The sequence below is a fragment of the Pseudomonas putida genome (genome assembly GCF_004357765.1).
GTDB classification, from domain to species: domain Bacteria; phylum Pseudomonadota; class Gammaproteobacteria; order Pseudomonadales; family Pseudomonadaceae; genus Aquipseudomonas; species Aquipseudomonas putida_U.
In genome coordinates this window covers 169,877-227,547 of sequence record NZ_SMTE01000007.1, presented here as the reverse complement: position 1 = coordinate 227,547, position 57,671 = coordinate 169,877, and the positions used below count along the sequence as shown (strand labels likewise).

At 62.3% G+C, this 57,671-nt stretch carries 46 protein-coding genes and 1 pseudogene (1 of these 47 cut by a window edge); 24 read left to right on the top strand and 23 right to left on the bottom strand.

Annotated features, from left to right (window positions below; all coding sequences use genetic code 11):
• Positions 1–20: 20 nt before the first annotated feature.
• Positions 21–3,044 carry a D-2-hydroxyglutarate dehydrogenase YdiJ gene (gene ydiJ / locus E2H86_RS12605; protein WP_133328214.1) on the bottom strand — a complete coding sequence of 1,008 codons (3,024 nt, stop codon included), beginning with the start codon at positions 3,042–3,044 and terminating at the stop codon, positions 21–23.
• Positions 3,045–3,197: 153 nt separating this feature from the next.
• Here ydiJ and E2H86_RS12600 point away from each other — a divergent pair, with 153 nt between their 5' ends.
• Entirely contained in the window at positions 3,198–4,082 is an 885-nt protein-coding gene (locus E2H86_RS12600; protein WP_133328212.1) for a LysR substrate-binding domain-containing protein, read from the top strand.
• 90 nt (positions 4,083–4,172) lie between these two features.
• On the opposite strand, the gene E2H86_RS12595 is transcribed toward E2H86_RS12600, so the two are convergent.
• The 6 genes from E2H86_RS12595 to E2H86_RS12570 form a co-directional block, all read right to left on the bottom strand.
• On the bottom strand, positions 4,173–5,579 hold the full coding sequence (locus tag E2H86_RS12595; RefSeq protein ID WP_165976061.1) for an amino acid permease: 1,407 nt from the start codon (positions 5,577–5,579) through the stop codon (positions 4,173–4,175).
• Positions 5,580–6,205: 626 nt separating this feature from the next.
• Positions 6,206–7,270, bottom strand: a complete 1,065-nt coding sequence (gene rluB / locus E2H86_RS12590) for a 23S rRNA pseudouridine(2605) synthase RluB (protein WP_133328210.1) — start codon at positions 7,268–7,270, stop codon at positions 6,206–6,208.
• A gap of 255 nt (positions 7,271–7,525) precedes the next feature.
• On the bottom strand, positions 7,526–8,302 hold the full coding sequence (scpB, locus tag E2H86_RS12585) for an SMC-Scp complex subunit ScpB (RefSeq protein ID WP_133328208.1): 777 nt from the start codon (positions 8,300–8,302) through the stop codon (positions 7,526–7,528).
• Positions 8,289–9,014 (bottom strand): segregation and condensation protein A, encoded by a 726-nt coding sequence (locus E2H86_RS12580; RefSeq protein WP_165976066.1) that lies wholly within the window; start codon positions 9,012–9,014, stop codon positions 8,289–8,291. The genes scpB and E2H86_RS12580 overlap by 14 nt, the downstream gene beginning before the upstream one ends.
• Positions 9,015–9,139: 125 nt before the next feature.
• Positions 9,140–9,769, bottom strand: coding sequence for an L-threonylcarbamoyladenylate synthase (locus E2H86_RS12575; RefSeq protein WP_133328204.1), 630 nt, complete (start codon positions 9,767–9,769; stop codon positions 9,140–9,142).
• A gap of 13 nt (positions 9,770–9,782) precedes the next feature.
• The gene (locus E2H86_RS12570; RefSeq protein ID WP_133328202.1) at positions 9,783–10,643 is read right to left on the bottom strand and encodes a PHP domain-containing protein; all 861 of its coding nucleotides are present in this window, start codon (positions 10,641–10,643) and stop codon (positions 9,783–9,785) included.
• Between the two features lie 67 nt (positions 10,644–10,710).
• Between E2H86_RS12570 and E2H86_RS12565 the strand changes: the two genes are divergently transcribed.
• From E2H86_RS12565 to E2H86_RS12540, 6 genes are all read left to right on the top strand, one after another.
• Positions 10,711–11,304: a septation protein A gene (locus E2H86_RS12565; protein WP_133328200.1), complete on the top strand. Its 594-nt coding sequence runs from the start codon at positions 10,711–10,713 to the stop codon at positions 11,302–11,304.
• Position 11,305: 1 nt separating this feature from the next.
• Positions 11,306–11,605, top strand: a complete 300-nt coding sequence (locus E2H86_RS12560) for a YciI family protein (protein WP_133328198.1) — start codon at positions 11,306–11,308, stop codon at positions 11,603–11,605.
• Between the two features lie 141 nt (positions 11,606–11,746).
• On the top strand, positions 11,747–12,133 hold the full coding sequence (locus E2H86_RS12555; RefSeq protein WP_133328196.1) for a translation initiation factor 2: 387 nt from the start codon (positions 11,747–11,749) through the stop codon (positions 12,131–12,133).
• A gap of 7 nt (positions 12,134–12,140) precedes the next feature.
• Complete coding sequence (locus E2H86_RS12550) at positions 12,141–12,818, top strand: response regulator transcription factor (RefSeq protein WP_133328194.1); 678 nt, start codon at positions 12,141–12,143, stop codon at positions 12,816–12,818.
• Positions 12,819–12,923: 105 nt separating this feature from the next.
• Complete coding sequence (locus E2H86_RS12545; RefSeq protein WP_133328192.1) at positions 12,924–13,340, top strand: Spy/CpxP family protein refolding chaperone; 417 nt, start codon at positions 12,924–12,926, stop codon at positions 13,338–13,340.
• A gap of 60 nt (positions 13,341–13,400) precedes the next feature.
• On the top strand, positions 13,401–14,741 hold the full coding sequence (locus E2H86_RS12540) for a sensor histidine kinase (RefSeq protein ID WP_133328190.1): 1,341 nt from the start codon (positions 13,401–13,403) through the stop codon (positions 14,739–14,741).
• A 99-nt stretch (positions 14,742–14,840) separates the two neighbouring features.
• Here E2H86_RS12540 and E2H86_RS12535 read toward each other — a convergent pair whose 3' ends face one another.
• Positions 14,841–15,398 carry an NAD(P)H nitroreductase gene (locus tag E2H86_RS12535; protein WP_133328188.1) on the bottom strand — a complete coding sequence of 186 codons (558 nt, stop codon included), beginning with the start codon at positions 15,396–15,398 and terminating at the stop codon, positions 14,841–14,843.
• A 193-nt stretch (positions 15,399–15,591) separates the two neighbouring features.
• Between E2H86_RS12535 and E2H86_RS12530 the strand changes: the two genes are divergently transcribed.
• Positions 15,592–17,046, top strand: coding sequence for a TrkH family potassium uptake protein (locus E2H86_RS12530; protein WP_133328186.1), 1,455 nt, complete (start codon positions 15,592–15,594; stop codon positions 17,044–17,046).
• Here E2H86_RS12530 and E2H86_RS12525 read toward each other — a convergent pair.
• Complete coding sequence (locus E2H86_RS12525; RefSeq protein WP_133328184.1) at positions 17,003–18,064, bottom strand: AraC family transcriptional regulator; 1,062 nt, start codon at positions 18,062–18,064, stop codon at positions 17,003–17,005. The genes E2H86_RS12530 and E2H86_RS12525 overlap by 44 nt on opposite strands.
• A gap of 152 nt (positions 18,065–18,216) precedes the next feature.
• On the opposite strand from E2H86_RS12525, the gene E2H86_RS12520 reads away from it, so the two are divergent.
• Positions 18,217–18,528, top strand: coding sequence for a DUF962 domain-containing protein (locus E2H86_RS12520; RefSeq protein ID WP_133328182.1), 312 nt, complete (start codon positions 18,217–18,219; stop codon positions 18,526–18,528).
• 75 nt (positions 18,529–18,603) lie between these two features.
• On the top strand, positions 18,604–19,494 hold the full coding sequence (locus E2H86_RS12515; RefSeq protein ID WP_133328180.1) for a DMT family transporter: 891 nt from the start codon (positions 18,604–18,606) through the stop codon (positions 19,492–19,494).
• On the opposite strand, the gene E2H86_RS12510 is transcribed toward E2H86_RS12515, so the two are convergent.
• Complete coding sequence (locus E2H86_RS12510) at positions 19,495–19,776, bottom strand: SelT/SelW/SelH family protein (protein WP_133328178.1); 282 nt, start codon at positions 19,774–19,776, stop codon at positions 19,495–19,497. It abuts the gene before it with no gap.
• 67 nt (positions 19,777–19,843) lie between these two features.
• Here E2H86_RS12510 and E2H86_RS12505 point away from each other — a divergent pair, with 67 nt between their 5' ends.
• On the top strand, positions 19,844–22,030 hold the full coding sequence (locus E2H86_RS12505) for a patatin-like phospholipase family protein (RefSeq protein WP_133328176.1): 2,187 nt from the start codon (positions 19,844–19,846) through the stop codon (positions 22,028–22,030).
• Between the two features lie 24 nt (positions 22,031–22,054).
• Here E2H86_RS12505 and E2H86_RS12500 read toward each other — a convergent pair whose 3' ends face one another.
• Positions 22,055–22,492, bottom strand: a complete 438-nt coding sequence (locus tag E2H86_RS12500) for a MarR family transcriptional regulator (protein ID WP_133328174.1) — start codon at positions 22,490–22,492, stop codon at positions 22,055–22,057.
• Positions 22,493–22,631: 139 nt separating this feature from the next.
• Positions 22,632–24,776 (bottom strand): DNA helicase RecQ, encoded by a 2,145-nt coding sequence (gene recQ / locus E2H86_RS12495; protein WP_133328172.1) that lies wholly within the window; start codon positions 24,774–24,776, stop codon positions 22,632–22,634.
• Between the two features lie 246 nt (positions 24,777–25,022).
• On the opposite strand from recQ, the gene E2H86_RS12490 reads away from it, so the two are divergent.
• The 4 genes from E2H86_RS12490 to E2H86_RS26260 all read left to right on the top strand — a co-directional run bounded on the left by E2H86_RS12490 (position 25,023) and on the right by E2H86_RS26260 (position 30,295).
• Positions 25,023–25,610 carry a YecA/YgfB family protein gene (locus tag E2H86_RS12490; RefSeq protein WP_133328170.1) on the top strand — a complete coding sequence of 196 codons (588 nt, stop codon included), beginning with the start codon at positions 25,023–25,025 and terminating at the stop codon, positions 25,608–25,610.
• A 6-nt stretch (positions 25,611–25,616) separates the two neighbouring features.
• Positions 25,617–25,982 (top strand): YbaN family protein, encoded by a 366-nt coding sequence (locus tag E2H86_RS12485; protein WP_133328168.1) that lies wholly within the window; start codon positions 25,617–25,619, stop codon positions 25,980–25,982.
• A 240-nt stretch (positions 25,983–26,222) separates the two neighbouring features.
• Positions 26,223–29,492 carry a T6SS effector BTH_I2691 family protein gene (locus E2H86_RS25965; RefSeq protein ID WP_165976060.1) on the top strand — a complete coding sequence of 1,090 codons (3,270 nt, stop codon included), beginning with the start codon at positions 26,223–26,225 and terminating at the stop codon, positions 29,490–29,492.
• A complete protein-coding gene (locus E2H86_RS26260) occupies positions 29,489–30,295 on the top strand; it encodes a DUF6708 domain-containing protein (protein ID WP_243744051.1) in 807 nt (268 codons plus the stop codon). The genes E2H86_RS25965 and E2H86_RS26260 overlap by 4 nt, the downstream gene beginning before the upstream one ends.
• A 161-nt stretch (positions 30,296–30,456) precedes the next feature.
• On the opposite strand, the gene E2H86_RS12470 is transcribed toward E2H86_RS26260, so the two are convergent.
• Complete coding sequence (locus E2H86_RS12470; protein WP_133328166.1) at positions 30,457–38,241, bottom strand: retention module-containing protein; 7,785 nt, start codon at positions 38,239–38,241, stop codon at positions 30,457–30,459.
• Positions 38,242–38,721: 480 nt separating this feature from the next.
• Between E2H86_RS12470 and E2H86_RS12465 the strand changes: the two genes are divergently transcribed.
• From E2H86_RS12465 to E2H86_RS12455, 3 genes are all read left to right on the top strand, one after another.
• Complete coding sequence (locus E2H86_RS12465; protein WP_133328164.1) at positions 38,722–40,095, top strand: TolC family outer membrane protein; 1,374 nt, start codon at positions 38,722–38,724, stop codon at positions 40,093–40,095.
• A 64-nt stretch (positions 40,096–40,159) separates the two neighbouring features.
• The gene (locus E2H86_RS12460) at positions 40,160–42,295 is read left to right on the top strand and encodes a type I secretion system permease/ATPase (RefSeq protein WP_133328408.1); all 2,136 of its coding nucleotides are present in this window, start codon (positions 40,160–40,162) and stop codon (positions 42,293–42,295) included.
• A 61-nt stretch (positions 42,296–42,356) separates the two neighbouring features.
• Entirely contained in the window at positions 42,357–43,709 is a 1,353-nt protein-coding gene (locus tag E2H86_RS12455) for an HlyD family type I secretion periplasmic adaptor subunit (protein WP_133328162.1), read from the top strand.
• A 37-nt stretch (positions 43,710–43,746) separates the two neighbouring features.
• On the opposite strand, the gene E2H86_RS12450 is transcribed toward E2H86_RS12455, so the two are convergent.
• From E2H86_RS12450 to E2H86_RS12440, 4 genes and pseudogenes are all read right to left on the bottom strand, one after another.
• Complete coding sequence (locus E2H86_RS12450; RefSeq protein WP_133328160.1) at positions 43,747–44,346, bottom strand: tRNA-uridine aminocarboxypropyltransferase; 600 nt, start codon at positions 44,344–44,346, stop codon at positions 43,747–43,749.
• Positions 44,347–44,403: 57 nt separating this feature from the next.
• Positions 44,404–45,435: a methyl-accepting chemotaxis protein gene (locus E2H86_RS12445; RefSeq protein ID WP_409977280.1), complete on the bottom strand. Its 1,032-nt coding sequence runs from the start codon at positions 45,433–45,435 to the stop codon at positions 44,404–44,406.
• A gap of 252 nt (positions 45,436–45,687) precedes the next feature.
• Positions 45,688–45,963, bottom strand: a pseudogene (locus tag E2H86_RS26805) (PAS domain-containing protein); the annotation flags it as partial.
• Positions 45,964–46,108: 145 nt separating this feature from the next.
• Complete coding sequence (locus E2H86_RS12440) at positions 46,109–47,002, bottom strand: LysR family transcriptional regulator (RefSeq protein WP_133328156.1); 894 nt, start codon at positions 47,000–47,002, stop codon at positions 46,109–46,111.
• 223 nt (positions 47,003–47,225) lie between these two features.
• On the opposite strand from E2H86_RS12440, the gene speB reads away from it, so the two are divergent.
• Positions 47,226–48,176: an agmatinase gene (gene speB, locus E2H86_RS12435; RefSeq protein ID WP_133328154.1), complete on the top strand. Its 951-nt coding sequence runs from the start codon at positions 47,226–47,228 to the stop codon at positions 48,174–48,176.
• Between the two features lie 108 nt (positions 48,177–48,284).
• Positions 48,285–49,664 (top strand): sodium:solute symporter, encoded by a 1,380-nt coding sequence (locus E2H86_RS12430; RefSeq protein WP_133328152.1) that lies wholly within the window; start codon positions 48,285–48,287, stop codon positions 49,662–49,664.
• A gap of 63 nt (positions 49,665–49,727) precedes the next feature.
• On the opposite strand, the gene E2H86_RS26420 is transcribed toward E2H86_RS12430, so the two are convergent.
• Both E2H86_RS26420 and ptrR read right to left on the bottom strand, forming a co-directional pair.
• Positions 49,728–49,856, bottom strand: coding sequence for a PA1414 family protein (locus E2H86_RS26420; protein WP_306466571.1), 129 nt, complete (start codon positions 49,854–49,856; stop codon positions 49,728–49,730).
• Positions 49,857–49,980: 124 nt separating this feature from the next.
• A complete protein-coding gene (gene ptrR / locus E2H86_RS12425) occupies positions 49,981–50,874 on the bottom strand; it encodes a putrescine utilization regulator PtrR (protein WP_133328150.1) in 894 nt (297 codons plus the stop codon).
• Positions 50,875–50,979: 105 nt separating this feature from the next.
• Here ptrR and E2H86_RS12420 point away from each other — a divergent pair, with 105 nt between their 5' ends.
• Positions 50,980–52,143: a YbfB/YjiJ family MFS transporter gene (locus E2H86_RS12420; RefSeq protein WP_133328148.1), complete on the top strand. Its 1,164-nt coding sequence runs from the start codon at positions 50,980–50,982 to the stop codon at positions 52,141–52,143.
• Positions 52,144–52,194: 51 nt separating this feature from the next.
• Here E2H86_RS12420 and E2H86_RS12415 read toward each other — a convergent pair whose 3' ends face one another.
• Complete coding sequence (locus E2H86_RS12415) at positions 52,195–53,121, bottom strand: DMT family transporter (RefSeq protein ID WP_133328146.1); 927 nt, start codon at positions 53,119–53,121, stop codon at positions 52,195–52,197.
• 95 nt (positions 53,122–53,216) lie between these two features.
• On the bottom strand, positions 53,217–53,624 hold the full coding sequence (locus E2H86_RS12410; protein WP_133328144.1) for a transcriptional regulator: 408 nt from the start codon (positions 53,622–53,624) through the stop codon (positions 53,217–53,219).
• A 151-nt stretch (positions 53,625–53,775) separates the two neighbouring features.
• Here E2H86_RS12410 and E2H86_RS12405 point away from each other — a divergent pair, with 151 nt between their 5' ends.
• The gene (locus E2H86_RS12405) at positions 53,776–54,048 is read left to right on the top strand and encodes a hypothetical protein (protein WP_133328142.1); all 273 of its coding nucleotides are present in this window, start codon (positions 53,776–53,778) and stop codon (positions 54,046–54,048) included.
• Positions 54,049–54,149: 101 nt separating this feature from the next.
• Here E2H86_RS12405 and E2H86_RS12400 read toward each other — a convergent pair whose 3' ends face one another.
• Positions 54,150–55,472, bottom strand: coding sequence for a DEAD/DEAH box helicase (locus tag E2H86_RS12400; protein ID WP_133328140.1), 1,323 nt, complete (start codon positions 55,470–55,472; stop codon positions 54,150–54,152).
• Positions 55,473–55,614: 142 nt separating this feature from the next.
• Here E2H86_RS12400 and E2H86_RS12395 point away from each other — a divergent pair, with 142 nt between their 5' ends.
• Positions 55,615–56,916, top strand: a complete 1,302-nt coding sequence (locus tag E2H86_RS12395; protein WP_133328138.1) for a mechanosensitive ion channel family protein — start codon at positions 55,615–55,617, stop codon at positions 56,914–56,916.
• A 239-nt stretch (positions 56,917–57,155) separates the two neighbouring features.
• Positions 57,156–57,335: a hypothetical protein gene (locus tag E2H86_RS12390; protein WP_133328136.1), complete on the top strand. Its 180-nt coding sequence runs from the start codon at positions 57,156–57,158 to the stop codon at positions 57,333–57,335.
• A gap of 52 nt (positions 57,336–57,387) precedes the next feature.
• Here the strand turns inward: E2H86_RS12390 and E2H86_RS12385 are convergent, their stop codons facing one another.
• On the bottom strand, positions 57,388–57,671 hold the 3' portion of the coding sequence (locus tag E2H86_RS12385; RefSeq protein ID WP_133328134.1) for an AEC family transporter. The gene runs 655 nt beyond the window's last position; 284 of the gene's 939 nt are visible here — the last part of the coding sequence; its start codon lies off the right edge, out of view; the stop codon is at positions 57,388–57,390.

Sequence of the window (57,671 nt, the reverse complement as noted above, 5' to 3'; positions counted from 1 at the left end):
CGAAACGACCCCACCAGGCTTCAACGCTGCGCGTACTGCAGCACCACCTCCAACGGATGGCGCATCTGCCGCTCGGTCATGCGCTTGACCTGGCTACGGCACGAATAGCCCGTGGCCAAGGCCTCCCCCTGCTTGTCCAGCTTGGTCGCCCAGGACTGCTCGAAGATGGTCCGCGAAGTCTCCTGGTTACGCGCCTCGTGCCCATAGGTACCGGACATGCCGCAGCAACCGGTAGCCTCGGTCACCAGCTTCAGCCCCAGGCGAGCGAACACCTGCTCCCATTGCTTGGTACTGGCCGGCACGTTGGTCTTCTCGGTGCAGTGCGCCATCAGGCGGAAAGGCACCGGCGCTGCTGGCGCGCCCTGTTCTGGCAGCACCTTGACCAGCCACTCCTGGGGCAGCAAGACCGTCGGGCAGCCCTCCAGGCCCGGCACCTTCTGGTACTCCTGGCGATAGACAAGGGTCATTGCCGGGTCCAGGCCCACCAGCGGCACGCCGCAATCGGCCAGGGCCTTGAGCTGGGTGGCATTGCGGATCGCCGCCTTGGCGAAGGCACCGAGAAAGCCCTGCACGTGCAGCGGCTTGCCGTTGGCGCTGTAAGGCGCGAGGAACACACGATGGCCTAGGCGATGGGCCAGCTCGATGAAATTGGCCAGCACCGACGTCTCGAAGTAACGGGTGAAGGCATCCTGCACCAGCACGATGCTGCGCTCGCGCTGCGCCGGGGTCAGTTCCATCAAGGCCGGAACACTGGCCACCCCGACCTTGCAGCGGGTCAGGGTCGATTGGAAATTGAAACGGCTGATCAGCGGGCTGTCGACCATCCCGACCCTGTCGGCCAGCAGCTTGCTCACCCACTTCGAGCCCATCACCGCGTTGTACAGCCCCGGCGCATGGGCCAGGTACGGAATGGTGAATTCGAGCGAGCCGATCAGGTAGTCCCGCAGCGGACGCTGGTAGCGGCCATGATAGAGCTCGAGGAAGCGCGATCGGAAGTCCGGCACATTGACCTTGATCGGGCATTGCCCGGCGCATGACTTGCACGCCAGGCAGCCAGCCATGGCGTCGTAGACCTCATGGGAGAAGTCCTCCTGACCCTGATCGCGCGCTCGATTGTTGCGCAGCCGCGCCGGCAGGCCCTTGAGCCAAGAGACCTTGTTGCGCGCCGCCGCCAGCACATCGATGTTGGACTCGCCCTGCAGACGTAGCCATTCACGCATCAGCGAAGCACGGCCCTTGGGCGAATGCTGGCGTTCACGGGTGGCCTTCCACGACGGGCACATGGCGTCGTTGGGGTCGTAGTTGTAGCAGGCGCCGTTGCCATTGCAGTGCACGGCACTGGCGAAGTCCTGCCAGACGCGCTCGTCGATGGTTCGGTCGAGGTCGCCGCGCAGGGTCACGCCATCGACCTTGGTCAGGCCTTCGGCACTGTCCGGCGGGGTGCAGATCTTGCCGGGGTTGAGTTGGTTGTGCGGATCGAACGCGCCTTTCAGGCGTTGCAGCGCAGGGTACAACTCGCCGAAGTACTCCGGCACGTACTCCGAGCGCAGACCCTTGCCGTGCTCGCCCCAGAGCAGGCCACCGTAGCTCTTGGTCAGCGCCGCCACGGCATCGGAAATTGGCTTGACCAAGGCCGCCTGGGCCGGATCTTTCATGTCCAGCGCCGGGCGCACATGCAGCACCCCGGCGTCGACGTGGCCGAACATCCCGTAGGACAGGCCATAGCCGTCGAGCAGCGCACGGAAGTCGGCGATGTAGTCGGCCAGCCGCTCCGGCGGCACCGCGGTATCCTCGACGAATGGCTGCGGGCGGACTTCACCTTCGACGTTGCCGAGCAAACCCACCGAACGCTTGCGCATGGTGTACACGCGGGTCACCGCCTCGGCGCCTTCGGCCAGGGTATGACCCAGGCGCTCGACACTGGTGTCGCTGCGCAGGTGCTCGATGAACGCGTCGACCCGGGCATTGACCTCGGCCGGCTCGTCGCCGCAGAACTCCACCAGGTTGATGCCCAGGGTCGGACGCTCGGGGTCGGCCGGGAAGTATTCGGCAACGCTGTGCCAGACGATGTCCTTCATCGCCAGCATCAACACCTTGGAGTCCACCGTCTCGATCGACAGCGGCTTGAGCGCCATCAGCGCGTTGGCGTCGCGCAGAGCGTCCATGAAGCTGGTGTAGCGCACGTTGACCAGCACCGCATATTTCGGAATCGGCAGTACGTTGAGCTTGGCCTCCACCACATAGCCCAGCGAACCCTCGGCGCCGCACAACACGCTATTGAGGTTGAAACGGCCCTGCTCGTCACGCAGGTGCGCCAGGTCGTACCCGGTCAGGCAGCGGTTGAGCTTGGGAAAGGTGGTCTGGATCAGCTCGGCCTGGGTTTCCTGAATCTCGCGCGCCATGCGGTACACCTCACCGACCCGGCCGGACGCGGCGCAGGCCTGCTCCAGCGCGGTATCGTCGATCGGCAGGCTGTGCAGCCGCTCGCCACCGAGCAATACACTGTGCAGTTCGAGCACGTGGTCGCGGGTCTTGCCATAGGTGCAACTGCCCTGGCCACTGGCATCGGTGTTGATCATGCCACCGACCGTGGCGCGGTTGGAGGTAGACAGCTCAGGGGCGAAGAACAGCCCGTGAGGCTTGAGCGCAGCGTTGAGCTGGTCCTTGACCGTACCGGCCTGGACCCGTACCCAGCGCTCTTCGACGTTGATCTCGAGGATCTTGTTCATGTGCCGTGACAGGTCGACGACGATGCCGTCGGTCAGCGATTGGCCATTGGTCCCGGTGCCGCCACCGCGTGGGGTAAGCTTGACCTGTTGGAAGCGTGGTTCGCCCATCAGCGTAGCGACCCGAGCCACATCGTCGACGTCCAGCGGGAACACCGCCGCCTGCGGCAGGCGCTGGTAGATCGAGTTGTCGGTGGCCAGCACCGTACGGGTACCGTAGTCGGCGCTGATCTGGCCACGGAAGCCGCTGTTGCGCAGGGCTTCGAGGAATTTGGAGTAGTTGACGCTAGGCGTGGCAGTCTGCAGCTGGGCGATCATCGAAGGATGGCCTCTTGTATAGGGGCTAATTCACGGAAAACCTGTCACCCTGGCATGGATCGTAAGAGACGGGGATGACGTATAGACCAATGATCCTGTACTTTCGGCGTAGGGGCAAACGGATAATCCTGCCGCTATCGATGACTTTTATGAATGAATTACCGACACCTGACACCCTCCATGTCATTGCTGCTGGCATTCGAGGCCGCTGCCCGGCATGAGAGCTATACCCGCGCCGCTGCCGAGTTGTCGCTGACCCAGAGCGCGGTGAGCCGCCAGGTACAGGCATTGGAACAGCAACTGGGGCTGACGCTGTTTCGTCGCGAAGGCCGCCAGGTGCAACTGACCGATGTCGGCCGCCTTTACCAGCGCGAGCTGAGCGAGGCACTTGGGCGAATCCGCAGTGCCACCTTACAAGCGCTGGCCTATCAGTCCGGGGTTGGTACCTTGCGCCTGGCGACGCTGCCGACCTTCGGTTCCAAGTGGCTACTGCCGCGCCTGCACGCGTTCTACACGGCGCACCCCGGCATGCTGGTGCACATTCATTCACGCATCGAAGCCATCAATTTCGAGACCAGCGAAATCGATGCGGCCATTGGCGTAGCCAGCCACGATCTGCCAGGCTTGATCTGCCATCGCTTGCACGCCGAAGAATTGGTGGTGATCCTGCCGCCCCAGGCCGCGGCTGACGGCCAGGTTTGGAGCCCGGCGCGCATCAGCGACGAAGTGCTGCTGAACGTGGCGAACAACCCCCATGCCTGGGGCGAGTGGTTTTCCCACCACGGGCTGGCGCACCGGGCGATGCGTCTGGGGCCGAGCTTCGAGCTGACTTCGCACTTGATCCAGGCGGTACGGGCAGGGATCGGCATCGGCCTGGTGCCTAGGATTCTGGTGGAGGAAGAGCTGGCCAAAGGCGAGTTGTTCAGCCCTGGACAAGCGTTTGCCAGCCAGCGCAGCTATTACCTGATCTACCCGCCGAGGAACGAAGCGTTGCCTTCGCTGCGGGCGTTTCGCGGCTGGCTGCTGCAGCAGATCTGAAGTTTCTGCCGCCTGCGAAAGGGCCGGCACAGACAACAAAAAACCCGATGCCAGTCACCTGGCATCGGGTTTGTCCGCAAACACTGACGCTTACTTGGCAGCCGCTTGCGCCGCAAACCTGCGCTTGCTCTTGACCAGGTAGGCCACGAACATCACCAACAACCATACCGGAATCGCATATACCGACACCTGGATGCCAGGAATCATCAGCATGATGCCGAGGATCAGCACCACGAACGCCAGCACCAGGTAGTTGCCATACGGGTAGAACAGCGCCTTGAACAAAGGCTTCTGCCCGGTACTGTCGAGGTGCTGGCGGAACTTCAGGTGCGAGTAACTGATCATCGCCCAGTTGATCACCAGGGTCGCGACCACCAGCGACATCAACAGCTCCAGGGCATTCTGCGGCATCAGGTAGTTGAGCAGCACGGCGATCAGGGTCACAGCCGCCGAGACCAGGATCGAGCGCACCGGCACGCCGCGCTTGTCGACCTTGGCCAGGGCTGCCGGAGCATCGCCCTGCTCAGCCATGCCCAGCAGCATACGGGCATTGCAGTAGGTACCGCTGTTGTACACCGACAGTGCCGCGGTCAGTACCACGAAGTTCAACAGATGGGCCGCCACGTCACTGCCCAGCATCGAGAACACCTGAACGAACGGGCTGCTGCCGTAGCTGCCACCGGACGCGTCGATGCTGGCGACCAGGCTGTCCCACGGGGTCAGCGACAGCAGCACGACCAGGGCACCGACATAGAAGATCAGGATGCGGTAAATGACCTGATTGATCGCCTTGGGGATCACGGTCTTGGGCTTGTCGGCCTCAGCTGCGGTGAAACCGAGCATCTCCAGACCACCGAAGGAGAACATGATGAACGCCAGGGCCATCACCAGGCCGCTGACCCCATGGGGGAAGAAGCCGCCGTGCGACCACAGGTTGCTCACCGATGCGTCGGGACCGCCGCTGCCGCTGGTCAGCAGGTAGGCCCCGAGGCCGATCATGCCGACGATCGCCGCGACCTTGATGATCGCGAACCAGAACTCGGCCTCGCCGAACACCTTGACGTTCATCAGGTTGATGGCGTTGATCAGCAGGAAGAACGCAGCCGCTGTGACCCAGGTCGGGATCTCCGGCCACCAGTAGTGGATGTACTTGCCGACTGCAGACAATTCCGACATGCCGACCAGGATGTACAGCACCCAGCAGTTCCAGCCGGAAAGGAAGCCGGCAAAGCCGCCCCAATAGGTGTGGGCGAAGTGGCTGAAGGAGCCGGCCACCGGCTCCTCGACGATCATCTCGCCCAATTGGCGCATGATCATGAAGGCGATGAAGCCGCAGATGGCGTAGCCCAGGATCATGGAAGGACCGGCGGATTTCATCACCCCGGCCGAGCCGAGGAACAGGCCGGTGCCGATGGCGCCGCCAAGGGCGATCAACTGGATATGGCGGTTCTTCAGGCCCCGTTTGAGCTCGCCTGAATGCATGTTTTGTCCACTCATGAACGAAGTCACCTGCATTGTTTTTATCTGTGACGGAATCGGACCCACCGCGCTCGTGGCGCAGCGGAATGGGCAAGGTGGTTACCTTGGGTTTCTTGGCCACCGCCTGAGCAGCCGGAGGTGAACAAGAGTGCGCGGGTACGCAGGAGGGTCACAGGTAAAACGCGGCGCACTGTATACCCCTGCAAGCGCGCAGGCGTCAACGCGTTGCGTCGATTCCCAAAGGAAAAACGCAGCGTGCCTGGGGTGAAAGCCTTCAAAGGCAAAGTGATCGGCGTACATGGCGCCTCCATTTCTTGTTCTGTAAGCCCGGCTCTGTGGTCGGGCTGCTTGCGCACGGCAATGCCCGCTATCTCAGCGTTGTAGAGCGGTTGCGGCAAGGGGGTGGAAGAGCACGAGGTGCTATCAGGCAAGGCGTTTGCGGAAAGCCTTGTTTACAGCAGAGGGAAAAATCCGAAACCGTGGCTGCTTTCGCCTGATTCTGTACAAATTTATTTACAAGGCGGTTCGAGAACTTGCCAGTCGTCCGAAATAATCTTTCCGTTCAACAGCTTGGCGAAGCTGAAGTACCTATCGCAGGCACAAAAAAGCCAGCCCGGAGGCTGGCTTTGGGTCACCGCTGCGAATCAACCACGCGGCTTGCCGCGACCACGGCCTGCCGGCTTGTCACCGTCGGGCTTGCCGGGACGCTTGCGCATGTCGCTCGGGCGCTCGGCCACAGCACTGCCGCGGCTACCTTTGCGCGGCGCCTCTTCACGCGGCTGGCGCGCAGGACGCTCGGCGGCATTGCCTTCGTGGGCCGGACGCAGATTGCGCACGCGCTCATTGCGACCCATCGGCCGGGTGGACTTGCGCTGCATGCGCTCCATACGGTCCTTGGTCTTGAGGTTCATCGCCGGCAGCGCCACAGGCTGCAGACCCACCTCGGCGGCGAGGATATCGATCTCGCCCTGGGTCATTTCACGCCAGCGCCCCATCGGCAGGTCGGAGTTGAGGAACACCGGGCCGAAGCGCACGCGCTTCAGGCGGCTGACGACCATGCCCTGGGACTCCCACAGACGGCGCACTTCGCGGTTGCGACCTTCCATCACCACGCAGTGGTACCAGTGGTTGAAGCCTTCGCCTCCCGGTGCCTTCTGGATGTCGGTGAACTTGGCCGGGCCGTCCTCGAGCATCACGCCGGCTTTCAGGCGCTCGATCATCTCGTCGTCGACTTCACCACGCACACGCACTGCGTATTCACGGTCCATCTCGTAGGACGGGTGCATCAGGCGGTTGGCCAGTTCTCCGTCGGTGGTGAACAGCAGCAAGCCAGTGGTATTGATGTCCAGGCGACCGATATTGATCCAGCGGCCTTCTTTGGGCCGTGGCAGGCGGTCGAAGACGGTCGGGCGGCCTTCCGGGTCGTCACGGGTGCAGATCTCGCCGTCAGGCTTGTTGTACATGATCACCCGGCGGGTAGCCTCGGCGGCCTCCTCGCGCTTGATCAGCTTGCCGTCGACTGCGATGGCGTCATGCAGGTCGACGCGCTGACCAAGGGTGGCCTCGACGCCATTGACCTTGATGCGGCCTTGGCTGATCCAGGCCTCGACGTCACGACGCGAGCCCACGCCGATACGCGCCAGCACTTTCTGCAGCTTTTCGCCGGATGGAGGGGTGGTTTCGGTATGTTGCAGGTCTTGCTCACTCATCTGGGCACCTCCCGGTGTAGGAATGAAAATCAGGGTTCTGGCGACGAACGCGCCAAAAGGCCGCGCATCATACGCGGTTCGGGTTGGGAACGCACTGGAGCGTAGAGGGTTTCGTAGGCTTTGTTCGCTGTTTCTGCCTAATGGTAGTGGGCAGTGCCGGCCTCTTCGCGGGACAAGCCCGCTCCCACAAGTGCGGCGTCGTCCCTGTAGGAGCGGGCTTGTCCCGCGAAGAGGCCGGCACGGACAGCACACCCATCAGGGCTGCAACTTGCCCTCGTCCTCGACCGAAACCTCAGGCTCTTCTTCGCGCAGATCGTCGAAATCGGTCTTCAACCCCTCTTCCATCTGATCCAGCTCCACCAGCAGGCTACGGAAACTGGTTTCTTCCTTTGGCTCGCCCACGACCTCTTCCTCTCCCAGGCTGGCATCGGCCAGCGCCTGCAGATGCGCCGGCACCGGAGCGTCATCCGGGTCCAGAACCGGCCCAGACTCCGGCTCCATCTCACGCAGTTCGGCCAGCGCAGGCAGCTCATCCAGACTCTTGAGGTTGAAATGATCGAGAAACGCCTTGGTGGTCGCGAACATGGCCGGCCGACCTGGGACCTCGCGATAACCGACCACGCGGATCCACTCGCGCTCCATCAGGGTCTTGATGATGTTGCTGTTGACCGCCACCCCCCGCACATCCTCGATTTCGCCGCGGGTGATCGGCTGGCGGTAGGCGATCAACGCCATGGTTTCGAGCAGTGCACGGGAATATCGCTGCGGGCGCTCCTCCCATAACCGGCCAACCCAGGGCGCATAATCCTCACGGATCTGTAGCCGATAACCGCTGGCCACCTCCTTGAGTTCGAACGCACGCCCGGCGCAGGACTTGCCGAGCACTTCCAAGGCCTTCTTGAATACCTTGGGCTCGGGGCGCTCGGCCTCCTCGAACAGCTCGTAGAGGCGTTCGAGCGATTGTGGTTTGCCCGAAGCGAGCAAGAAGGCTTCGATCAGCGACGCCAGGTCGCGGGGTTCATTCAGATTCATCGGGTTCTTCGACAGACTCGGCGCGCAACCGCACATGGATGGGCGCGAAAGGCGCATTCTGCACCAGTTCGACCAGCGATTCCTTCACCAGCTCAAGAATCGCCATGAAGGTCACCACCACACCCAGCTTGCCCTCTTCGCTGGCGAACAATTCGATGAACGGCACGAAAGCCCCGCCCTTGAGGCGCTCCAGCACCTCGCTCATGCGTTCGCGAGTGGACAAGGTCTCGCGGGTGATCTGGTGGCTTTCGAACAGGTCGTTGCGACGCATGACCTCGGCCATGGACACCAACAACTCTTCCAGGCTGACCTGCGGCAACAGCTTGCGCACCTTGGCCTGAGGCGCCTCCAGGCGCGGCACGACGACATCGCGCCCGACCCGCGGCAATTCGTCGATGCCCTCGGCCGCGGCCTTGAAGCGCTCGTACTCCTGTAGCCGACGAATCAGCTCGGCGCGCGGGTCACCCTCTTCTTCTTCGACCTCGGCCGAGCGCGGCAGCAACATGCGCGACTTGATCTCGGCGAGCATCGCCGCCATCACCAGGTACTCCGCGGCCAGTTCCAGGCGCACGCTCTTCATCAACTCGACGTAGCCCATGTACTGGCGAGTGATCTCTGCCACCGGGATGTCGAGGATGTCGATGTTCTGTTTACGGATCAGGTACAGCAACAGGTCCAGCGGCCCCTCGAAGGCCTCGAGAATGACTTCCAGGGCGTCCGGCGGGATGTACAGGTCCACCGGCATTTCGGTCAGGGCCTCGCCGTAGACCAGCGCCAACTGCAACTGCTGCGGCGACTCGGACTCTGCGACCGGCGCCTCGGGCGTTTCCAGCTGGCTCACGCGTCGACCATGAACGGCGTGGGGTCACCGCATCCTTCACGGATCAAGGCAGGTTCATCACCGGTAAGGTCGATGATGGTCGAGGCCTTGAGATCGCCGTAACCGCCATCGATGATCAGGTCGACGTTGCGTTCCAGGCGTTGACGGATCTCGTACGGATCGGTCATCGGCTCTTCATCGGGCGGCAGGATCAGGCTCACGCTCATCAGCGGCTCGCCCATTTCCTCAAGCAGCGCCAGAACGATGGGATTGGATGGCACGCGCAGGCCGATCGTCCGGCGCTTTTCGTGCATCAGCAGCCTCGGGACTTCCCGGGTGGCATTGAGGATGAACGTGTAGGGCCCAGGGACATGTGCCTTGAGCAGGCGGAAGGTGGAGGTGTCGATCTTGGCGAACAGCCCCATCTGCGACAGGTCGCAGCACAGCAAGGTGAAGTTGTGTTGCTTGTCCAGCTGACGCAAGCGGCGAACCCGCTCGATAGCGCTTTTATCGCCGATCTGGCAGCCCAGGGCGTAGGCCGAGTCGGTTGGATAGACCACCACCCCGCCCTTGCGAATGATCTCGACAGCCTGTTTTATCAGGCGCGCCTGCGGGTTTTCCGCATGAATCTGGAAAAATTGGCTCACGTAGTCATCCTGTTCATACCGCCAAAGGCTGTTCATGGCTGAATCGGCGCCACAGGGGTGGCAGGTCCTCGGGCAATGGCCGATAGGCACCGATCTCGCCCCAGGTGCCGGGGCCGTGGAAGTCACTGCCAGCGCTTGCCAGCAGCCCGAACTCACGGGTAAGGATGGACATCGTGCCCACTTGCTCGGCCGGCATCATCCCATTGACCACTTCAAGTGCCTGTCCACCTGCCTGAATATAGTCGGCAATCAGGCGTCTGCGCTTGCTGCGGGTCAGGTCGTAATGCATCGGATGGGCCAGGCTCACCCATGCGTTGGACCGGCGCAGCGTGGCAACGGTTTCCTCGAGGGTTGGCCAATGCAGCTTGACGTCGCCCAGCTTGCCGGCGCCCAGCCACTTGCGAAACGCCTCGCCGCGATCCTTGACGTGGCCGGCGCGCACCAGAAACTCGGCAAAATGCGGCCGCGCCGGAGCATTGCCGCTGTCGCCCAGCTCCTGCTGCACGGCCCGTGCGCCCTCAAGGGCTCCGGGCATGCCCTTGCCAGCCAGCCGCTTGTCGATTTCCTCGGCGCGTAACCAGCGGCCGCGGTGCAAGGCTTCGATGGCTTCGAGCAAGGGCGGTGCATCCAACGGGAAGTCGTAACCCAATATGTGGATGGTCGCCCCGCCCCAGGTGCACGACAGCTCCACCCCACTGACCCAGCGCATGCCCTGCTCGTGACAGGCCTGGCGTGCCTCGGCCAGGCCTTCGAGGGTGTCGTGATCGGTCAGCGCCAACGTTTGCACCCCATGCTCGAAGGCCCGGGCGACCAAGGCCGAAGGCGACAGGGCGCCGTCGGAGGCCGTGCTGTGACAGTGCAGATCAACATTCATTTAGGAGCACTTTCGCTGGATGGGATGTTTGTTATTATGCCGTCACATCCCGATTCTGGCTGCCATTGTGAAACAATTCATCGATTTCATCCCGCTGCTGCTGTTCTTCATCGTCTACAAGCTCGACCCGCGCCCCCTCGAGGTCGCCGGCCACAGCTTCGAGTTCGGCGGCATCTACAGCGCCACGGCGATGCTGATCATCAGCTCGCTGGTGGTCTATGGCGCACTGTTCCTGCGCCAGCGCAAGCTGGAGAAGGGCCAGTGGCTGACCCTGGTAGCCTGCCTGGTGTTCGGCGGTCTGACCCTGACCTTCCACAGCGAAACCTTCCTCAAATGGAAGGCGCCGGTGGTCAACTGGCTGTTCGCGCTGGGCTTTGCCGGCAGCCACTTCATCGGCGACCGGGTGCTGATCAAACGCATCATGGGCCACGCCTTGACCCTGCCCGATGCCATCTGGACCCGTCTGAACCTGGCCTGGATCGGCTTCTTCCTGTTCTGCGGCGCAGCCAACCTGTTCGTCGCCTTCACCTTCCAGGACTTCTGGGTCGACTTCAAGGTCTTCGGCAGCCTCGGCATGACCGTGCTCTTCCTGGTGGCGCAAGGTGTTTACCTGTCGCGTCACCTGCATGACACCCCCACCACTTCCAAAACCAAGGACTGACATGCTCTACGCCATCATTGCCAGCGACGTCGCCAATTCCCTGGAAAAGCGCCTGGCGGCCCGCCCGGCGCACATCGAGCGCCTGCAGCAACTCAAGGCCGAAGGCCGCGTGGTGCTGGCCGGCCCACACCCGGCGATCGACAGCAACGACCCGGGTGAAGCCGGGTTCAGCGGCAGCCTGATCGTCGCGGAGTTCGACTCCCTGGCCGCCGCCCAGAGCTGGGCCGATGCCGACCCGTACATTGCCGCTGGCGTGTACGACAACGTCATCGTCAAGCCATTCAAGCAAGTGCTGCCCTGAGTCGACACCGCCCGTTACCTTTGGGAGCGGGCTTGTTGGGGCGCCGAACCGCCGCGAACAGAGCGATACGACCTCATCGACTCATAAAATCCGGCCCGCAGCCGACAACCTCCTGAAATCCATACCGCCTCAGGAGGGCCCATGCGCCAAGGTCAGATGTTCCTGCTGTTTTGCCTCATGTTGCTGTCGCCATTCGCCCATGCCGAACAACCCCTGTCGCTGGAAGCCGGTGCACGCCTGACCGAGCTGCAACAGCGCCTGGATGACAGTGAAAAGCAACGCGAGGCGCTGACCCGGCAGTTGGAAGACAACAACAGCCAGCGCGAAAGCGCCCAGCTCACCCGCCTGCGCCAGGACAACCAGAGGCTCAAGCTGGCGATCCAGCAATTGCAGGCCGCAGCTCCACAACAACTGCTCACCGACAAGCAACAATGGTTTCTGATTGGTTCAGGCGTTGCACTCTTGTCGGCAGTCTGCGGTATCTTTGCCAGTGGCGGACACAGAAGACGCCGTCAATGGTTGAATTGAGTGAGTCATGAGCGAGTTGCTACTAATTGATGATGACCAGGAACTCTGCGAGCTGCTCGGCAGCTGGCTGAGCCAGGAAGGTTTTGTCGTCCGCGCCTGCCACGATGGCCAGAGCGCGCGTCAGGCGCTGGCCGAGCAGGCGCCGGCGGCGGTGGTGCTGGATGTGATGCTGCCCGACGGTAGTGGCCTGGAGTTGCTCAAGCAACTGCGCAGCGAACACGCCGAACTGCCGGTGCTGATGCTCTCTGCCCGTGGCGAACCGCTGGACCGGATTCTCGGCCTGGAACTGGGTGCCGACGATTACCTGGCCAAACCCTGCGACCCTCGCGAGCTCACCGCCCGCTTGCGTGCCGTGTTGCGCCGCAGCCATCCCACAGCCACCACCACCCAACTGGAGATCGGCGACCTGGCCTTCAGTCCGGTCCGCGGGGTGGTCAGCATCGATGAGCGGGAGATGAGCCTGACCCTGTCCGAGAGCCGCATCCTCGAGGCGCTGCTACGCCAGCCAGGCGAGCCGCTGGACAAACAGGAACTGGCGCAGATCGCCTTGGGACGTAAGCTCACCCTCTACGACCGCAGCCTCGACATGCACGTGAGCAACCTGCGCAAGAAGATCGGCCCACATGCCGATGGCCGACCGCGCATTGTCGCGCTGCGCAGCCGCGGTTATTACTACAGCCTTTGAGTACGGGCCTTTACCAACCCTTTACCCTGAACTGACTGCGCTTGACCTTGATCTCCCTAGACTGGGCTCATCCGGTAATCACCGGCCCATGAAAGGAGAGACACCATGCGCAAGACCCTTATCGCCCTGATGTTCGCCGCCGCCCTGCCAACCGTTGCCATGGCCATGCCTGATGGTGGCCCACGCCACGACGGCCCGCATCACCGCGGTGACGCGCCTTTCGCCCAGCTGGACCTGACCCGCGACCAGCGCCAGCAGGTCGGCAAGCTGATGGGTGAACAGATGAAGGCCCAGCGCGACATCACCAAGCGCTACCTGGACAAGCTGCCGGCCGCCGACCAGAAGGCCATGAAGGACGAAATCAAGGCCAGCCGCGAGAAAACCGACAGCCAGGTACGTGCCCTGCTCAAGCCTGACCAGCAGAAGAAGTTCGACGAACTGCAAAAGGAACGCGCCGCTCGCCAGGCGGAGTGGAAGGAGTTCCAGGCCTGGAAAGCTGAAAAAGGCGGCAAGGCCCAGTAAGCTGTCCCCATCCATGCCCGGCCCGCGCCAAGCGAGCCGGGCTTTTCACGTTCACAGGAGGTGCTCTTGCGTTCTCTGTTCTGGCGCATTCTGGCCAGCTTCTGGCTGGCCATTGCCCTGGTCGCCGGCCTGTCCATCCTGTTGGGCCACATGCTCAACCAGGACGCCTGGATCCTCAGCCGCCACCCAGGCATCAACACCCTGGCCGCTCGCTGGACCCAGCATTACGAGCAGGAGGGCTTGGCCTCGGCCCAGCAGTTTCTCGAACGGCGCAAGCAGCGCTACAAGATCGACGTTCAGGTACTCGACGACAGTGGCCAGGCCGTAGTGCCAGGCACCTTCCCACGTCGCGCAGCAGCGTTCGAGGCGCGCCAGCACAATGACGAGCGTCACCTGCCCTGGCGCCGCCTGACAGAGGAATACACCAGCCCCACCAGCGGCGAGACCTATCTGCTGATCTACCGCATTCCCCACCCCGAGCTGGATGCCTGGCATCGCGAGAGCCTGCTCTGGCCTTTGAGCGCCTTGGGCATTGCCTTGGTGGTGCTGACGTTGTTCAGCCTGCTGGTGACGCTGTCGATCACCCGCCCGCTGAGCCGCCTGCGTGGTGCCGTGCATGACCTGGGCCAGACCAGCTACCAACAGAACAGCCTGGCGCAACTGGCCGGGCGGCGGGACGAATTCGGCGTATTGGCCAACGACTTCAACAAGATGGGCGCACGCTTGCAGAGTTTGATCGGCAGTCAGCGCCAACTGTTGCGCGACGTTTCCCACGAACTGCGCTCGCCCTTGGCCCGCCTGCGCATCGCCCTGGCCTTGGCCGAGCGCGCCGAACCCGAGCAGCGTCAGGCTCTCTGGCCACGCCTGACCCGCGAATGCGATCGCCTGGAAGACCTGATCAGCGAGATTCTCGCCTTGGCCCGGGTCGACGCCGAGCAGTCCCACGCCGAGCCTGTCGACCTCAACGCCTTGCTCGGCAGCGTGCGCAAGGACGCCCAGCTCAGCGCGCCCGAGCAAGAGGTCCGGCTGGAAGCCCAGCCTGGGCTGACCCTGCAAGGCTGGCCAACCCTGATCGAACGGGCCGTCGACAACCTGGTGCGCAACGCCTTGCGCTTCAACCCCCAGGGGCAACCGATCGAAATCCACGCCAGGCGCGATCAGGAGCGCATCGTCATCAGCGTGCGCGACCATGGACCGGGCGCAGCGCCGGAGCATCTGGAGCAATTGGGAGAGCCGTTCTTCCGTGCGCCGGGGCAGGAAGCGGCGGGACATGGGCTGGGCTTGGCGATCGCGCGCAAGGCCGCGGAGCGCCATGGTGGCAGCCTGGTGCTGGAGAATCATCCGCAAGGAGGGTTCGTGGGCCGCCTGGTGCTGCCGTTGGTGGTGGCGACCGGCAGTTGAGAATCGGCCGGGACTACCGGCCTATTCCCGGGCAAGCCCGCTCCTACAGGGACCGCACCTTCCTGTGGGAGCGGGCTTGCCCGCGAAGGGGACTCTGCGCTACTCGCCCCAGGCGCTGACGAATTCAGCCGTCTCCAGCACCGGCGCCGTACGCGGCTCGGTCAGTGGCGTGCCGACGTACAGATAGCCAACCAACTCCTCATTCTCGGCCATCCCCAGCCCCTTGTGCACATGGGCATCGAAGGCCATGTCGCCGGTGCGCCACACCGCGCCGATGCCCTGGGCATGCGCCGCGATCAGGATCCCATGGGCTGCGCAGCCTGCCGCCAGGCGCTGCTCGCTCTTGGGCACCTTGAAGTGGTCTTGCAGCTTGGCGATCACCACGATCAGCAAGGGTGCGCGCAGCGGCATGGCGCGCGCTTTGTCCAGCGCTGCCTGACTGGCATCGCCCTTGGCCTGCAACGCCTCGGCGAACAGCTCGCCGAGTTTTTCCCGAGCCTGGCCTTCGATGGTCAGAAAGCGCCATGGGCGCAGTTGGCCATGGTCCGGTGCACGCAAGGCGGCCTGGAACAGCGCCTCACGCTGGGCAGCGTTGGGGGCGGGATCGGTCAGGCGTGGCACGGAAACACGGTTGAGCAATGCGTCGAGAGCCTCCATCGGCTACCCTCCTGGCAGGTAAATGTGCGGCCATTCTCAAGCTGCAAGCTGCAAGCTGCAAGCTGCAGGTAGGAGCAGGAGCAGGAGCAGAGCTACACATAGCGCTTTTTCTTGTAGCTTGCTGCTCGTGGCTTGCAGCTAACCGACCCATAGGTAGAATGGCGCCCTTCCGTTTCGAGTCAGAGCAGATCACATGGCGTTGCCGACCTTAAGGATCATTGGTTTCATCATCGGCATCTTCCTCATCACCCTGGCCGTGAGCATGGCCGTACCCATGGCGACGCTGGTGGTCTTCGACCGTACCGCCGACATGCACTCGTTCCTTTGGTCCAGCCTGATCACCTTCGTCGCCGGCCTGGCCATGGTCATCCAGGGCCGTCCCGAACACGTGCACCTGCGCCCTCGCGACATGTACCTGCTCACGGTCAGCAGTTGGGTGGTGGTCTGCATTTTCGCCGCCCTGCCCTTCCTGCTCACCCAGCACATCAGCTACACCGACGCGTTCTTCGAGAGCATGTCCGGCATCACCGCCACAGGGGCCACGGTGCTCAGTGGGCTTGACCGCATGTCCCCGGGCATTCTCATGTGGCGTTCGATGCTGCATTGGCTCGGCGGTATCGGCTTCATCGCCATGGCCGTGGCGATCTTGCCCCTGCTGCGCATCGGTGGCATGCGCCTGTTCCAGACCGAGTCTTCGGACCGTTCGGAAAAGGTCATGCCGCGCTCGCACATGGTGGCCAAGTCGATCGTCGGGGTGTATGTCGGGTTCTCGGTGCTGGGCGCGCTGGGCTTCTGGTGGGCAGGCATGAACCCGTTCGATGCCATCAACCATGCGATGTCAGCGATCTCCACCGGCGGTTTCTCGACCTCCGACCAATCCTTGGCCAAGTGGGACATCCCGGCGGTGCACTGGGTCGCGGTGGTGGTGATGATCCTTGGCAGCCTGCCGTTCACCTTGTACGTGGCGACCCTGCGGGGCAACCGCAAGGCGCTGATCCGCGACCAGCAAGTTCAGGGTCTGCTGGGCATGCTGGTGGTGACCTGGCTGGTGCTGGGCACCTGGTATTGGTACACCACCAACCTGCACTGGCTCGATGCGCTGCGCCACGTCGCGCTGAACGTAACCTCGATCGTGACCACCACTGGCTTCGCCCTGGGCGACTACAGCCTGTGGGGCAATTTCTCGCTGATGTTGTTCTTCTACCTGGGTTTCGTCGGTGGCTGCTCCGGATCGACCGCCGGCGGCATCAAGATCTTCCGCTTCCAGGTGGCCTATATTCTGCTCAAGGCCAACCTCAATCAACTGATCCATCCGCGTGCGGTGATCAAGCAGAAGTACAACGGTCACCGTCTCGACGAAGAGATCGTGCGCTCGATCCTGACCTTCTCGTTCTTCTTCGCCATCACCATCTGCGTAATGGCCTTGCTGTTGTCACTGCTGGGCGTGGACTGGATGACGGCGCTGACCGGCGCCGCTGGTACAGTGTCGGGTGTGGGCCCAGGCTTGGGCGAGGTGATCGGACCCTCCGGCAACTACGCCAGCCTGCCGGATGCCGCCAAGTGGATTCTCGCCGGCGGCATGCTGCTTGGCCGCCTGGAGATCATCACGGTGCTGGTGTTGTGTATGCCTGCATTCTGGCGTCATTGACGGAGGGGGCGTCCGCTCCCAGCCGCGCCCGATACTCACTGGGCGTGACATCGAACCAACGACGGAACGCCCGGTAGAAATTACTGGGGTCGGCGAACCCCAACAGGTATGCGGTTTCCAGCAGGGTCATGCCCGGCTGGGCGAGATACTGCTCCGCCAGTTCGCGTCGCGTATCGTCCAGCAGAGCCTGAAAGCTGGTGCCCTCTTCCTGCAGTCGGCGCTGCAGGGTGCGTTGCGACAGGTGCAGGGCCTGGGCCAACGTTTCGCGCTTGGGCTCGCCCTGGGGCAGGATGCGGCATAGCACCTGGCGCACCCGATGGGTCACGCGGCTTTCCGAGAAGCGTGCGAGGTATTCACCGGCAAAACGGTCGTGAAGGATCGCCATCGCCTCATTGGCGGTGGGCAGCGGCGCCTCCATGTCGGCACGCTCGAACACCAGCGCATCGCGCGGCGCACCGAACACCAGCGGACAGTGGAACGCAACCTTGTAGGGTTCGACATTCTTCGGCTGCGGCCCCTGCACCATCACCCGCACCGGCTGGATAGGCCGCCCACTGAGCCAGGTGCACAAGGCCAGCGCACAGGCCAGCGATGCCTCGGCACTGTGACGGGTAGGCGGGAGGTGATCGCCATGCACGGTCAGTATCAGCGAGTAGCCCTCAGGGCCCAGCAGGAAACTCAGATCAGAGCTTTCGGCAATGATGCGCTGGTAACGCACCAGGCGCTCGAAGCCCTCGGCCAGCGTACGACTGGACATCAGCGCGTAACCCACCACATGGAACGAGGCTGGACGTACCACTCGCGCCATGTTCAGGCCTATGGCGTCGTTGCCCGACAGCTCTACCGCCAATTGCCAGAGGCGGGTCATGTCATCCTGGGGAAAGCGCGCATCGGGATCGTCGAGGGCGGCAAAATCCAGCCCGAGCTGCTTGAACATGGCCGGGCAGTCGAGCCCTTCGAGCTCGAGTGCCTTGACGATCCCTGATGCCCAGCTGGCTGACGTGGTTCTTTCGCTCATGACAGGCTTCTTTCGCTGACCGCTCCATGCGGTAACCCAAGGATACTCAATTGGCGCCCATTGTCACTGGCCGGCTCCGCCAATGACTCTAGACTCGAATCAGGCTCCACGCCGTGTATCCTGTCAAAAAGCGTTAATACTGGAGCGATGCCATGAACAGCTCAGCGCAGTTTCGCAGTTTTGCCGAGTTCTACCCCTACTACCTCGGCGAACACAGCAATCCCACGTGCCGACGCCTGCACTTCGTCGGTACCAGCCTGGTGATCGCCCTGCTGGCCTACACCATCGGCAGCGGCAAGTGGCTGTTGTTGCTGGCAGTGCCGGTCTTCGGCTATGGCTTCGCCTGGGTCGGACATTTCTTCTTCGAGAAAAACCGCCCGGCCACGTTCACCCACCCGTTCTACAGCCTGATCGGCGATTTCGTCATGTTTCGCGACATCTTGCTGGGGCGCATCAGCCTGTAGCTGCGCGACAGAGGTGGTCCGCCGGGGAAGGCAGGTTAAACTGCGCCGGCAAGACTTGCAGCCACAAGGACCACCATGAACCACCGCACTGCCCTCGGCGCCCTGCATGTCGGCGCGCTGTTCTTCGGCCTGACCGGCGTCTTCGGCAAACTGGCCGCCAGTGCCAACCCCACGCAGATCGTCTTCGGCCGCGCGGCTTTCGCCGTGCTCGCCTTGGGCCTGTTCGCCAGCCTCGCAGGCCCAGGCTGGCGTCGTCTGAACCGTCAGGACCTGCGCCGCCTTTTACTTGGCGGGATGCTGCTGGCCGGACATTGGGTGAGTTTCTTCATCGCGGTCAAGGTCGCTGGCGTGGCCATCGCCACTCTGGGTTTCGCCAGCTTCCCCGCCTTCACGGTCATCCTCGAAGGGCTGCTGTTCCGTGAGCGCATCCGCCGCAACGAGGCGTTCTTGGTACTGCTGGTGAGTATTGGTCTGGTACTGGTCACGCCGCAGTTCGACCTGGCCAGCGAAGCCACTGGCGGTTTGCTCTGGGCCCTGCTGTCAGGCCTGCTGTTCTCGCTGTTGTCGCTGACCAACCGCGCCGGTTCCGGTCGTTTGCCTGCCGTGCAGGCCGCCTTGTGGCAGAACCTGGTGGTGGGCCTGTGCCTGCTGCCTTTCGCTGCGCCGGGCCTGACCGAGATCACCTCCATTGACTGGCTGTGGATCGCCCTGCTGGGCGTCTTCTGTACCGGCGTGGCGCACAGCCTGTTCGTGGCCAGCCTGGCCGTGATCAAGGCCCGCACAGCCGCCGTGGTATTCGGCATGGAACCGGTCTATGGCATCGCCGTCGCCTGGCTGGTGTTCAACGAGACGCCCACCCTACGCATGCTGGCCGGGGGTGCGCTGATTATTTTCGCCATCGTCCTCTCCAGCCGCCTGGCCGCCGAACAACCGCCACGCCCGCACGAAGCAGCGCAGGGTGCCTGATCAGCGATCGTTGTGGCCCAGGTCGCGCTGCGGGTCGATCTGGTCGCGCACCCGCTGCTTGAGCTGCTTGGCTTCTGGGAAGCCACCATCGGCCTTGCGCTCCCAGATCTGCACGCCGTTGCAGGTAATCCTGAATATACCCCCGGTGCCGGGTTCGAGGGCGACTCGACCAAGGTCGTCGCTGAAGGTGCTGAGCAGCTCCTGGGCCAACCAGGCAGCGCGCAGCAGCCACTGGCACTGGGTGCAATAGGTAATGACAATTTCCGGCTTGGCATCGGCCATGGTCGCGGGTCTCCGGGTGAGTGGTTGCTTATACTAGCGGTCTTTACCTCCCGGTTTGAGACTCACGATGCGCCGTTTGCTGTTCTGCCTGTTGTTGACGCTGACCACCTGCACGGTTGTCGCCGCCGAGCCGGTCCGGCCGAAAGTCGGCCTGGTGCTTTCCGGCGGCGCCGCCCGAGGGCTCGCCCACATCGGCGTGCTCAAAGCGCTTGAACAACAGGGGGTACACATCGATGCCATCGCAGGTACCAGCATGGGCGCGGTGGTCGGCGGCCTGTATGCCTCCGGTTACAGCGTCGAGGAACTGGAAAAACTGGCTACCACATTGGACTGGCAGCAAGCGCTGTCGGACGCCCCGCCGCGCAAGGATGTACCCTTCCGACGCAAGCAGGACGACCGCGACTTCCTGGTAAAGCAAAAGCTCAGCTTCCGTGATGACGGCAGCCTTGGCCTGCCGCTGGGAGTAATCCAGGGTCAGAACCTGGCCCTGCTACTGGAAAGCAAGCTGGCGCATACCGCCGATATCCGCGACTTCGACAAACTGCCCATTCCCTTTCGCGCGGTGGCCACCGATATCGCCAGCGGAGACAAAGTGGTGTTCAAGCGTGGGCACCTGGCCCAGGTGATCCGCGCCAGCATGTCGATCCCAGCGGTATTCGCCCCGGTCGAGGTCGATGGCCGGTTGCTGGTCGATGGCGGCATGGTCGACAACATCCCGCTGGACGTGGCGCGGGACATGGGTGTGGACGTGGCGATCGTGGTCGACATCGGCTCGCCCCTGCGTGACCGCAAACAGCTGGCGACGGTGGTGGACGTGCTCAACCAGTCGATCACCCTGATGACCCGGCGCAACTCCGAAGAGCAACTGGCCAGCCTGCATCGCGACGACATACTCATCCAGCCGCCACTGGCGGCGTTCGGCGTCACCGATTTCGGCCGTGCCCGCGACATGATCGACGCCGGCTACCGTGCCACCGAGCTACTGGCCCCGCGCCTTGCGGCGCTGCGCCGGCCTGAGGGCGACGCCAGCCTGGTGGCCGCTCGTTCCGCCGGCCAACGTACGCCGGTGATCACCACAATCAAGGTGGAGAACGACTCCAAGGTCAGCGACGACGTGATTCGCTACTACATCCGCCAACCCGTTGGCCAACCTCTGGAACTGGATCGGCTGCAGACCGACATGGGCACGCTTTACGGCCTGGACTATTTCGACAGGGTTCATTACCGGGTCGTGCACAAAGGCGACGACAACACCCTGGTGATCACCGCACGGGGCAAGCGCGGCGGCACCGATTACCTACGCCTGGGCCTGAACCTGTCTGACGATCTGCGTGGCGATAGCGCCTTCAACCTCGGCGCCAGCTACCGCGTCAACGGCATCAACGAGCTGGGCGCCGAGTGGCTGACCCGCGCGCAGATCGGCGACCAGCAGGAGCTCTACAGCGAGTTCTACCAGCCGCTGGACGTGGGCTCACGCTATTTCATCGCGCCTTACCTGGACTTCGGCTCGCAAAACATCGAAGCCACCCTGGACAACGACCCGATCGCCGAATACCGCCTGGAGCGCTACGGTTTCGGTCTGAACCTCGGTCGCCAGATCGGCACCTATGGCGAAGTGCGCCTGGGCGCGGGCAAGGCCTGGGGCGAGGCCGACGTGCGCATCGGCGATCAGGACTTGCCGAAAGTCAGCTTCAACGAGGGCTTCTACGAGCTCAAATACTCGTTCGATACCATGGACAACGTGTACTTCCCGCACAGCGGCGAGGACATCGGGCTGACCTTGCGCAAGTACGACAAGTCGCTGGACTCCGACGAGGACTACCGCCAATGGTTGTTCAACCTGGACAAGGCGATCAGCAGTGGGCCGAACACGTTCGTGCTCGGCGGGCGCTACGGGCGCACCCTGGACGATACCGAGGTGGTCACCTCGAGCTTCGTGATCGGCGGTGCCCGCGAACTTTCAGGCTTCCGCCAGGACTCGGTATCGGGACAGAACATCAGCCTGCTGCGCCTGGTCTACTACCGACGCCTGACGCCAAGGGCTTATGTGCCGCTGGACTTCCCGTTGTACATAGGTGGCTCGCTCGAGCGCGGCCGGGCCTGGAACAACGACAACGCCTTTGACAGCGGCTATATCAATGCGGCGAGCATCTTCCTGGGCATGGAGACACCGCTGGGGCCACTGAACCTGAGCTACGGCGCCAACAGTGCCCACGAACAGGCGGTGTACTTGAACTTGGGGCATACCTTCTGAGCTGCAAGCTGCAGCGGTAGCCCCTCAAGCCTTGTCGAGGTTGGCCAGGATCTTGGCATGCACGCGCATGCACACTTCCAGGTCGGCCGGTTCGATGCCCGTGAACAGCTCCAGACGCAGCGCATTGGCGATGGTCTCGATCTGCTCGATCATAGGCCGGGCTGGCGGACACAGGGCAATCTTCTTCGCACGACGGTCTTCCATCACGGCCAGGCGCCTGACCAGGCCCTGGTTTTCCAGGCTGTCGAGCAGGCGCGCGAGGGTCGGGCCCTCGACGCCCACACTCTGGGCCAGTTCACGCTGGGTCGGCGGCTCTTCGAACCGCGACAGGTGCAACAACACCAGCCAGCGCGCCTGGGACAGGTTGAGCCCGGCCAGGCGGCGATCCAGTTCAGCACGCCAGCCTCGGGACATCTGGGCCAGTTGCATACCGAAGCGGTGTTGGTTGTCGTTCAGGGGCATAGAACACTCATCGACTAGAACTAATTATTAGGCAGCTAACCATGACCGCACCGGACAGGCAAGGTTAGCCGCTTTGCTGAACGCTGAAAATCGTCAAAAAGCATGACAAAGGTCAGCACTTGACCGATATGCCCCTCGATCAGAGCTCGAACTCCGCCGCCAGTGCCGCCCGTACGCAATAGAGCACGCCCTCTGGGACCCGAGCACCGAACAGCGGAGCGATGGTGGTCACCGCCGGCAGCTCGCCTTCGCCATCGAGGAAGGCGTCCTGCACCTCCATCATCAAGTCTTCCGGCAGGTCCAGAGCCTGCTCCAGGCTCAGTTCCTGACGGCCGATGGCTTCGGCCAGGAGGCTGTAGACGTTCTTCTCGCTGCAGTTCAACTGCCCGGCAATCTGCGCCGGGGTCATGCCTGCACGGGCCAGGCTGACCAATTCGTGGCGCAGGTCGAGCACCACCTTGGGCGCCTCTTCGGTGCCGCCGGCGCCATTGAGCACTTCGAGGAAGGCCTGACCATAGCGCTCGAGCTTGCGTGCGCCGACGCCGCTGACCTGGGCCATATCGCTGAGGCTGGTGGGCTGGCTGCGCAACATTTCGAGCAGGGTCGAGTCGGGGAAGATGACGTAGGGCGGCACGCTGTGCTCCTCGGCCAGCTTGCGCCGCAAGGTGCGCAAGGCCTCCCACAGTTCGCGCTCTTCGGCCCGAACCAGTTGGCTCGCCGGGCTGCCACCGCTGGAGGATGTCTTGGCCACGGTTTGCGGCTTGAGGTCGCGCCGCAGTTGCAAGGTCACCTCGCCCCGCAACAGTGGTCGGCAGCTGTCGGACAGACGCAGGCCACCGTAGCCCTCCAGGTCGATGTCGACCAGGCCACGGGCCACCAATTGGCGGAACAACGAGCGCCACTCGGCCTCGGCCATGGCCTTGCCCACACCGAACACCGAGAGTTTCTCGTGGCCGAAGTTGCGCACCTTTTCGGTGTCCTTGCCCAGCAGGACATCGACCAGGTGCCCCACGCCATAACGCTGACCGGTGCGGAACACCGCCGACAAGGCCTGACGCGCAGGTTCGGTGGCATCCCAGGTCTGCACCTGATCCACGCAGTTGTCGCAATGCCCACAGGGCTGTTCGAGCACCTCATCGAAGTAAGCCAACAGCGCTTGACGGCGGCAGCGGGTTTCTTCGCACAGGGCCAGCATCGCATCGAGCTTGTGCTGCTCCACCCGCTTATGCCGCTCATCACCCTCGGAGTTCTGCAGCATCTGCTTGAGCATCACCATATCCTGCAGGCCGTAGGCCATCCAGGCATCGGATGGCAAACCGTCACGACCGGCACGGCCGGTTTCCTGGTAATAGGCCTCGAGCGACTTGGGCAGGTCGAGGTGGGCAACGAAGCGCACATTGGGCTTGTCGATGCCCATGCCGAAGGCGATGGTGGCGACCATGATCAACCCCTCCTCGTTGAGGAAGCGGTGCTGATTGGCTGAACGGGTCTCGGCCGGCAGGCCTGCGTGGTACGGTAAAGCCGGGAAGCCCTGGTCGCAGAGGAACGCAGCGGTTTCGTCGACCTTCTTGCGCGACAGGCAATAGACGATGCCGGCGTTGCCCCGCCGTTCGCCGAGAAACGCCATCAACTGCTTGCGTGGCGCCTCCTTAGGCACGATGCGATAGAAGATGTTGGGCCGGTCGAAGCTCGACAGGAAGCGCTCAGCGCCCTGCAGGTGCAGGCGCTGGACGATTTCCTCGCGGGTCCGCATGTCGGCGGTGGCAGTCAGGGCGATGCGCGGCACATGGGGGAACAACTCGGCCAACTGGCCCAATTGCAGGTATTCGGGACGGAAGTCGTGACCCCATTGCGACACACAGTGGGCTTCGTCGATGGCGAACAGGGCGATGTCCAGGCCGCGCAGGAACTCCAGCATACGCGGCTGCACCAGGCGCTCCGGCGCCAGGTAGAGCATCTTCACCTCACCACGACGCAGGCGCCCGGCCAGGTCGCGCTGTTGCTCGGCGCTCAGCGTGGAATTCAGGGCCGCAGCGGCCACGCCCAGTTCATCGAGGGTGGCGACCTGATCGTCCATCAGCGCGATCAGTGGCGACACCACGACAGTCAGGCCCTGACGCAGCAGACCCGGCACCTGGAAGCACAGCGACTTGCCGCCACCGGTAGGCATCAGCACCAGGGCGTCGCCGCCATTGGCCACGCATTCGATGATTGCAGCCTGGCGCCCACGGAAACTGTCGTAGCCGAAGATATCCTTGAGAACCCGCTGAGCCTGTTCGAGCATGTGCAACTCCAATATCGCCGTACCATCCTGGACCAACAGGCTGGACGAAAAACCCGCCCCGCACACGTCGAATGCGTAAGCAGCTTTTGCCAACAGGCGGCAAAATCCGCCCCTGGATGAAAAGCCGCGGAGTATACCGCAGAGAGGGGGCGCGCAGTGCGCGGCACTGACAGACGTTCCCTTTGCCCCGCCGTCGCTGCAAGGTGCTAGAATTCACTATCGTTTATTCCCCAAGGTAGCCCTGTAATGTCCTTCGCCGAGCAACTGACCCGCCTGCAAGCCTTCCTCGATGCCGATGAGCTGCACGAAGAAGCGCTGGACTACGTCGCCGCCCATGGCTACCTGACTGCCTTGTCGATCTCTGCCGTCGAGGTTCCCGAGCGTGAGTGGATCGACGCGCTGTTCGCCGAGGAGCCGCACTACGCCAGCGACGCCCAGCGTACCGAGATCGAGGCGACCCTGGTCGCGCTCAAGGCGCACATCGCCCGCCAACTGGCCAGCGACGAGGAATTCGACCTGCCCTGCGACCTGGACCTGACCGACGAGCCGGACGATTCCGACCTGCGCGGCTGGTGCATCGGCTTCATGGAAGGTGTTTTCCTGCGCGAGGAAGCCTGGTTCGAAGACGCCGAGGAAGAAGTCAGCGAGATGCTGCTGCCGATCATGGTCGGCTCGGGCCTGTTCGACGAGCAGCCTGAATTTGCCGACATCGCCAGCAACGCCAACCTGCAGGACGACATGATCGTGCAGATCCCCGAGGCGTTGTCTGCCTTGTTCCTGCTGCTGCACGCACCTGACGAAAAGCCGGCGCTGCTCAAGCCACGTCATCACTGAGCCGCGATGCGCTACCTGCTGCTGGCCATCGGCTGGCTCAGCGTTGCGTTGGGGGTCGTGGGTATCTTCCTGCCGGTGTTGCCCACCACCCCGTTTCTGCTCCTGGCGGCTGCCTGCTTCGCACGCAGCTCGCCGTGCTTTCACCATTGGCTGGTCAATCACCCCCAACTGGGTCCATGGATCCGCGATTACCTGAGCGGTGAAGGCATCCCCCTCAAAGGCAAGGTCTACGCCATCGGACTGATGTGGGCGAGCATCGGCCTTTCATGCTATCTGGTGCCGCTGTTCTGGGCCCGAGCGTTCATGCTGACCAGTGCGGTGCTGGTGAGTGTGTATATCCTCAGGCAGAAGACACTGCGTAGGCCGGGGTGAGGCCTTAGCGTCATCGTCGTCGCTCTCTTCCAAGTCGAAGTCCTCTGCGCCATGTTGAGGTATGGGGGGTTGATGCCTGCAGTCGGATCCCGCCGAGGCTCGCAAAAGAACAAATCGAATTTTCCTACAGCTCTTTCGGATGCCCAAAGCTCCCCTGAGGGCGGGTTCATCGCTAGTGTTCAGGCTCAGCTTGATCGTGCCTGAATACCAATCCACACGCTGGAAGCCCTGGAACCGCCGATGAGCATCAGCAAGATCATCGCCACCGCAGTCGCCGAAGCCGCGCTCCCCGACCAATGCAAGGCCTGTGAACGCCATGGCCTACCCATCCTGCCCCTCAGGCAAGCACTCGTACCCGATACTCGACCTGCCTGGATCGCAGATGACGCCCCACCCGTGCCGGGAACCATGGTAGGACTGCGCACACTGCGCAGTGGCTATCTCTACGTGTTGCTCGACGAAAGCATATGGCATGCCTACGAAGTCACCGAGCAGGGGCACCTTCGCCGCTTCGACCCCTATGAGCCCAGGTTCAGTACACCGCCTCCGTTACCGAACAAATGCGTCAACGCGGACCACGACATTCCTTCAGCGTTCTTCAACGTCGATACCGATCGATACAGCACCGCTTGGATTGCATTCTCCAGCGACCCCTGGCCGGTCAGCGTGCTCATTGACTACAGCACTGCAAAGGCGTCATCCGACCGCTTTCAGGTGTTGGACCTGGCCCAGGCCAGGGATAATCCCGGCGACATCGGCCTGGCTATGACGCCCGACCAACTGCAGGTCGATGATCAGGTGTTCGAATACAACCAGCAGCTGGCCGGCCCTTTCGACAGCGCTCATGGATTCCACAGCCGCTTGCTGCGTAAAACCGCACTGCGTGGTTTCGTGGGTAACGCCATGGCGAAGCACGAACTTACGCGAGGTGTTCCTGCCGTGATCCTGCACGACACGGTCGGCCTGATTCAGGAGTACAACCATCAACGTCTAAGCTGGATCGTCAAACGCCAGGCCTGGCGTGAGGATCCGCAGCGCGCCTACCAACTGCAAACCTCGCAGATCCTCCAGATCATCCGCGCGACCCATCGTGAATGGGCGGAGCAGAAGGTCCCGCCTGTCGCCGCCCCTCTCACGGGTGACGGCCCCCCGGTTTTCGTCGATCCAGAAACCGAACGCCAGCGCATCGTCGAAATGCGCCAGCAAGAGAGCGATGCAAGGCTCGAGGAGCGTTACGACGAGCCCCGGCGCGCCGCCTTCCAGTTGGAGTACGACAACCAGGAGGCACGTTTCCAATGGCATATCGATCACCATGCGAAAAACTACGCCGCGCTCTGTGAAAGCGCGGCGTTCGAGATCATCGAGCAGTACGACTACGATGGCCGTGACCGCGATTCAGGCGTGGCGTATAGCAAAACCATGGCTGCGTGTCTGGCAGGCGGCATCACCGAAGCCCTGCGCCCTGACCCTGAGCCTGGCCCCCCTGTCCCTGGAAGCACCGAGGCGCTTTGGCTGAAGTGGTTACGCGACCCGAACAGTCCGGCCTATCGCGCCGTTTTCTTACGCGACCAGGCATTGCTCGCCGCACTGCTTCCCAGCTTCTCTCACAACGAGCCGGTGCAGTGGAATGACAGCGACAAGCTCTATGCGACGCTGACTAAGCTCATTGCCAGCGAGGACCTTGGGCCGCATCTGCGCAACCCCCTAAAACAAGCCGTCAGCGAAACCCAGGGTGCACTGAATGCTGCCACCCAACGCCTGCAAGCCCAACTGACCCCTGGTATTCAGCACGCAGTGCTGCGCCTGAACACAGCCAGTCAGTTGCTCTATAACGGGGTGCACCTGATCGAACTGCGCGTGCCGATGAAACTAGGCGAGTACTACGCCTTGCAGTGCGCTCATGTGCGGGAGGTGCAGCAAAAGGCCAATGAAGCGATGGCCAAGGCACGGGATCGGGTGATGCCGAGCCTCGATGAAATGATGGCCGGTGCCCAAGGCGGGATGCGCAAGGTCAGGCCAATCATCCAGACCGGGCTACTGAGCCTCGCGGTGCTTGACCCGAAGATTGCCAATACGGTGATCAATGTCAGCGTCTGGGTAGAGGGTAAGGCTCATGTATTGCGTGAGCAATTACTGAGGGAGGTCCATTTGAATATCAACCAGCTTGGTAACGCAGCCCAGCTAGGTTTGGTGAATATTTCGGTGGCGGCGGGGACGCTGGAAGCAAGTGCAGCAAAGATACTCAATGGGATACGGGTTAATACTCAGCAAGCTTCGCATTTGGTACGTACTAGTTTCGCTGGATTGAAAGGCATGGCAACAAGCTGGGAGCTGCTACTCAGTCTGGGCGGGCTGTACTTATTGAACAGCAGCCTGCAAAAAAACATAAAAGAGGCTGAGTCTCAGATAGGACGAAACTCTGGCGAGGTCTCGGCTGCATTATATGGCTCGGCCCTCGGCATTATAGCGGGTGGGACAGAGCTCGTTGGGTTAGCACTGAAAGCAGGCACAAACGCAGCCACTGCGACCTCAATGCCAGGTCACAGTAATAATGGCAAGCTTCTAAAACTCGAAAAAGCAGGCATGGGTGTTGCCCGAACGGGTGCAATCGCAACTGCAGCGCTGGGAATATTTGACATCGCGCAAACAGGACTGGCCTCCAAACGGAGCTTCCTTTCGGGAGACCGATTTGCCGCCGCCGCATTCCTCGCAAGCAGCTTACTCTATGTCGCCGGGACGGCTGTATCCGTGCTTGCAGTCTTTCACCCATTGGTACTGGGTCCTGCGGGGATTGCGATTATTCTTAGTCTCGTGGCATTCTCATTAAAAACAAAAGCCGTAGAAGAACGGTCGTCTGCACTTGAATCCTGGGCTAGACGCTGCCACTTCGGAAAAGCTAACGAAACCCCGAGGATACACTGGGACAATCACCTAGAGGCAGACATCGCCTTCGCCGAGCTTAACGCCGCAACACTTGGAATTAGAGCCCAAGCAAAATTCCAAAGCACTAAAACAAACACCCCGTCAAACTCGAGAATCGGGGGGCTGATAAATTTCACAATCAAACAAAGCCTAAACTTTAGAATAAGCATACCCAATTACAACCCAATGCAATCTAGTTACGACTGGAAACTATCTTTCCATCGAGCCGATGATGGCGAATTCCCAAGATTCCATAGTGGCGAGTACATTGCAGAAGAAACCCAAAGCCTATCGCTCGCGACCAGAAAAACGCAAATATTACCAAAAGATTTCTCCTCCCCGAACAAACCGAACAAACCGGACAACCCGGACTACCTGAAAGACAGCATTAAAATAGAGAAAAGACACAACGTCTCATCACACAGCGACTCAGACACCAACCACCTAGAAATAACAGGGACAATTGAGCTAATCCCTACCCTCAGCCAACACAACATAATAGCAGCCACTTTATCCCTTACTTACTGGCCAGAGAAAAGCTCTCCGAATGCGTACGCAGAAATAGTTCTAGTCGAGCAAAACCAATGACTGAAGCAAACATACTACCAGAACGGGAATTTGGCTGGAAATACAACCTACCCTCTCTTGCCGAACAGAACGACACCTTAAGGAATTCCTACCAAATCACAACCCCAAACCACAATCGCATATACATAGAAGTGCCTAGAACCTCAATTAAAATCAGAGGAATAGCAACACTAGGGGCTACAGTATGCTTGCTGTTATTATTACTAGGCCTCCTTCCAATACTACTGCAAAGCCTGGAACTCGGATGGGACTTTAGCCTGCAATCCACACTAGGCGGCATAGCAGTTGTTCTACTTTTATTCCTTTCCTTGTTCCCCTTCGTTAGAATGGACATCGAAATGCCCAAAAACGAACCCATACGTTTCAATCGGGCACGACGAAAAGTTTATTTTTACCAATACAGATTCAACCTCATCAACATGTTCAACAGCACGCTATGGGGAGTAAAACCTATAGTTTACAACTGGGAGGACCTGACTGCGGAAGCTTACAGCGTGTATGCACCAATGGGCTACGGGGGACTGATCGAACGCATTATGATTGCAGTCCGCGAGCCCGGCTCAGGGCAAATAATCGATCGATTGTATTTCTGCCATGGTCTTGAAGAAGGGAAAGAGCGCTGGACGGCCATTCAACTTTTTATGGAACACCGCAATGACGTACTGCTTGAGTTCCGACCGCCTCACAACTCTGACTTCCACGAGCACTACAACGTAATGACTCGGTTCGCCCCGAAAGTCCAATGGCCAACCGAGATGGAAATCGAATCCCGTACCGCACCTAATTCGGCAGAAAAATCATAAATGTCGTACCCTTCAATGCCTGGACACTATACGGCGCAAACGTCGTGAAATCGGGTAGTTGATTCCACCTTCAATGGCAACCCAGTCGCCAAATGAGAGGACGCTGACTGGCTATTGGAATGACACTTCGCCTCCCCCCAAAAGCCAGTCAGACTGGAACGTCACACCGTATCCACCTTCAACGAATGATCATTAAGCATCCCCGTAATGATCGTCGCCGTATCCTGCCCCGCCGATATCACCCCTCCTGCCCCCGCCGTCACCCCATAATGCTGAGCAAGGTCGACACCCGCCAGATCGATCGTCTGCGTCGCATTCGCGCCCGCCACGCTGCTGACCTCGATGGTCGAGACCGCCTGGGTACCGGTGCCGCTGACCTTGAAGTGCAGGTAGTCATCCAGCGATGCCGATGTGGCATTCTCGCCCTGCAACAGTTGCGACAGGTCAAGGTGGTCGTTGCCCAGGCTGAAGTCGGTGATGGTGTCGTGCCCGGTATCGCCCTTGTGCCAGATGAATGTATCGTTGCCCCCTCCCCCGGTCAGCATGTCGTTACCCAGACCACCGGTAAGCTGATTGTCAGCCCCGTTTCCGATCAACGTGTCGTTGTAGTCCGAGCCGATCAGGTTCTCGATGCCGGACAATGTATCGAGCCCAGCGCCTACCGTGTTCTGTTGCGCTCCCACACCCAGGTTGACGGTAACCGCCGAAGTGGCCGAGGCGTAGCTGGCGGTGTCGTTGCCAGGGCCACCGTCGAGCAGATCGTTGCCAGGGCCGCCGATCAACAGATCGTCGCCAGCGCCGCCGTAGAGCTTGTCGTTGCCCTCGCCGCCGGCCAGCACATCGTGCCCATTGCCGCCATGGAGCGTGTCATCGCCACTGCCGGCGAGCAGCACATCGTCATTGTCGGTGCCGGTAAGGGTCGTGCCCGCTTGGTACGTGATGTCCATCGCACCCGTGGCGCTGCTACCGTGACCATCGCTGAGCGTGTAGGTATCGTGGTGCACCTCGTTCTCGGCCTGGGCGTAGTTGACCAGCAAGCTCAGCTTGTAGTCCTCGGAGCCTGATTTGCTGCTGCCGCCAGGGTTGATCTCGTTGATCACATGGATGCTGTACGTGCCGTCATGGCTGGCAGTAAAGCTTTGGCCACTGGCGATCGTCTGGTAGCTGCCGTTTTCATCCCTCCACTCCAAAGTGATGTTGCCGGCGGGGCGATCGTGGTCGAGTTGCAAGGATTCGCCCTTGCGCAGTTGCACCGTGATCACGTCTTCATCATTCGTCCCGCTGCTACCACTCACCGAGCCCAGGTAGCCAAGCACGACCAGGGCCGCGGTCATGTTGCTGGCATTGAGCGCGAATGCACTGCGGTCCAGCGCCTTGAACTGGTTCTCGGTCTTGTTGCCATGGTCGTTGAAGGAAAGGGTCTTGATCGGTCCCGTGCCGAAGCCTGCCCCCTTGTCGGCGAACCCAGTGGCGAAGGTGTTCGGCGACGCGCTCAGCCGATCGTTATCGGCATCGCTGTCATTGTGCAGCAGCGCCTCGGCTGGCACCGTGATGGTCGCCCCGGTGATGTTGGTGATGATGTGGTCGGCACCCGCTACCGGAGCGCTGTTGCCGTTGACCCGCACCGTCAGGATCGCGCTGCTGGTGTCGCCGTCGTTGTCGCTGGCGGTGAAGCCGAAGCGTTCCACGGCATTGCCGCCACTGCCCTTGGCCGAGGTGTAGGTGTAATCACCGGTGTCCATGTCCACCACCAGCGTGCCACCCAGGGCCGTCTTGATGCTGAGCGAGTGGGTCTGCGCGTCGAAAGCGGCCTTGTCCACCCCGCCGGCGACTGTGTAACCACCTTGGCCGTTGGCGGCTTTGGGGTCGAAGGTATAGGTGACGCCATCCACCAACAGGGCCTTGATGAATCCACCGTCGGCACCAAAGCCGCCGCCGCTCATCAGGCTGCCAGTGATCGGGAAGCCTTGCACGGTCCCCGACAGTACCGAACCCAGTTGATTGAGATCGGTGACCACCACCGAGTTGGTGTCGGTATGGCTGTCGCCATCGTAGGCCAATGGGTCGAGCTTGCTGGCGTTGGCGCCATCTCCCATACCGATGGCGTAGGACTTGACCCCGTTACTGTCGAGGAAGGACTCCCAGTTGCCCTCGCGGCTGGCGTCGATGGCATGACCTGAAGTCGGCGCACCGTCCGAGAAGAAATAGCTGACGTTTTGCGCCCCGACCAGCTTGCCAGTCTTGTCGAAGGCGATCTGCGCGGAGTCGACGGCGTCATCGTAGTAGGTAGAGCCGCCTGCCTTTAGATTGGCGACCAGTGCCTTGGCTTGATCGATGCTTACCCACTGGTCGGCCAACACCTTGGCACCCGTGCCGAAGGTGACGATCTGCACTTTGATGTCACCCATGTCGTCGTACTTGTCGAGCAGTGCACTGATCGCTTGCTTGGTCAGCTCCAGGCGGCTCAGACCCGAGACGCCCGAGCTCTGGGCCATGCTGCTGGATACATCGATCACCAGCAGGATATTGGAGTCGATCTGGCTTGGCGTGACCGAACGCTCGGCACATGCAACGCTGGGCACATCATCCACGACGTTGACGGTGATCTTGCCAGTGATGCTGTTACCTAACGAGTCGGTCGCTTTGTAGAGGAATTGGTCCGATGCCGAATTGGCCCCCGGCGTATTGGCCGGAGCGGTCAGCGTGTAGGTGTAGGAGCCATCAGGGTTGATCTGAATCTGGCCATACTGCCCTGTGGCATTTCCGAGCAAGGTGTAGGTAATCGGGCCGATGCCACCGTTGACAGAGCCGGCCAGGCTTCCGGAGGCGGTCTCAGCAGTCGAGGACGGATCGCTACCGATAACGGTGCCAGGCGCCAGATCCTTGCCATCCTGGTTCAGGTCCAGCGCCTTTTCGTACACCTTGACGCCGGCATCGTCGCACACCGACATCGAGACGTCGTGCACCTTGATGGCGATCGTGGTGGTGCTCTCATCCCCATCAGCATCGCGGATGGTGTAAACGAAGGTGTCGGTAGCCCCCGCCGGCGCGACACTGTTCGGGTTGGCGTGGTACACCGCGTTACCTTGAGCATCGAGGGTCAGGTAACCGTACTGGCCCTGGACGTTGGTATCGAGCTGGCCAATGGCGGAGGACGCGGTATTGCTACCGGCGCGCACCCCCACCACGTAGGCGCCATCGGCGCGCACATCGGCACCGATCACATCATTGACCAGCACGTTGCCGCCGACCGTACCGCCTTCGTACACATTGACCAAGTCGCTGTCCGCCTTGGGCACATCGTCGACGATGCTGATCACGATAGTGCTGGTGGTGCTGTTGCCGAGGGAGTCCTTCACCTCGTAGGTGAAGGTTTCCGTCACACTGTTCGCGCCGTCGTTCTGATGCACAGGCGAGTCGGCGGGCGACGTCAGCGTGTAGGTGTACGTGCCATTGGAATTCAGCTGGAGCTGGCCGTATTTCCCCACCGCGTCGTCGATCAAGGTGAAGGTCAGCGCGCCTATACCACCATTGACCGAACCGGCCAGAGCTCCGGAAGCCGTCTCGCCGGTCGAACCCGGCTGACTACCCACCACGGTGCCGGGTGCCAGGTCCTGGCCATCCTGATTCAAATCGAGGGCTTTCTCGTACACCGTCACGCCCGTGTTATCACATACCGACAGCGAGATGTCGTGCACCTTCAGGGTGATGGTCGTGGTGCTTTCATCGCCATCGGCATCACGGATGGTGTACACGAATGTGTCGGTGGCACCAGCCGGCGCCACACTGTTCGGGTTGGCGTGGTACACCGCGTTGCCTTGGGCATCCAGAGTCAGGTAGCCGTACTGGCCTTGCACTTGGGTGTTCAGTTGGCCGATCGCCGAGGTGGAAGTGTTCGAGCCTGCACGCACCCCCACTACATAGGCGCCATCGCCGCGCACGTCGGCACCGGTCACGTCATTGACCAAAACGTTGTCGCTAACCGTACCGCCTTCGTAGACATTGGCGAAGTCGCTGTAGGCCTTGGGCACATCGTCGACGATGGTGATCACGATGGTGCTGGTGGTGCTGTTGCCGAGCGAGTCCTTCACCTCGTAGGTGAAGGATTCCGTCACGCTGTTCGCGCCGTCGTTCTGATGCACGGGCGAATCGGCGGGCGACGTCAGGGTGTAGGTGTAGGTGCCATTGGAATTGAGCTGGAGCTGACCATACTTGCCGAGCGCATTGTCGACGAGGGTGTAGGTCAAGGCTCCTACACCACCGCTGACAGATCCCACCAAGGAGCCGGAAGCCGTCTCGCCGGTCGAACCTGGTTGGCTACCGATCACCGTACCAGGTGCCAGGTCATTGCCATCCTGGTTCAGGTCCAGAGCCTTCTCATACACCGTCACCTCGGTGTCGTCGCAAGCGACCATCGACGAATCATGTACCTTGATGGTGATGGTGGTGGTGCTTTCATCCCCATCGGCATCACGGATGGTGTAGACGAACGTGTCGGTCGCCCCGGCCGGGGCCACGCTGTTCGGGTTGGCGTGATAGACCGCATTGCCCTGGGCATCGAGGGTCAGGTAGCCGTACTGGCCTTGCACTTGGGTGTTCAACTGGCCGATGGCGGAAGATGCGGTATTGCTACCAGCGCGCACCCCCACCACATAGGCGCCGTCGGCGCGCACATCGGCGCCGATCACATCATTGACCAGCACATTGCCGCTGACCGTACCGCCTTCGTACACATTGACGAAATCGCTGTCTGCCTTGGGCACGTCATCGACGATGGTGATCACGATAGTGCTGGTAGTGCTGTTGCCGAGCGAGTCCTTCACCTCGTAGCTGAAGGTTTCCGTCACGCTGTTCGCGCCATCGTTCTGGTGCACAGGCGAATCGGCTGGCGAGGTCAGCGTGTAGGTGTAGGAACCATCCGGGTTGAGCTTGATCTGGCCATACTGGCCTTCGGCATTGCCGACCAAGGTGAAGGTCAATCCACCGACACCCCCGCTGACACCTCCGGCCAGATTGCCAGAGGCCGTTTCACCGGTGGCGTTCGGTTGACTGCCATTCACCTGGCCGGGGGCCAGGTCATTGCCGTCCTGGAGCATGTCCAGTGCTTTTTCGTACACCGTCACGCCACTTGGCCCTGCTACCGTTAGCGAGCAATCCGTGACGTTGATGGTGATGGTCGTGGTGCTTTCATCGCCATCCGTGTCACGAATGGTGTAGACGAAGACATCCGTCGCACCTGCGGGCGCCACGCTGTCCGGGTTGGCGTGGTAAACCGCGTTACCCGCGGCATCGATGGTCAAAGTGCCGTACTGGCCGATGATCTGGGTATTGAGGTTACCGATGGCCGAGGTCGAGGTGTCCGACCCGGCTCGCGCGCCGACCACGACATTGCTCAAGCCTGCCTGGTCCGCCCCCATCTTGTCGTTGAGCAAGACATTGCCCGATACCGTACCGCCCTCCACCACGCTGGCGGAGTCCGGCGCGGCCTGAGGCACATCATCGACGATAGTGACGTCCAGGCTGCCGGTGCTGGTGTCGCCATCCGCATCCTTGGCGATGACCGTGAACTGCTCGCTGATGCTGTTGGCCCCGCCACCGTTGGGGTGACTTTCGTTGTCCAGCAAGGTGTAGCTGTAGCTGACCACCCCGGTGCTCGGGTTGTAGCCGGTCACCGTCAGGGTATTGCCTTCGGGCGTGGTGATCGACTGCGGGAAACCTGCCGCCACGCCATTGCTGACCACCGTGATGCCTCCGACACTCAGGCTCTGCAGCCCATCCGGAGCACTGACCTTGAACGTGCCTTGCTGGGTCAGGGCCGCTTCGTTCGGGGCGCTGCCGTCGGCGAGGTTCTGTTCGTACACGGTCAGCTCGCCGCCCTGCACGTTCAAGCCGTCGAGGGTCACCGGGTCGTCAAGGTTGGTCACGTTCAAGGTCAGCGTCGCGCTGCTGGTGTCGCCGTCGGCGTCCTTGATGGTGTAGGTGAAGGTCTCGACACCGTTGCCGCCGCCACCGAGATTCTTGAAGTCAGGGTCGCTGGTGTTGAGGGTGTAGGTGTAGGAACCGTCGGCTGCCAGCACCAGGGTGCCGTAGGTGCCGGTGAAGGTACCGGCGACCACCGGCCCGCCCGCCACGCGGTCGGCGCCCTGGATATCGTTGGTCAGAACGTTGCCGGTCAGCTCGGTGTGCTGCTCGGTGGCGGTCACGGCATTGGTGTCGTTCAGCGCTTTGGGCTGGTCGTCGACGATATTGACGTCCAGCGTGCCGGTGCTGGTGTCGCCATCCGCATCCTTGGCGATGACCGTGAACTGCTCGCTGATGCTGTTGGCCCCGCCACCGTTGGGGTGACTTTCGTTGTCCAGCAAGGTGTAGCTGTAGCTGACCACCCCGGTGCTCGGGTTGTAGCCGGTCACCGTCAGGGTATTGCCCTCGGGCGTGGTGATCGACTGCGGAAAACCTGCCGCCACGCCATTGCTGACCACCGTGATGCCACCGACACTCAGGCTCTGCAGCCCATCCGGGGCGCTGACCTTGAACGTGCCCTGCTGGGTCAGGGCCGCTTCGTTCGGGGCGCTGCCGTCGGCGAGGTTCTGTTCGTACACGGTCAGCTCGCCGCCCTGCACGTTCAGGCCGTCGAGGGTCACCGGGTCGTCGAGGTTGGTCACGTTCAAGGTCAGCGTTGCGCTACTGGTGTCGCCGTCGGCGTCCTTGATGGTGTAGGTGAAGGTCTCGACACCGTTGCCGCCGCCACCGAGATTCTTGAATTCAGGGTCGCTGGTGTTGAGGGTGTAGGTGTAGGAACCGTCGGCTGCCAGCACCAGGGTGCCGTAGGTGCCGGTGAAGGTACCGGCGACCACCGGCCCGCCCGCCACGCGGTCGGCGCCCTGGATATCGTTGGTCAGAACGTTGCCGGTCAGCTCGGTGTGCTGCTCGGTGGCGGTCACGGCATTGGTGTCGTTCAGCGCTTTGGGCACGTCGTCTCGGATGTTCACATCCAGCGAGCCTTGGGCAACGTCACCATCGCGGTCGCTGACCAGCACCGGGAAATGCTCACCCAGCGTATTGGCGCCGCCACCGTTGGCATGCTGCTCGGCACCATTGAGGGTATAGCTGTAGCTCACCACGCCCGTGGCCGGGTTGTAGCCGGTGATGGTCAGGGTATTGCCCAGTGCCGTGGTGATGGACTGGCCGACACCGGTCACCACGCCTGCAGTGACCACGTTGATGCCACCCACGTTGAGATTGAACACCCCGTCCTCGGCCACCACGGTGAAACTGTCTTGTTGGGTGAGCGCCGCCGGGCTACTGGCCGAACCCTGCGGCAGGTTGGCCTCGTCGAGGGTCAGTTCGCTCGGACTCAGGTCCAAGCCTAGCAAGGTCACGGGATGATCGGTGCCGGGTTCAGGAGGGGTGGGTGGTTGCACCTCGTCGTCATTGCTGGGGTCCAGTCCACCGATTTCGCGACTGGCGAGCTCCGGGAGGCCATTGAAGCCGGCGGTGGGGAAGCCCACTTCCGGGTCCACGCGACCGCCCACCTCGCTCAGCAACACAAAGCTGTGGCCACCGCCCTGGGCACCCGGAGCGCTGTTGCCGGTCGGGCCGGCGGCAGTGGCCTCGGCGACCTCAGTGGGGTCCTGGCCCGCCGCGATGGCCTGCTGGATTCGCTCGACATCGCTGAGCTGCGCGTCGGTAGGCGTCAGATCGGGCGTTTGTACATGGGGTGCCTGGTTGGCCAATAGGTCGCTGCTCATCTCCAGGCGGCTGTCGCGACCCAGTGTCAGCTCGGCGCCATTGTCCAGGTGGACAGCAATGGCCCCGGCAGCACCGGTCTCGACCTGCTCGCCGGCATACAGCCGGTCACCTTCCATCAGGGGGCGACGGCTGCCATCGCGGCCGACTGCGAACACCTCACCTATCACCTTGCCAACCACACCGATCAGTTTAGCCATGACTTGACGCCTCCCCTTGCCAATGGGTTCTTCACAGCGCTGACAGGGGCGGAAATGGAGGCGTGGCGCGGTATGCAAGGGTCTCGCAAACGAAACACCGACAGACCGAAATATCTACCTTGGCAATAGAGAGCGGCGATGTCTACCGCTCGTCACTGCCAATTTTTTGTCGCCAAAAACCGCTTTTGACTGCCTATCCCTGTCCCTAGCTGTAAAGATTCTGGAACTTTCCAAGATCCTTGCAACACGCCTGCTGCAGCGGGTTTTCACATTACTTGTGAGAAACAATGTCCTGCTTTCCATAGTCCGCATAAGTTTTTTTTCGCATAACTTTTATGAAAAACTCTTCTTAGCTCGCGCCAGAAATGTTCTTAGCTCCTTGTTACAAACCTGAAACGGTTTTGATGATAAATATCGCCAATTTTTTGGCGAAACAAGGCGGAACGCTGACACTTTTTGCTGATCAGGGAGATGTACCCCATGCGCGCGCTAACCCCTCTCACCCTTGCGATTCTGGCCGCGGCGCTTTGCGCCAACGCCCAGGCCATGTCGATCACCGAGGCGGTGCAGAGCGCCGTGGACTATCACCCCCAGGTCAGTTCCAACCGCAACAGCACCCTGTCGGCCAATGAGGATGTGAAATTCGCCCGCGGCGGCTACTACCCCACCGTCGATCTGGTCGCAGGTTATGGCCGCCAGCGTTCGGACAACCTCAACACCCGGGGCCTGAACGCCGATGGCACGCGCAATCACAACAAGGAAACTCTCAATTACACCCAATCCGAGCTGCGCTTGCGGCAGATGATCTTCGATGGTTTCAACACCGCCAACGAAGTCGGCCGCACCGAAGCGGTGGCCACCTCTCGCGCCTATTACACCCAGGCCATCGCCCAGGACGTGGCCCTGCGCGCCGTTGAGGTGTACCTGGAGGTGCTCAAGCGCCGCGAGCTGGTGACCCTGGCCAAGAACAACCTGCAGGCACACCTGCGGGTCAACGACCAGATCGGCCTGCGCAGCGAGCGCGGGGTGGGCAGCACCGCCGACCTCGACCAATCCACCGCCCGCCGGGCGTTGGCAGAAAACAACCTGGACACCGCAGAAGTCGACCTGGCCGATGCCGAAGCCAACTTCTACAGCGTGATCGGCCGGGTTCCGGACGAGCTGGAAACGCCGCAGTCGATCCAGCCGCAGATGCCCGCCACCCTGGATGAAGCACGCCAGGGCATGCGCGAGAACAACCCCTATCTGAAGTCGGCCCAGGCCGACGTCAATGCGGCCGAGCAGCAGTACGAAGTGGCCAAGTCCCCCTTCTACCCGCGTCTGGATGCGGTGCTGGCGACCGGCGCCAACAACAACATCGGCGGCGAGCGCGGACATGCCAACAACGATTGGCAGGCGGGCGTCGAACTCAGCTACAACCTGTTCCGCGGCGGCAGCGACAAGGCGCGCCTGCAGTCCGATGCGCACAAGATCAACCAGGCCATGGACATCCGTAACAACGCCCTGCGCGAGCTGACCGAAAACCTCAGCCTGGCTTGGAACGCCATGAACAATGCGCGTAAGCAAACACCCACCGCCCGGGAGTACGCCGAGACCACCCTGCGGGTGCGTGGCGCCTACCAGGACCAGTTCGGCCTGGGCCAACGCACCCTGCTCGATGTGCTCGACAGCGAGAACGAGCTGTACAACGCCAACCGTCGCTATACCGAAGTGCGCTACACCGAAGAGTTTTCGATGTACCGGGTACTGGCCACCATGGGCGAGCTGCTGAGCAAGCAGCGGATTTCCCTGCCGCCCGAAGCCATCGCCAAGACGGATGTGCGAACCGAGGCGCAGTTGCCCGAGATGCGCTGAAGCGCTGCCCCTGGCACTCCTAGCAGTCCTCCTCAACGTGGCGGAGTAGGCCATCGTGACCAGTATGCAAAGCGGGCAATTGCGCCCGGATGTCGACGACCCGTTGCTCGATGGCTTGCTGATCCTGTGTCACCTGCATGGCCGTCCGGCCAGCAGGGCAGGCCTGTGCAGCGGCCTGCCACTGGCCCAGCAGCGTCTGGGAGCCGACCTGCTGCCGCGGGCTGCGGCCCGTGCAGGTTTACAGGGCCGGGTGCTGCAAAGGGCGCTGAGTGACATTTCGCCGCTCAATCTACCCGTACTGCTGTTGCTCAACGATGGCCGCAGCGCCGTGCTGCAGCGCTGGGGAGAAGACGGCCGGGCGCAGATCCTGCCGTGCGAGGCCGATGGTGGCGAGCAATGGGTCGAGCGCGACACGCTGGAGCAAGCCTACACCGGCCGGGCGTTGTTCGCCCGGCCCCGGCATACCCTGGAAGACCTGCGCTCGCCACTGGTGCCCCGGGTCGAGGCCTGGTTCCGCGACACCTTGCGCCATTCGCGCTGGCTGTATGGCGACGCCCTGCTGGCCAGCTTGCTGATCAACCTGTTGGGCCTGATGGTGCCACTGTTCGTGATGCAGACCTACGACCGCGTCGTGCCCAACCAGGCGTTGTCGACGCTGTGGGTGCTGGTGGCTGGGTTGTTCATCGGTACCGCCTTCGAACTGGTGCTGCGCATGGTCCGAGCGCACCTGTTGGACCAGGCCGGCAAGAAAACCGATCTGATTCTGTCGGCGACCCTGTTCGAACGCATCACCGGCATGTCGATGAAAGCCCGCCCCGCCACCGTCGGCGGCTTCGCCCAAAGCATCCACGACTTCCAAGGCCTGCGTGAATTTCTCACCGCAGTGACCCTCACCAGCATCATCGACCTGCCGTTCGTCGCGCTCATGCTGCTGGTGATCGGTCTGCTGGGCGGCTGGCTGGTGCTGATACCGCTGATCGCCTTCCCCTTGGCAGTGGGTTTCGCGTTGTTCATCCAGGCCCGCCTGCGCGATACCGTGCAGAAGAGCCTGAGCCTGGGCGCGGTGCGCCAGGCGCTGCTGATAGAGACCCTCGGAGGCCTGGAAACCCTCAAGGCCTGCGGCGCCGAAAGCGAACGCCAATACCAGTGGGAGCACACCAACGGCGCCATCGCCCGCCTCGATGCCCATGCCCGCAATCTGTCGTCACTGGCCAGCAACGGCACGCTGTTCATCCAGCAATTCTGCGGCATGGCCACCATCGTCGCCGGGGTATACAGCATCATCGCCGGCAACCTCAGTGTCGGCGCCCTGGTCGCCAGCTACATGCTCGGCAGCCGGGTGCTGGCCCCGCTGGGCCAGATCGCCGGGTTGATCACCCGCTATCAACAAGCCCAGTTGACCATGCACAGCACCGATGCGCTGATGGCTTTGCCACAAGAGCGTCTGGCCGAGCAGCAAGCCTTGGAGCACACCACGCTCAAGGGTGGCCTGGCCTTGAGCCACGTGACCTTCCGCTACCCTGGTCAGGCGTCGGCTGCGTTGCAGGATATCAACCTGTCGATCCAGCCTGGCGAACGCATCGGCATCATTGGCCGCAGTGGCTCGGGCAAGAGCACCCTGGCGCGCATGCTGATGGGGTTCCACCATCCCGATGACGGCCAGGTGCTGCTGGACAACCTCGACTTACGTCAATTGGACATCGCCGACCTGCGCAGTCAGATCGGTTATGTCGCCCACGACCTGCCACTGCTGGCCGGCAGCCTGCGCGACAACCTCACCCTCGGCGCTCGGCACGTCAGCGATGCGCGCATGCTCGAAGTGGCCGAGCTGACCGGCGTCACCGAACTGGCCCGGCAACACCCGAACGGCTTCGACCGCCCGGTGGGCGAGCGCGGCCAGCTGTTGTCGGGCGGCCAACGCCAGGCCGTGCTGCTGGCGCGCGCCTTGCTGCTCGAGCCGACCCTTCTGATTCTCGACGAACCCACCAGCCACATGGACAACAGCGGCGAGGAACAACTGCGCCAACGCCTGTTGGCCTGGGTGCCGGGCAAGACCCTGTTACTGGTGACTCACCGCACCTCGATGCTCAGCCTGGTGGATCGGCTGTTGGTGCTGGACAACGGCAAGATCGTCGCCGATGGACCGAAGGATGCGGTCATCGATGCCTTGCGCAAAGGCCGCGTTGGCGCAGCGCTGTAGACGCGTGCCTAAGCGCGATGAAAGCAACGCGACTCACGCCCCGCGGCAAGAGAGGTAGTCCATGACAATCGGCCACAGCGTTCGCAGCTCCCACGGCGCCGACAAGAACGCCGAGCGCGACTACATGCCGGAGCTGGCCGGCGCCACGTTGCAGGATTCCCCGCGCCTGTCGCGCCTGACCGTGTGGCTGGCGGCGTTACTGCTGCTGGTTGCGCTGGTCTGGGCCAGCCTGGCGGTGCTCGATGAAGTGACCGTGGGCGAAGGCAAGGCGATCCCGTCGAGCAAAATACAGGTGGTACAGAATCTCGAGGGCGGAATCGTCACCGAACTGTTCGTGCGCGAAGGGCAAATGGTCGAAAAAGGCGCGACGCTGTTGCGTCTGGACGACACCCGTTTCCGCTCGAACAAGGGTGAGAGCGAGGCCGATCGCTACGCACTCATGGCCCAGGTCGAACGTTTATCAGCCGAGTCCGAAGGCCGACCTTTCGTGTTGTCGGAGGAAGTTCGCGCCAAGGCACCCCAGGTCGCCGAGGACGAGCAAGCCTTGTACGACTCGCGTCAGCTGCGTCTGGCCAGCGAAAAACAGACCCTCGCCGAGCAATTGCGGCAAAAGACCCAGGAACTGGCCGAGTTCCGCTCCAAGGTCGATCAATACCGCTCGGCCTTGGGCCTGTTGCAGCAAGAGTTGAACATGTCGACACCACTGGTGGGCACCGGCGCCATCTCGCCCGTGGAAATCCTGCGCCTCAAGCAACGCACGGTCGAAGCCCGCGGACAGCTCAACGCCACCAGCCTGGCCATCCCACGTGCCGAAGCGGCGGTGGCGGAGATCAAGAGCAAGGTGCAGGAGTCCGATGCGACGTTCCGCTCCGAGGCGGCCAAGGAGCTCAATGACAAGCGCACCGAGTTGTCGAAGATCACCGCCACCAGCATCGCCATCGATGACCGGGTCAAACGCACCACGGTGGTGTCGCCGGTACGTGGCATCATCAAGCTGCTCAAGGTCAACACCATCGGCGGGGTGGTGCAGCCCGGCAGCGATTTGGTGGAAATCGTGCCGATCGAAGACAACCTGCTGATCGAGGCCAAGGTCCGGCCACAGGACGTTGCTTTCCTGCATCCCGGTCAACAGGCGATGGTCAAGTTCAGTGCCTACGATTACACCATCTATGGCGGGTTGAAGGCCAAGCTGGAGATGATCAGCGCCGACACCGTCACCGACGACAAGGGCAATGCGTTCTATCTGATCCAGGTGCGGACCGACAAGAACCACCTGGGTGGCGATAACAAGCCGCTGCTGATCATTCCGGGGATGATTGCCACGGTGGATATCATCACCGGGCAGAAAAGCGTGCTGGATTATCTGCTCAAGCCGGTGCTCAAGGCGCGGACCGAGGCGTTACGCGAGCGTTGATGTTCTCACCAACACCGAAAACCTCACGACAAGCGCTTCAATCCCCCCCATGATTACGCGCAAACACCTCGGCCCCCATCGCTTCGATCTGCCCCTCGATCAACGCCTCGAACGGGCGTAGCAACTCATCGAAACTCGCCGGTTGCTCCAGCACGTTCAACGCCTGCACCACCGCCTCGATGGTCGAAACCGCCCCGGGCTCCGGTGCCTTGCGCAGGCGATATCGCGACGGTGCCACCTGAGCCAGCGTGACCCTGGGCAGCGCCTCGAGCAGCGGGTTCAGGTACAGCAGCTTGCGCGCCTTGCGCCAGGTGCCGTCGGGGACCACCAACAACAGCGGCGTATCGTCGGCCTCGGCACAAGCCTCCAGCACCTGGGCCTCGTCACCAGGAAACAGCAGCACTGGCCGGTAACCCGGCGTCGACAACAGCTGGTCGAGGTCGTCGAACACTTCACCGACGCGCAGTTCGGCATTGACCAGGCCAAGCGCCGCGAAGCGCGCAGTGTTGAGCGCGTGGTCGGTTTCACTGGGATGCTGCAGCAGGACCACACGGGTGCGGCTGGCAAGCGACGGGATCAACGCACAGAGGCAGTGATCGAGCGGGCGCTGGCAGCGCCCGCAACGGGGTCTGGGCATGGGGTTCTCCTTACCCGGCACAGTGTGCCATAGGAGCGCCGGCCACGCCCTCGATCATCAGCGGTTGAAGCGCTCCGCCAGATCATGCAGGTACTCGGCCATGCGCTCCAGGTCCTGGCTGATCTCGGCGCCCTGCTTGGCCTGCCCCGCCGTCTCGTCGCACAGATGGCTGATGCGCACGATCTGTTGGTTGATGTCTTCGGCAACGTGGCTCTGCTGCTCCGAAGCTGTCGCCATTTGCTGGCTCATCCCGGTAATCCGACTGACCGCCTGGGCGATACCGGTCAGCGCTGCCTGCACAGCTTCGACGCTCTGTACGCTGTCGCGGGAAATCTGCTCGCCACGGCTGGCGGTGCTCACGGCCCGTTCGGCACTAGCGCGCAAGCTGGCGATGATCTGGTGGATTTCCTCGGTGGACGAGCGGGTACGACGGGCCAGCGATCGTACTTCATCGGCAACCACCGCAAATCCACGCCCCTGCTCACCGGCCCGCGCCGCCTCGATCGCGGCATTGAGCGCCAGCAGGTTGGTCTGCTCGGCAATCGAGGTGATCACATCGACCACGCTACCGATCGACTGGGTCTGCTCGGCCAGGGCATTGACCGCCTGGCCGATGTCATCGACCGCATCGCTCATGCTGCCCATCGCCTTCAGGCTCTGCTGCGCCAGCTCACTGCCCTGCTGAGCCAGTTGGTCGGCATCACCGGCAGCATGGGCGGTACTCTGCACGTTGTGCGCGACCTCCTGGATGGTCGCCGCCATCTGCGAGATCGCCGTCGCCGACTGATCGGTTTCGCTGCGCTGACGGTCGAGCATCTGCGCCTGGGCCTCGGACAGGTCGGCAGATTGCGCCGCGCGCGCCTTGACCCCGACCCCAGCATCCACCAAACGGGTCAACGCGGTCTGCAGGCGGGCCTCCTCGCTGAACATCGCCAGGTCCAGCTGCGCTTGCAGTCCAGGGTTGTCACTGTAGGTCAGGGCCACCAACGGGCTGGTGAACGCCTTGGGATGCTCGCCCAAGGTGCGGCGTATCGCTCGGTTGTGCTGATGCTCGAGCAGTACCCAGCTCCCCAGCAGGCTGGCCGCCAAAACCCCTAGTGCCACAGGTGTCGGCAACCACAGGAAACCGGCAGCTGACGCCAAACCGGCACCGAGCAAGGGCCAGCCACGCACCAAACCCTGCCCCAGGCGGGCGATCGCCGGCACCGGTGAGCGCCCAGCGCGCAGACGTGCATAGAGCGCCTCGGCCCGACGGATCTGATCCCGCGTGGGCACCGAGCGCACCGATTCATAGCCGCTGATGCGGCCGTTCTCGTAGATGGCCGTCACATAGGCACTCACCCAGTAATAGTCGCCGTTCTTAGCGCGGTTCTTGACCACCCCCATCCACGGCTTGCCTTGCTTGATGGTCTCCCACATGTGACCGAACACCGCTGCCGGCATGTCCGGATGGCGCACCAGATTGTGCGGCTGACCGACCAGCTCATCGTAGGTAAAGCCGCTGATCGCTACGAACGCATCGTTGCAGTAGGTGATCCGGCTATCGAGGTCGGTCGTGGAAATCAGCCGTTGCTCGCCGGAGAAGGTTCTTTCGTGCTCGGTCAAAGGCAAGTTCATGCGCATCTTTGGTTGGTCCTTCTAGGTAATACAATGGAGACACCAACAACGCATATTGATGTTTAGCAGAAAGCTAGAGAGGTTAGCGGTCAGTTTCTGTAGGACATTAGGACGATCCAACAAAAAACTTACCCCCAGAATTCCATCAGCCGACGTTGAGTTGACTCTTGAGCAGATCGCGGAAGGTCTGGATCAAAGGTTCGCGACTGCGGCCACGACGGATGATCAGCGAGAAAGGCGCCTGATAGCCGAAAGTAGCCGGCGACAGTACCCGCAAGTCGCCCTTGTCGACCCAGGCCTGGGCATAGTGCTCCGGCAGATAGCCGATATAGGCCCCAGACAGGATCAGGATCAACTGCGCTTCCATGCTGTCGACCGTTGCCGCACTGTGCTTGAAGCCATGACGGGCCAACTCGGCCTGGCTCCAGTAGCCACGGCCGACCATGCGCTGCTGGGTCACGACCTGCTCGGGGATGCGCCGCTCGGCATACAGCGGGTGACGACTGCTGCAGTACAGCCAGTGCTGCTCGCGGTACAACGGCTGGTAGACCAGCCCACTCATGCGCGAGGAGAAGGCACCGATGGCCAGGTCCAGGCGGTTGTCCTGCACGCCGAGCTGCAACTCGTAGGGGCTGGACACCGACAGGTGCAAGTGCACCGCCGGATGCTCCTGGCTGTAGGCCCCGATGGCCTCGGCCAGCGGCAGTGCGCGGTCACCGACAGTGGAGTCGATCACGCCCAGGTTAAGGGTGCCGCGCAGTTCGCCCTTGAGCGCCGCGGCGTACTGTTCGAAACCGTCCAGTTCGGCCAGCAGGCGCAGGGTTTCCTGGTGGAACAGCTCACCCTTGCTGGTCAGGCTGAAACCACCACGGCCACGGTGGCAGAGCACGATACCAAGTGCGCCCTCCAGCTGGCTCATGTAGGTGCTGATGGCCGACGTCGACAGGTTGAGCTCACGCTGGGCGTTGGCGAAGCCTTGGTGGCGCACCACGCTGACGAAGATACGCAGCAGTTTCAGATCGGGCAGTGTCGAGGCCATGGTGCAGAGGTTCGGCGGCGTGTATTGCAGGCAGTCTACCCCCTCTCACCGCCTTTAGTTCAGAAAAATCTGAAGTAAGTTTTTGCCGGTAGCGATTCTTCCGAGCCACTACCTTGCGCAGACTGCGCCGAAACATCCCTACCCGCCGGGCTTCTTCCGATCGAGACGCGCGGCGGTACAGGTTCGAACAAACAGAACAATCGACCGACTGATGAGGCCCACCGTGGACAAGATTCTCCACCAACCACTGGGCGGCAACGAAATGCCGCGTTTCGGCGGCATCGCCACCATGCTGCGTCTTCCCCACCTGCAAAGCGCCGCCGGCCTCGATGCCGCGTTCATCGGCGTACCGCTGGACATCGGCACCTCGCTGCGCTCGGGCACCCGCTTCGGACCGCGGCAAATTCGCGCCGAGTCGGTGATGATCCGCCCTTACAACATGGCGACTGGCGCCGCGCCGTTCGACTCGCTGTCGGTGGCCGACATCGGCGATGTGGCGATCAACACCTTCAACCTGCTCGACGCCGTACGCATCATCGAGGAGGCCTATGACGAAATCCTCGAGCACGACATCATCCCGTTGACCCTTGGCGGCGACCACACCATCACCCTGCCGATCCTGCGCGCCCTGCACAAGAAACACGGCAAGATCGGCCTGGTGCACATCGACGCTCACGCCGACGTCAACGACCATATGTTCGGTGAGAAGATCGCCCACGGCACCACCTTCCGTCGCGCCGTCGAAGAAGGCCTGCTCGACTGCGACCGCGTGGTCCAGATCGGCCTGCGCGCCCAGGGCTACACCGCCGACGACTTCAACTGGAGCCGCCGCCAGGGCTTTCGCGTGGTGCAGGCCGAAGAGTGCTGGCACAAGTCGCTGCAACCGCTGATGGCCGAAGTCCGCGAAAAAGTCGGCGGTGGCCCGGTGTACCTGTCGTTCGACATCGACGGCATCGACCCGGCCTGGGCTCCAGGCACCGGCACCCCGGAAATCGGCGGCTTGACCACCATCCAGGCGATGGAGATCATTCGTGGCTGCCAAGGCCTGGACCTGATCGGCTGCGACCTGGTGGAAGTTTCTCCGCCCTACGACACCACCGGCAACACCTCGTTGCTGGGTGCCAACCTGCTGTTCGAGATGCTCTGCGTACTGCCGGGCGTCGTCCACCGCTGATCCGGCCCAGGCGGCCCTGATGGCCGCCGATACCCCACGAGAACGCCGGGCGCAGTCGCCGCCCGCGTGCTCGACCGCGCCATAATAAAGACAATCGGGAGACCCCCAATGGCCTTGGACATCATCGTTGTAATGCTCTACGCCGCCGCCATGCTCGGACTTGGCTGGTACGGCATGCGCCGGGCAAAGAGCCACGAGGACTATCTGGTGGCAGGACGCAACCTGGGCCCGACGCTGTACATGGGCACCATGGCCACCACCGTACTCGGCGGCGCATCCACCGTCGGTACCGTACGCCTGGGCTACGTCCATGGCATCTCCGGCTTCTGGCTCTGCGCCGCGCTAGGCATGGGCATCATCGCCATCAACCTGTTTCTCGCCAAACCTCTGCTGCGCCTGCGCATCTTCACCGTCACCCAGGTGCTGGAGCGACGCTACAACCCCCTCGCCCGCCAGGCCAGTGCCGCCATCATGCTCGCCTACGCGCTGATGCTCGGGGTGACTTCCGTACTGGCGATGACCACCGTGCTGCAGGTGCTGCTCGATCTGCCATTCTGGGCGTCGCTGCTGCTGGGCGGCGGAGTCGTGGTGATCTACTCGACCATCGGCGGCATGTGGTCGCTGACCCTGACCGACATCGTGCAGTTCGTGATCAAGACCGTGGGCCTGATGTTCATCCTGCTGCCGGTATGCCTGTACAAGGCCGGTGGCTGGGACGAGCTGGTGGCCAAACTGCCGGCTGCCAGCTTCCAGTTGACCACCATCGGCTGGGACACCATCGTCACTTACTTCCTGATCTACTTCTTCGGCATCCTCATCGGCCAGGACATCTGGCAGCGGGTGTTCACCGCCCGTGACGAGAAGGTCTGCCAGCGGGCCGGTACCGCCGCCGGGATCTACTGCGTGCTCTACGGCCTGGCCTGCGCCCTGATCGGCATGGCCGCCCATGTGCTGCTGCCGGATCTGGCCAACCCCAACAATGCCTTCGCCGAAATGATCAAGAGTGCACTGCCCGACGGCATTCGCGGGCTGCTGCTGGCCGCTGCCCTGGCCGCCATGATGTCCACGGCCAGCGCCGCACTGCTGGCGGCCTCCACCACCCTGACCGAAGACATGCTGCCCAAGCTGCGCGGCGGCAAGCAGTCGAGCCTGGGTATCAACCGCCTGTTCACCCTCCTCACGGGACTGGTGGTACTGGGCATCGCCTTGGTGGTAAGCGATGTGATCAGTGCCCTGACACTGGCCTACAACCTGCTGGTCGGTGGCATGCTGGTGCCACTGATCGGGGCGATCTTCTGGAAACGTGCCACCACCGCTGGGGCGATCACCAGCATGTCGCTGGGCTTCGTCACCGCGTTGGTATTCATGTTCAAGGATGGGCTCGATGCCAATACGCCGATCTACTACAGCCTGGCAGCCGGCCTGGTGAGCTTCGTGGTGGTCAGCCTCGTGTCGCCCAAGGCGGTGGCTGACGTGAAACTGGCCTGACAGACGACAAAAAGGCCGCTGCATCCCCCGGACGCAGCGGCCTTGTCGTGTCTGATCAGCTGGTCAGCGACGGCGTGGTTGGCGCTTGCGCTGCTCTTCATCAGTCGGGATCGGTACCGGCTGCAAGGGTGGTGGAATCAGCCCGAGCGCGACACCCAGGTCGTGGAGCCAGTTGAACATTTGGTTTTTCATAGTGCCCCCTTGACGGGTCAGCCTCACGGCAAATCAATCCTGCGATGTTTCATACAGATCATAGTCCCATGTGCTGTATTACGCATGCCCTTATGCTTACAGATATGGTCGAATTTGATACAAATCAAGCGGAAACGGCTGCTTCCGACGGTTGGTTATTCGTTTCGGTTTGTTGCAGATCGATCCAGGCCTGCAAATTCGCCCCGCACATGCCCTGACGCCACATCAGCCAAGTGACGGCGTGATCGAAGGGCGCCTGCAGGCGGTGCGCCCGAACCTGATCACGCCCAGGCAGGCTGTCGAGCATCGATTCAGCCATCAGCGCCACCCCCGCCCCAGCAATCACGCAGGCCAGCATGCTCTGGTACGACTCGATCTCCATCACCCTGCCCATCGGCGTGTGGGCATCGGCATACCAGGCCTCCAGGCGCATTCGGTACGAGCAGCCCTGCCGGAAGGTGAACACCGCCTTGCCCGCCACATCCCGCGCACTGCGTACCGGCGGATGCTGCGCACAGGTGATGAGCAGCAAGGTCTCGTCACACAGCGGCACGCCGTCGAGCCCGGCCAGACTGGGCGGGCCATCCACCAAGGCAGCATCGAGCCGATGGTTGAGCAGGCCTTCGAGGAGTTCGCCGCTGGGCGCGGCCTGCACCTGCAGGTTCACCTGGGGGTAAGCCTGGTGATACCGCGCCAGCAGTCCAGGGAGGTGAATGGCCGCCGTGCTGTACATGGTCCCCAGCACGAAGTCACCGGCCGGTTCTCCCCCTTGCACCGCCGCGACTGCTTGGTCATGCAGGGCCGACAGACGGTGGGCGTAGTCGAGCAGCACCTTCCCAGCGGGGGACAACTGCATCCGCTGGCGCTCACGCAGGAACAACTCGACACCCAGTTGCTCCTCCAGCTGGCGCAGCCGCGTCGACAGGTTCGACGGCACCCGATGCAGGCGCTCGGCAGCGCGGGTCACAGAACCTTCCTCGGCCACGGCCTGGAAGATGCGCAGTTGGCTGAACTCCATTGCGTTCTCCAAAAAAGAACAACTTGATCATCATTATTCAATTTAACTGAAAGTACAGGCGCCGTAACCTGCCATGCATCGTTTACTTGTCTGAGGGTTCAGCCAATGTCGCCATTCGTACAACTGCTGGCCAGCGCCGTGGCCCTGATGATGGCCATGGGCATCGGCCGCTTCGCCTTGACCCCGCAGATGCCCCAGTTGATCGCTGAGGGGCAACTTGACCTCACCGCGGCGGGTCTGGTGGCGGCAGCCAATTACCTGGGCTACTTCCTCGGTGCGGTGGATGCCATGTTCGCCCGCAAGCCCACCCAGGTCCGCCTGCGCTTGCTGGGCGGCCTGTGGTTGTGCGTGCTGCTGACCCTTGCCTCCTGGGCCGCCCACGGCTTCTGGAGCCATGCGCTGCTGCGTTTCGGCACCGGCGTTGCCAGCGCCTGGGTGCTGGTGATGATCACCAGCCTCAGCCAGCAGGTGGCCAATGCCAGTGGCCGTCAGCGCCTGGGGGCGCTGGTTTTTGCCGGCCCTGGACTTGGGATCGCCCTGACCGGCCTGTTGGCACTGGGCGGGCATTTGCTGGGGATCGACTCGGCTGGTCTGTGGCTGGTGTACGCGATGGCGGCGCTGATCATGCTGGTGGCCGTACAAACGGCCTTGCCCCGCGCTTTGGAACCTGGCCTTAGCAACACCCGCCAAGGTTCGAGCCGTAGCCCAGGGATAGCACGACTGGGGCTGGTTTACGCTTTGTACGGCGTCGGCTACATCCTGCCAGCCACGTTCCTGTCGCAAATGGCCAATCAACAATTTCGCGGCAGCTGGATGGCCGACCTGTTCTGGCCAGCCTTCGGCATAGCGGCGGCACTGGGGGTGGTGCTGGTCAGCGCACGCCGACCGGGCCGCACATCGGTCTGGTTGAGCGCTACCTTGTGGCTGCAAGGCTTGGGAGTGCTGGCTTGCCTGCTAGGCGGCGGCTTCGGCCTGTTGCTTGGGGTGGTGCTGTGCGGCACACCGTTCCTGGCCTGCATGCAGTTGGTCATGCAGCGCTCGCGGGAACTGGCCCCCCACGCCACACAGCGTAATGCCGGTCTGCTGACCGCCTGCTTCGCCCTGGGCCAACTGAGCGGGCCGTTGCTGGCGGCGCTGAGCAACCATTACAGCGGGGACCTGCAGCCTGCGTTATTGCTGGCGGCAAGCGGTTTGGGAATCGCGGGTGTGCTGGTGCAAGTCAGTGGACGAGGGCTGCAGGGATGCCCGAATCCCGGCAGGATAGCCTGACAGTTCGGCAATGTCCGTACTGGCCCGTGAAGGGGCCGGGATGCGCGACTGTCAACCCACCAACTTGCGCAGTTGCTGCTTCACCCACGGTTCGGCACTGACCAGCAGCACTCCGGCCAACACCATCATGGCACCCAGTACGAAATTCACGCTCAGGGGTTCATCGAGCAACAGCACGCCAAAGGTCACTCCGAACAACGGCGTGATGAACGAGAACACCGCCAGGTTCGAAGCCAGGTACTTGCGCAGCAACCAGAACCAGGTGAGGTAGCTGATGAACGAGACCACGACCGCCTGAAACAATACACTGCCCACCGCCAGAGGCGTCAGCGCTACTGCGCCAATCTGCCCGCTCAGCAAGGCGATCAGCAGCAAGCCGGCAAAGCCGATCGCCAGCTGGTAGAACAAGGTCAGGCTCGCCGGCGCTTCGGATAGACGGGAGCAACGAATCACCACCGTTGTCGCTCCCCACGCCAAGCCCGCCAGCACGCCCAGGGCATCGCCCAACAGCATGCGATGATCGATCTGCTTGAACGACATGCCCCCGGCGAAGGCCACGACGATTCCGCCGAAGGCCAACAGGATGCCGAACCATTGCAGCAAGCGCAGGCGCTCGCTGGGCAGGATGAAATGCAGACCGAGCGCGGTGAACATGGGGGCGGTGTAGAGGAACACCGACATGTGCGCCGCCGAGGTCAGTTTCAGCCCTTCGGCGATGAACAGAAACTCCAGACCGAACAGACCGCCAGCCAGCAGACCCGCTTTCCACGTATGGCCGGCTTGCTTGAAGTCGCCTCGCCACACCACCAAGCTGCCGACCAGCAGGGCGGCAATGCAGTTGCGCAGTGCCGCCTGCATCACCGGGGCGATATCGACGGCAGCCCATTTGATCAGCACCTGCTGGCAGCCCCAGATCAGGCACAGCACCAGCATGATCTGGAAAGCGAAGGCGTCGGGGCTCTTGCGGGCCCCGTTCATGGACGGACCACTTGGAGGGATAAAGACATGGGACAGACTCGGCAGTCGATAAGGAATGACCGATTATCGGGTTTCCGGGGCCGCCCTCGCCACCCTCAAATTGCGCCACCGGCGATCTCAGCTTTTTTTGAAACCTGTTCGAATGTGCTCTCGTCCAAGGCATCCTCCTGTTCGTCGAGCACCTGGCGTGGATGCTCGGGGTCCGGAATACTGCTGTCGATCAAGCTCAACAGGCGTGAGCCTCGCTCGGTCAACACGAAGTTCTCACCGTTGCCGCCCTCCTCCTCAGGCCGGCTTTCGATGAACCCGCGCTCGAACAACAGCTTTTCATACTCGCAGGCGCGGGTTTTCAGGTGATCCAGATCACCCACGGGTTGGCCTTTGGCGGCCAGGTCGGCTGCGTGCTGCTCGGCATAAGGGCGTGGGGTGAAACTGTGATCGGCACCGTTCTGCACCTCGTGCAGCAAGCGTTCGATCAGGTCCCAATCGTAGGATTTGCGCATGGCCATGGCCTCCAGCTGTAGGTGAAGGGGTACATAGCGTGGGACCGATGACCGACAGCGGGCGTTCAGAAAGTATCGGCGCTCGGAAATTTTCTGAACTTCCCCGCCCTGAAAAGCTCCACCGCGTACACCACTGAGGGAGGTGATCAGGATGAAACTGCTGCCAAGCCTGGCCTGCGCGGTCGGTTTGCTGTGCACCGTGCCGGCCTGGGCGTGCACGCCCGAAGAGGCCACTCAGAAGCGTGAGGAATTGGCCGGACTGGTGACCCAGTTGACCGAGCAGAATCCGCAGAAGGCCAAGGAGATCAATGACGAACTCCAGGGGATGGAGCTGGGGACTGCCAGCAAGGACCTGCCGGACAAGTGTCAGTTGATCGACAAGCGGATCAAAGAGTTGAAGGAAGCCGAGAAAAAGGCCGAATAGGGTTCGGTTATGCTGGCTTCTTCGCGGGTACCCCCCTACCGGCTACGCGAGACCTGTAGGAGCGGGTTTACCTGCGAAGAAGCCAACACCGCCATCGAGCCTTACTCAGCCGCAGGCTTGCGCTTCTTCAGCGGGGCGAGACCATCGGCGCTCGACAGTGGCGCATTGGCCTTTGGTTTGGCGGTCGGCTTGCGTTTGGCCGCAGCCTTCTTCTCGCCGGTCTTCTTCTCGATCTTTTTCTTCTTGGTACCGGCGGCCTTGCCCGATGCCTTGACCTTCTTCGGCCCGTTGTAGGTGCCCTTCACTTCCTTGATGACCCGGCGTTCGAACTGCTGCTTGAGGTAGCGCTCGATGCTGGACATCAGGTTCCAGTCATTGTGGGTGATCAACGAGATCGCCAGGCCTTCGCCGCCGGCGCGGCCAGTCCGGCCCACACGGTGCACGTACTCATCGCCGCTGCGCGGCATGTCGAAGTTGATCACCAGGTCCAGGCCGTCGATGTCCAGGCCACGGGCCGCCACGTCGGTGGCCACCAGCACCTTGGAGCTGCCTTGCTTGAAGCGCTCGATGGCCAGCTTGCGGTCCTTCTGATCCTTCTCGCCGTGCAGCACGAAGGCTTTCACGTCCTTGGCCACCAGGTGGCCGTAGATACGGTCGGCCAGGGCGCGGGTGTTGGTGAAGATGATCGCTTTGTCGAAGGTCTCGTTGGCCAGCAGCCACTGGACGATCTGCTCTTTGTGCTGGTCGTGGTCGGCAGTGATGATCTGCTGACGGGTGCCTTCGGCCAACTGCGAGACACTGTTGAGCATCAGGTGCTCAGGGTCTTTCAGGACCTTGCCGATGATGTCGCGCAGTGCCGCACCACCGGTGGTGGCGGAGAACAGCAGGGTCTGCTCGCGGTTCTCGCACTCCTTGCACAGGCGCTCCATGTCCTCGGCGAAGCCCATGTCGAGCATGCGGTCGGCTTCGTCGAGGATCAGCACCTGCACGTGGGACAGGTCGAGGTTGCCGGCGTTGAGCTGCTCGAGCAGGCGACCTGGAGTGCCGATCAGCACATCCGGCACCTTGCGCAGCATGGCGGCCTGTTCCTTGAAGTCCTCACCGCCGGTCACCAGGCCCGACTTGATGTAGGTGAACTGCGAGAACAGCTGCACCTGCTTGAGGGTCTGCTGGGCCAGTTCGCGGGTCGGCAGCAGGATCAGCGCGCGAATCTCTACGCGGCGCTCGCGCAGATCGACCAGGCGGTTGAGCAATGGCAACACGAACGCGGCGGTCTTGCCGCTGCCCGTCTGCGCGGTCACGCGCAGGTCACGCCCTTGCAGGGCCAAGGGGATGGCCGCGGCCTGCACCGGAGTTGGCTCGACAAATTTAAGCTCGGCCACGGCTTTAAGCAGGCGTTCGTGCAGGGCGAATTGGGAGAACACGGAGGTAACCTCAGGCAAGTGCGGGAAATTCGTCGCATAGGGTAACGTTTTCTGCAGCCGGAGCCGAATTTCTTTTGGCCTTCGGCATGTCATCCACGGTCTAATAGCCGCTCTTTTCGCTACACAGATGTTGTAAAAGCCAATGGATATTCAAGGAATCTGGCGTGACTCCCTCGATTTGTGGGGCACCCTCGACCAACATCCCATGCTCCATGCCGCCCTCGGCCTGGCTGTTCTATTGCTGATATCGCTGGTGCTCGGCCGCCTGGCGCGCTTTCTGATATTGCACGCAGCGCGCTTGCTGGCACGTCAACCGGCACTGCACTGGGTCGACGACCTGCGCCACGACAAGGTCCTGCATCGCCTGGCGCAAACCGTCCCCTCGCTGGTCATCCAGTTCGGCTTGAAACTGGTGCCGGCGCTGTCCGATACCGCCCAGCACTTCCTCGGCAACGTGGCCCTGGCCTTCACCCTGCTGTTCATGACCATGGCGCTGTCCTGCCTGCTCGATGCGTTGTTGCGCATCTACGCACGCACCGAGCACGCCCGCACCCGCTCGATCAAGGGTTATGTGCAACTGGCCAAGATGATGCTGTGGATCTTCGCCTCGATCGTCATCGTCGCCACCCTGATCGATCGCTCCCCGTTGCTGTTGCTGTCGGGTCTGGGTGCGATGTCGGCGGTTCTGCTGTTGGTGTACAAGGACACGCTGCTGTCATTCGTCGCCAGTGTGCAGCTGACCAGCAACGACATGCTGCACGTTGGCGACTGGATCGAAATGCCCCAGGTCGGCGCCGACGGCGACGTGGTGGATATCACCTTGCACACGGTCAAGGTGCAGAACTTCGACAAGACCATCGTTTCTATCCCCACCTGGCGCCTGATGAGCGAGTCGTTCCGTAACTACCGCGGCATGCAGCAGTCCGGTGGCCGACGCATCAAACGCAGCCTGTTCATCGACATGGCCAGCGTGCGTTTCCTCAGTGCCGAGGAAGAACAGCGACTTGAGCAGGTGCAGTTGCTCACCGAGTACCTGGCCGGCAAGCGCCAGGAGCTCAACGACTGGAACCAGGCCAAGGGCCGGCTTGCCGGGCATTCGGCCAACCGTCGGAGGCTGACCAACATCGGCACGTTCCGCGCCTTCACCCTCGCCTACTTGCAGAACCACCCCATGGTGCACCCGCACATGACCTGCATGGTCCGCCAGATGCAGACCAGTGCCGAAGGTGTACCGCTGGAAATCTACTGCTTCACCACCACCACGGTGTGGGCCGAGTACGAGCGGATCCAGGGGGATATCTTCGATTACTTGCTGGCGGTGCTGCCGGAATTCGGCCTGAGCGTTTATCAGCAACCCAGCGGCAATGATATGCGGGTTGGCTTGGCCGCACGGGGCCGGGAGTCGATCGAGCCGCGGCGGCTGGAAGAGATGAACGAGGCTTGAGATTGACGGGGCCGCTCAGCGGCCCTGGATACCGTAATTTAAGCGAAGTAGTCAGATTTGCCGGCGATAAGGCCCTGTTGGATGATGCCGAGTTGGGCATGCAGCGCTGAGATCTGCGCTGACTCAACCGGCCTCTGCGCGCAGTTGTTGGATTCGACGCTGTACCTGTGGGAGCGGGCTTGCCCGCGAACACGGGCGCAGCCCGTGCCATCCCCTAGCAATCCCAAGGACAAATCACCATGCCACCCTGCAAACCATCGCGCATCCCGCCACCTGAAGACCCAATGCCACAGACCCTGTTTCGCCCTTCCCTGCCGATCTTCTGCGTGACCTCGACCACATCCCTCGCCTATCCCCAGGCAGAGGCGCAGAAGCTGATGGCGTGCGCCCGTTACCTGAACCAGACCGGGGTGCTGTAGCGCAAATCGAGCGCCGCCCGCGTGGCGCTCGATCTATCAAACGCTGAAGCTCTCAAGCCGAGCCCATCCCCAACAGATACAACAACCCCGTCAACGTCACCAACGACACCACGGTCGACAACAGGATCGTCCGCGAAATCAGCCCCGCCTCGCGGTTGTAGTACTCCGCCAGCATGAACGGCCCGGTCCCGGTCGGCAGCGCTGCCAGCAACACCGCCGAGGTCGCCCACATGGTCGGCAGGCTGAATACCTTGAACGCCAGCACCCAGGTCAGCGCCGGTTGCCCGACCAGCTTCAGCCACACCAACGGCCACGGGCTGGCCTGGGTCCCGGTGC

Excerpts from the sequence above, each read along its gene's own strand:
- E2H86_RS12440 (WP_133328156.1), bottom strand. The coding sequence starts at position 47,002 with ATGGCCTCGACACTGCCCGATCTGAAACTGCTGCGTATCTTCGTCAGC.
- E2H86_RS26260 (WP_243744051.1), top strand. The coding sequence starts at position 29,489 with ATGACTGAAGCAAACATACTACCAGAACGGGAATTTGGCTGGAAATAC.
- E2H86_RS12530 (WP_133328186.1), top strand. The coding sequence starts at position 15,592 with ATGGCGTTGCCGACCTTAAGGATCATTGGTTTCATCATCGGCATCTTC.
- E2H86_RS12405 (WP_133328142.1), top strand. The coding sequence starts at position 53,776 with ATGAAACTGCTGCCAAGCCTGGCCTGCGCGGTCGGTTTGCTGTGCACC.
- E2H86_RS12500 (WP_133328174.1), bottom strand. The coding sequence starts at position 22,492 with ATGCCCCTGAACGACAACCAACACCGCTTCGGTATGCAACTGGCCCAG.
- E2H86_RS12560 (WP_133328198.1), top strand. The coding sequence starts at position 11,306 with ATGCTCTACGCCATCATTGCCAGCGACGTCGCCAATTCCCTGGAAAAG.
- E2H86_RS12505 (WP_133328176.1), top strand. The coding sequence starts at position 19,844 with ATGCGCCGTTTGCTGTTCTGCCTGTTGTTGACGCTGACCACCTGCACG.
- E2H86_RS12570 (WP_133328202.1), bottom strand. The coding sequence starts at position 10,643 with ATGAATGTTGATCTGCACTGTCACAGCACGGCCTCCGACGGCGCCCTG.
- E2H86_RS12410 (WP_133328144.1), bottom strand. The coding sequence starts at position 53,624 with ATGCGCAAATCCTACGATTGGGACCTGATCGAACGCTTGCTGCACGAG.
- E2H86_RS12430 (WP_133328152.1), top strand. The coding sequence starts at position 48,285 with ATGGCCTTGGACATCATCGTTGTAATGCTCTACGCCGCCGCCATGCTC.
- E2H86_RS12555 (WP_133328196.1), top strand. The coding sequence starts at position 11,747 with ATGCGCCAAGGTCAGATGTTCCTGCTGTTTTGCCTCATGTTGCTGTCG.
- E2H86_RS12535 (WP_133328188.1), bottom strand. The coding sequence starts at position 15,398 with ATGGAGGCTCTCGACGCATTGCTCAACCGTGTTTCCGTGCCACGCCTG.
- E2H86_RS12550 (WP_133328194.1), top strand. The coding sequence starts at position 12,141 with ATGAGCGAGTTGCTACTAATTGATGATGACCAGGAACTCTGCGAGCTG.
- E2H86_RS12395 (WP_133328138.1), top strand. The coding sequence starts at position 55,615 with ATGGATATTCAAGGAATCTGGCGTGACTCCCTCGATTTGTGGGGCACC.
- E2H86_RS12490 (WP_133328170.1), top strand. The coding sequence starts at position 25,023 with ATGTCCTTCGCCGAGCAACTGACCCGCCTGCAAGCCTTCCTCGATGCC.
- rluB (WP_133328210.1), bottom strand. The coding sequence starts at position 7,270 with ATGAGTGAGCAAGACCTGCAACATACCGAAACCACCCCTCCATCCGGC.
- E2H86_RS12520 (WP_133328182.1), top strand. The coding sequence starts at position 18,217 with ATGAACAGCTCAGCGCAGTTTCGCAGTTTTGCCGAGTTCTACCCCTAC.
- E2H86_RS12515 (WP_133328180.1), top strand. The coding sequence starts at position 18,604 with ATGAACCACCGCACTGCCCTCGGCGCCCTGCATGTCGGCGCGCTGTTC.
- E2H86_RS12460 (WP_133328408.1), top strand. The coding sequence starts at position 40,160 with ATGCAAAGCGGGCAATTGCGCCCGGATGTCGACGACCCGTTGCTCGAT.
- E2H86_RS12510 (WP_133328178.1), bottom strand. The coding sequence starts at position 19,776 with ATGGCCGATGCCAAGCCGGAAATTGTCATTACCTATTGCACCCAGTGC.
- E2H86_RS12415 (WP_133328146.1), bottom strand. The coding sequence starts at position 53,121 with ATGAACGGGGCCCGCAAGAGCCCCGACGCCTTCGCTTTCCAGATCATG.
- E2H86_RS12485 (WP_133328168.1), top strand. The coding sequence starts at position 25,617 with ATGCGCTACCTGCTGCTGGCCATCGGCTGGCTCAGCGTTGCGTTGGGG.
- E2H86_RS25965 (WP_165976060.1), top strand. The coding sequence starts at position 26,223 with ATGAGCATCAGCAAGATCATCGCCACCGCAGTCGCCGAAGCCGCGCTC.
- E2H86_RS12470 (WP_133328166.1), bottom strand. The coding sequence starts at position 38,241 with ATGGCTAAACTGATCGGTGTGGTTGGCAAGGTGATAGGTGAGGTGTTC.
- E2H86_RS12455 (WP_133328162.1), top strand. The coding sequence starts at position 42,357 with ATGACAATCGGCCACAGCGTTCGCAGCTCCCACGGCGCCGACAAGAAC.
- ydiJ (WP_133328214.1), bottom strand. The coding sequence starts at position 3,044 with ATGATCGCCCAGCTGCAGACTGCCACGCCTAGCGTCAACTACTCCAAA.
- scpB (WP_133328208.1), bottom strand. The coding sequence starts at position 8,302 with ATGAATCTGAATGAACCCCGCGACCTGGCGTCGCTGATCGAAGCCTTC.
- E2H86_RS12450 (WP_133328160.1), bottom strand. The coding sequence starts at position 44,346 with ATGCCCAGACCCCGTTGCGGGCGCTGCCAGCGCCCGCTCGATCACTGC.
- E2H86_RS12525 (WP_133328184.1), bottom strand. The coding sequence starts at position 18,064 with ATGAGCGAAAGAACCACGTCAGCCAGCTGGGCATCAGGGATCGTCAAG.
- E2H86_RS12420 (WP_133328148.1), top strand. The coding sequence starts at position 50,980 with ATGTCGCCATTCGTACAACTGCTGGCCAGCGCCGTGGCCCTGATGATG.
- ptrR (WP_133328150.1), bottom strand. The coding sequence starts at position 50,874 with ATGGAGTTCAGCCAACTGCGCATCTTCCAGGCCGTGGCCGAGGAAGGT.
- recQ (WP_133328172.1), bottom strand. The coding sequence starts at position 24,776 with ATGCTCGAACAGGCTCAGCGGGTTCTCAAGGATATCTTCGGCTACGAC.
- E2H86_RS12545 (WP_133328192.1), top strand. The coding sequence starts at position 12,924 with ATGCGCAAGACCCTTATCGCCCTGATGTTCGCCGCCGCCCTGCCAACC.
- E2H86_RS12465 (WP_133328164.1), top strand. The coding sequence starts at position 38,722 with ATGCGCGCGCTAACCCCTCTCACCCTTGCGATTCTGGCCGCGGCGCTT.
- E2H86_RS26420 (WP_306466571.1), bottom strand. The coding sequence starts at position 49,856 with ATGAAAAACCAAATGTTCAACTGGCTCCACGACCTGGGTGTCGCGCTC.
- E2H86_RS12595 (WP_165976061.1), bottom strand. The coding sequence starts at position 5,579 with ATGAGTGGACAAAACATGCATTCAGGCGAGCTCAAACGGGGCCTGAAG.
- E2H86_RS12390 (WP_133328136.1), top strand. The coding sequence starts at position 57,156 with ATGCCACCCTGCAAACCATCGCGCATCCCGCCACCTGAAGACCCAATG.
- E2H86_RS12600 (WP_133328212.1), top strand. The coding sequence starts at position 3,198 with ATGAATTACCGACACCTGACACCCTCCATGTCATTGCTGCTGGCATTC.